Consider the following 56,441-nt stretch of genomic DNA (forward strand, 5'->3'; position numbering starts at 1 on the left):
TCGACATTGACCACCACCTCACCCAGAACGGCGGCGTAGCCGGGATCCTCCAGCGCATCACGCAATTCGGCAGCCAGCGCCTGCGCCTCGCCGGCCTGGGCGATTTCGCTCTGTTCGTCGCTATCGCTGCGCCGGCTGGCCTCCAGACGCTGACGCGCCTGGTCCAGCGCCTGCAACAGCAACTGGTGGATCTTGCCGACCTTGCCGGCCTGCAGTACCGAATCGCCGCCCTGCTCGCCCTGGGAGCTCTTGAGCAGGTCGACTCCGTCCTCGGACAATCCCTCCTGCAGCAGATCCAGGCTGTTGGCGGCACTGACCACCAGCCAATCGGCGGCCTGCAGGGACAGCTGCATGTTATCGGTGAGTTCGACATAACGGGCGAAGGCGCTGCGGTAGTCGGCCAACGCGGGCTCGACCTGAGCCAGAACCGCCGCGGTGTCACTGTCGAGCTCGGCTTGCAGTGCCTGCCCCGTCTGCACGATGCTCTCGGCCTGCTCGGCCAAACGCTCGGCGTGCTTGCTGTCGCCGTCCAGTGCGAACGCCTGCTCACTCTGGCGCATGCGCAGCACCTGCTCACCAAGAGCGCTCATGCGCTGCTGCAACTCGGCGCCCGCACTGACCTCACGTAACGCCAGCAGCCCGGTAGCCGCCACCAGAGCCGTCAGAATCAACACAAGAGCAAAGCCCAGCATCAACTTGCTGGTTGTACTCAGACTGGCCAACCGCTTGCCCAATGAGCCACCCATGACAACCCCCTGCCTACTGCAGCTAGCCCCCGAATCCTAAAACATAGGAGCGCAAGCTGCTGGCGACAAGCCAGTAGATACCCAGATGGCCGAAAAAGTTAACTGAACGTCGCTTTCAGGCCGACTTCAGGGACGCTGCATCTGAAACAGGTCACGCGTACGGCAGTAGGCGCTGCCCCCCAGACGACCGACCAGGTCGAGCTTCAGCGGGTCGATACGGCCCTGCTCGGTGAGCACCGCGTCATCGACATGCGCCAGCAGCACTTCGGCGAAGATCAGATGACAGGTAGGTTGCTGCGCCGGATAAGGCTGAATCTGCGCCACGCGGCACTCGAAGGTTACCGCCGCGCCTGTGACACGGGGCACGTCGATGCGCTCGCAGGGTTGGCTGGCAATGGCGCAATGGGCGAACTCGCTGACCTCATGAGGCAGGACAGCGGCACTGGCGTTCATCGCCTCGGCCTGCGCGAAGCTGACCAGCTGAATCGCCAGCTCGCCGCTGGCCTGGGCATTGCTCAAGGTGTCCTTGAGACTGCCGTCATCGCGAGTATTGACGTTGACCAGCAAGGTTGGCGGATTGTCGCTGATGACCTGAAAGAAACTGAACGGCGCCAGGTTGGCCACCCCATCGGCCGAACGGGTCGAAACCCAGGCAATGGGCCGCGGCGTCACGCTGGAAGCCAGCCAGCGATAGGCTTCGAGGGGGCTCAGCTCGGCAAAATCGAGTTGCATCAACGCCCCGCTCGCGATTCACGGATGTAGAAGCGCGCACGTTCGGCCTTGCTGGTACAGCCTGCATAGGCCTCGAACTGCTGCTGGGTCTTGGCAGCGGTGAGCAGAGAGAACGCCTTGGAGTAGCTTACGGTACCGGCGAAACCTTCAGCCTCGGCGATGCTCAGCTCCTTCCAGGCAGCATCCAGCTGGTTGGCGCAGGTCTCGCGGTAGACGGTCTTGCCGGCACAGCCGGTGAGCGTCACCACAAGCAGCGGCAAACAGATCCAGTGTTTCATCGACCACACTCCTCGAACGGATATGACTACGGATTGGCCCAGTCTATGACGCTGCGGCAAAGGGAAAGTGCCCGGTACTCGCCGTTTCGCTTGCCTGATCATACCGATGCCGACGGACGGAAGGCGAGCCTGTAGGCACTTCGAAGCGGCAGCCGACAGTTTCTGCCACGCACGCCCTTGGCTGAGCCTCACGGCCCGAGTAAGGTCGAGACTTCACAGGGGGATTCGTCAATGAGCAAGAAAGTGGCGCTGGTACTGGGCTCAGGAGGTGCGCGCGGCTATGCGCACATCGGCGTGATCGAAGAATTGCAGGAGCGCGGCTACGAGATCGGCTGTATCGCCGGCTGCTCGATGGGCGCTGTGGTCGGCGGCATCTTCGCTGCAGGCAAGCTGCGCGAATACCGCGAATGGACGGAAAGCCTGGATTACCTCGACGTACTGCGCCTGCTCGACGTCAGCTTTCGCCTCGGCGCTATCCGTGGCGAGCGGGTGTTCGGACGCATCCAGGAAATCGTCGGCGACGTGGACATCGAAAACCTCGCGATCCCCTTCACCGCGGTTGCCACCGACCTGACCAACCAGCAGGAAATATGGTTCCAGGAAGGCTGCCTGCACCAGGCGATGCGCGCCTCGGCGGCGATTCCCAGCCTGTTCACGCCAGTCATCCAGGGCAAGCGCATGCTGGTCGATGGCGGCTTGCTCAACCCGCTGCCAATCGTGCCGGTGGTTTCCAGCCACTGCGACCTGATCATCGCGGTCAACCTCAACGCCACCAACCAGAATCACTACCAGTTGCCGGTAATCGAGCGCCCCGCCGCCCTCAAGGGCCGTATCGATCAATTGATGAGCAACCTTGGCTCGCGCCTGCCGAGCTTTCGCCGCAAGAGCGAGGACGATGCGCTGCTGCTCGCCGAGGAGCAACGCATCGCCGATGACGTCAGCCCGGCAGGCGCGCCAAGCCGCAAAGCGGACGAAGATGAACCGGTGCCCAAGTCCGCCAGCGGCTCGCGAGTCGTGGAGTTCAGCGGGCCGGCGTCGCTGCTGGAGCTGGTCAACCAGAGTTTCGAGGTCATGCAGACATCCCTGGCGCAGTACAAGATCGCCGGCTACCCGCCGGACATCCTGATCAACGTGCCCAAGCGCGCCTGCCGCTTCTTCGAGTTCTACAAGGCACCGGAACTGATCATGCTGGGGCGGCAGATCGCCCGCGATACCCTCGACAAGTACGAAAGCGAACGCGGCTGATCAGCCGCGTGGTTCCTCGCCCGGCAGCGGCTTGTCAACCAGCGCTTCGGCGGCTGGCGTCTTGTTCGCCACCCAGTCGCTGAGCAGGCTGTAGGCCACTGCCAGCAGGGTCGGGCCGAGGAATAGGCCCATGAAGCCGAACGCCAGAATGCCGCCGAACACACCGAGCAGCACCACCACCAGCGGCAGGTTGCCGCCACGACTGATCAGGTAAGGCTTGAGGATATTGTCCACGCCGCTGATGACGAAAAAGCCCCAGACACCGAGGAAGATCGCCATGCCGATCTCCCCCTGCCACACCAGCCACGCCACGGCAGGCCCCCAGATCAGCGGCGGGATCATGATGAAGCTGAAGGCGAAGGTCAGCAGGCCGAGCACCAGAGCCCCCGGCACTCCGGCAATGATGAATCCGACGTAGGCCAGCACGGCCTGCGCCGCTGCGGTGCCGATCACGCCGTTGACGACCCGCTGCACCGTACCGGCGACCAGCTCCAGATAGTGATCGGCGCGCTCGCCGATCAGCCGCTCCAGCAGGCTGTGCACGAACACCGCCAGGCGCGGGCCATCACGGTAGAAGAAGAACACCAGCACCAGGCTCAAGGCCAGCTCGACCATGCCCCCGCCGATCTTCGCGCTACGCGCCACCAGCCAGTTGCCGACCTGACCCAGATAAGGCCGCAAGGTATCGAAGAAGGCGGCGCCCTGCTGGTCGATGGTGCGCCACAGCTCCACCAGGCGATCGCCAACCAGCGGAATGCTGGCCAGCCAGCTCGGTGGCGGCGGCAGGCCATCGACCTGCAGGTCCTTGACCAAGGCATTGGCGTCCTTGATGTGGTCGGCCAGATTGAAACCCAGCCAGACCAGCGGCACCGCAACCATGATCACCCAGAGCCCGGTAAGGATGCCCGCAGCGAGCGACATTCGGCCGTTGAGCAACTGCGTCAACAGGCGCATCAGCGGCCAACTGGCGAAGGCCAGCACCGCCGCCCAGAACAGAGCCGACCAGAAAGGCGCCAGCACCCAGAGGCTGGCTGCCAGCAGGCCAAGCAGCAGGATCTGCACCAGCAGACGATCATTAGTGGCCATCAAGCGAAACTCCCTTCGACGAAACGACAAAGCGCCCTGACGGGCGCTCGATCACAGGCGATTGTGGACAACAGCTTAACAGGCCATCGCCCCCCCCAGGAGAGGCCTGCGAGACGATCCGCAGGCGCTCCCATGGAGTGGCCGATAAGCGCAGCCTGGGCATTATGCATGGACAATCCGACTGAACTTGCCAGCCATGTTTGACAGCCTGATTAACGCAACAAACGCACGTTCAGTGTGTCGCCCTCAACCTCGCCAAGCTCCAGGCGCGCTTCGCGTACACGCTGCTCGATGAGCGCCTCGCGCCAGGCTTCGGCCTGGCTGCCGGCGAGGGTAACGCGCAATGTGCTGTCGAGACGCAAGCTGCGCGCCACAACCTCCACCCAGGCGCTGTCGGCCTTGGCTTCGACGGGCAGTTTCAGCTCGCCATCGCTGCGCAGCTGTCGCAGCAAGGTCGCCGGGGTGGGCAGAAGAACTCCCAGCGGTGCGTCAGCGTCCAACTGCTCGACATGCAGGTATGCACGGCGGTTACCACGCGTAATGCTGTAAAGCGCCAGCAGGCTTTCGTGATTCGGCTCGGCCAGGCGCAACAGGGCATAGGACTGCTGATCGTCGGAGCCGTACAGCGTGGAGTTGCCAAATACCGAGTTGGCCCACAGGCTGCTCGCACCGCATTCGCGCCCCTCGCACCAGTAGAGCAGTTCCGCACCTTTTTTCAGCAGGCTTTCCCGCGCGGCGGTGAACACCTGATCGGCACTGTGGGTGCGCGGTAGCTCGTAGGTCACCGCCTGATGCCGGCCTCGCGTGAGAATTTCTCGCTCGTAACGCAAGCGCCCGCTGATACGGCGAATGGAGCCTTGCGGATAGATCCGCTCGGCGTCAGGTGCTTGCTTGAACGCGACAATGTGGCTGGCGGGGAAACGCGGCAAGACTTCGAGATCGTGACTACCGGGCGGATCGGCCGCCAGTGCGGCACCACTGCAAACCGTGACAAGCACCGCAGAGAAGAACTTCACAGCCCCCTTCATGAGCTGGCAGTCCACTGAAGACACACAACGGGTGAGCTTGCAAAGCAGCAACGGGCGACGTTTAACGGGTCGATCATGCGATCCTCCATGGCAGACCGCCACACCTTTCCCCAGGGCCGCCGGCAAGTCAAGGAATGCGCAGGAATGGATTGAAACAATCCGCTACACGTTGCGCGCCCGCCTCGTCATCCAGGTGCAGATGGTGACCACCCGGTAGGTGGTGGATCTCGAACGGCAGATCCTCCAGTAGCGCCTGCACCGCCGACTGCGCCCCCATCATCCCCTGCTCGGCCAGTACCAGGCTCACCGGGCACTGCAGCGCACGAACGAAGGCCTGGGCATGAGCCCAGCTCAGACGTAGCGGCGACGGCAGCGTCAGGCGACTATCGGTGCGCCAGGTGTAACCACCCGGCACCGGCATCAGGCCGCGCTGGGCCAATAATTCGGCCGCCTCACGGCTGACCGCACCGACGCCTTTCATGCGCGCCTCGACGGCGCGCTCCATCTCGGCATACACCGGTTTGCGCTTGTCGCTGAGCGCCTGCCTGGCGCGCAACGCCTCGCCCAGCTTGGTGGGTGCCTGTTGCGCTTCACCGGTGTAGGGCACCAGGCCGTCAATCAACGCCAGGCGCGCGACCCGCTCGGGCATCGCCCCAGCGAGCAATACCGCGGTGATAGCGCCCATGGAATGACCCAGGATGGAAAATCGCTCCCAGCCAAACTGTTCGGCGACCTGGAGCACGTCAAAGGCATAGTCCCACAACGCATAGCCGGCCCCTGCCGAACGATGATCGGAGTGGCCATGGCCGGCAAAATCCAGGGCGACGATACGCAGCCCCTGAAGCTTCGGCGCCAGCCGCGCGAAACTCGCTGCGTTATCCAGCCAGCCGTGCAGAGCGAGAACCGGCAAACCGTCCTCCGGCCCGTAGAGATGAGCAGCCAACTCGATATGCGGCAGGCTCAGACGAACTTCCTCGAAATCCATGTTCATGCACGTTGCTCCTGGCTACCGGCCCAGCGGGTGAACAGCTGACGCAGCAGCTCGGCGGTGGCCTGTGGGCGCTCCAGCGGGAACATATGCCCGCCAGGCAGATTGTGGTACTCGGCGCGCGGCATGCGCCGCAGCAGACGCGCATGATGCGGCAATACCACCCGGCTGTGGCGACCGCGCACCATGGCCAGCGGCACCGCCAACTGCTGCGGGCGGCCCGGCGAAGTATGCGGCACGCTGCGGTAGATACTGATTTCGGTCGCAGGATCGAACTTCAAACGCAGCCCCTGCTCGCCCCCTTGCAGACCATGCCTGACATAGGCGTCCAGGCACTCAGGGTCGAAGCGTCGAAACAGGCTCTTGTCGGCGAAGTAATCCCGCGCCTCGGCCAGATCGGCGAATGCTTCACGGCGCCCCAGGGTGCGGCCGGCGGGCGTGATGCGGTCGATGAAGCCAAAGCGTTTGGCGGCGCGAATGACCATGCGGTCAGCCAGGGTCAGCACCGGTGAATCAAGCATCACCACCCCACGGTACAGCTCGGGGCAAAGCAGGGCCGCGTGATAATGCAGCACGCCGCCCAGTGAATGGCCCACACCCCAGACTGGCTCACCGCCCTGCTGCAAGTGATGGATCAGTTCATCGACCAGATTCGACCAGTTGTCATTGACCGGAAACCGTGGATCGTGGCCGTGCTGCTCCAGGTGCTGCACATCGAAATCCGGTGCCAGGGCAGCGAACAGCTTGCCGTAGGTGGCAGACGGGAAGCCGTTGGCATGAGCGAAGAAGATCGGCTGCGGCATGCATCACACTCGAAAAAGCGAACATACCCGGATTCTCCGGCAGCCCTGAGCGCACGGCAATGACCGTAACCGCCATTGATGGCGGCGCAACGGCCAGGGCTATAGCAGCAGACGCCCGACAATGCTCGCCGCCACCAGCAGGAATACCAGGCCACAGACGAAATCGATGGTCGGGGCCACCTGCAGCAAACGCTGGCGCACCAGCGGCCGGCTCAGTGTCAGGCCCAACAGACTGAACCAGAACAGGCTCAGGCCAAACAGCAGCGCAGCACAGGCCACCTTGCCGGGCACCGACATATCAGCCGGCACCAGACTGCTGAGCAGGGCCAGGAAGAATACCAGTGCCTTGGGGTTACCCAGATTGGTGAATACCCCGCGCAACCAGGGGCCGAACAACGAGGGCGCCAGCTCACCGTCCAGGCGTCTGGGACCGGCACTGCCGCGCCACCAGGCGCGCACGGCAGTAACGCCCAGCCAGCCCAGATAGAGCGCTCCGCCTATCTGTACCAGATCGAACAGCCACTCGGTGCGGCTGAGCAACAGGGCCACACCGTTGAGCACCAGCGTGCCGTGCAGAAGAATGCCGCAGGCCAGGCCCAGCGCACTGAGCAGACCCGCGCGCTGGCCCTGGTGCAGGGCGGTACGGACCACCAAAGCCACATCGGGGCCGGGGCTGATAAGGGCGACCGCGAACACGGCAGCCAGCGACAGCAAGACGGACGTCTCCTGCATGGTGATCTCCAGGAAATTGAAAGGACGGGATGTGCGGGTGGATCAGCCCTGGCGCAGGCGCGCCGGCGGCAGACCGTAGGTGCGGCGGAACAGCCGCGAGAAATGCGCCTGGTCGTAAAAGCCCAGGCGCAGGGCGATCTCGCTCAAGGGCTGTCCGGCCAGCACCAGCGGCAACGCTCGCTGCAGGCGCAGCTGCATCAGCCACTGATGAGGTGGCAAGCCGGTGTGCTGGCGAAAACGTCGCAGTGCCTGCCACGGGCTCATGGCGCAGAACACGGCGATCTCCTCCAGCGACGGCGGATCGTCCAGACGGCTTTCCAGCCAGTCGCGCAGCTGCTGCCAGGTGTGATGATCGAAAACGCGATGCGCCTCGCTGACGCGCAAGGTCGACCCCATTTCCAGCAGATGGGCCAATGCCTGCCAGAGCGCCTCTTCCTGGGCCAGTTGCGAACCTTCCAGCATCGCCGCATGAAATCGCTGCAGGTGCTGCGACAGCAAAGGGTTACGCAAGCTGCTGGTGGTCAAACGTGGTGCGCCCTGGCGGCCGTCGCTCAGGGTGCGACTCGCCTCGTCCAGCCAGGAGGGATCGAATGCCATCACCCGGATGCGGTAGCTCTGCCCATCCAGACAGGCGCCATCGTGAATCCCTTCCGGCGCCATCAGCAGCACGTCCCCTGCCCCGACATGCCGGCGCTCACCACCATAGGCGTAACGATGCTGTCCCTGTATCAACAAGCCGACGTGGTATTCCAGATGGAAGTGCCGGGGAAAGGCGAAGCGGCGGTACTCGGCATCGATCAGACGGACGCCGGGCAAGCTGCTTTGAATGTGAGTGATGTGATCCATGCGCGTACTGTAGCGCCGTGAGCCGGGTAAATCTTGGATGAAATTGCAGGCATCAGAGCCGGCCAAAAGGCCAGCGAGCTGGCGCCTGACAGCACGAGCCAGGCGCCAAAGCGCAGCTCACCGGCTGTAGCCTCAGCGCAGCAGCCTTTGGACAGGCTCTCAGCATTTCGGCGCTTGCTCACCCAGAGGCACGATGGCCATCGTCAGCCGTGAGATGCAACTGGCCTTGCCGTCGTCGCCACTGAGGCGAATATCCCAGACATGCGTGGTACGCCCCAGATGCACCGGCCGCGCAACGGCATGTACGCGCCCGCTGCGCAGGCCACGCAGGTGGTTGGCGTTGACCTCCAGACCGACGCAGTAGAAGCGGCTGCTGTCGATGCACAGGTAACTGGCGGTGGAACCCAGCGTTTCCGCCAGGACCACCGACGCACCGCCATGCAACAGGCCGTAGGGCTGATGGGTGCGCGAGTCGATCACCATGCTGGCGCTGAGCGATTCGTCGTCGAAGGCTTCGAAACGAATGTCCAGCACCTCGCCAATACTGTTTTTCAGGGTCGCATTGAGCGCATCGATATCAGGCGGTCGTTGCCACAGTGCCATGCCAGCATTCCTTCTGCCGCGTCGAAAAACCAGGCCGGCAGAGGCCGGCCCATTCATGATCAATCGTGCCAGAGCACCGCTTCGCTGCGCTGCTGCCACTCGGCGAAACGCCCGCCGTAGGTGCCCTCGATCACCGCGCGCTTGATCTTCAGAGTCGGCGTGAGGAAACCGTTCTCCACCGCCCAGACGTCCTTGACCAGCACCAGTCCCTGCAGCTGCTCATGATGATCGAGACGACCGTTGACCTCGGCGAGCAAGGCCTTGAGGCTGCTTTCCAGCTCATCACGGTTGTCGTTGGCCGCCTCCTGACGCCCTACGTCCGAAAGCACGCAAAGGGCAATGGGCTGCGGCAGACCATCGCCAACCACGCACACCTGCTCGATACGCGAGTGCTCGCCTATGCGGTTCTCGATCGGCGCTGGCGCCACGTACTTGCCCTTGCTGGTCTTGAAGATTTCCTTGATTCGCCCGGTCAGGCGCAGATTGCCCTCGGCGTCCTGCTCACCCTTGTCGCCAGTGCGCAAGAAACCATCGTCGGTCAGCGCCTCGGCGGTCTTGAGCGGATCCTTGTAGTAGCCCTGCATGGTCGCGCCACTGCGCACCTGGACTTCACCATCCTCGGCAATGCGCACCTCGACACCCGGATTGTTCTGGCCAATCCAGCCCTGCTTGAACTTGCCAGGCCGGCATACGTGGGAATAGCCGCAGTTCTCGGTCATGCCGTAGACCTCCTGAATCTCCATACCCAGGCGGCGATACCAGTTGAGCAGCGTCTCGGGCACCGGCGCAGCGCCGGACAGCGCGTAGCGAATGGCGTCCAGGCCAAGCCCGGCGAGGACCTTGCGCCCGATGAAGTAGCCAATGATCGGCAGGCGCAGCAGGCGGTCGAGCTTCTGCGCCGGCATCTTGCTGTAGACGCCCATCTGGAACTTGGTCCAGATGCGCGGCACGCCGAACATCACCGTCGGCCGTGCGCGTTTGAGATCGGCGAGGAAGGTATCCAGGCTTTCGGCGAAGAAGATCGTCTGCCCGGCATAGATAGACGCCAACTCGACGAACATGCGCTCGGCCACGTGACACAGCGGCAGGTAGGAGATCAGCCGATCATCCTCACCCACGCCGAACAGCGTGATGGCATTGCTGGCAGCGAAACCGAAATTGGAGAAATTGTGCATCACGCCCTTGGGCGTGCCGGTGGTGCCGGAGGTATAGATGATGGTCGCCAACTGGTTGGCTGCAGGCTTGGGGTCATCCTGAATCGGCGCGCAGCGCTGCAGGTCGTCCCAGCGGTAATCGAATTCGCCGTGCGGATGCAGTGGCAGGCTGACGGTCGGTAACCCCTGCGGCAGCCCCGGCGCCATCGACGCCCAGTCGTCGAGCTTGCCAATGAAAGCCAATGCCGCCTCGGAATGCTCCAGTACCTGGCCCATGGAGTCGGCGGTGAGATTGGGATAGAGCGGCACCGAAACATGACCGGCCATCCAGATGGCCAGGTCGGTGATGATCCAGTGCGCACAGTTCTTGGAAATGATGGCGATACGGCTGCTGGGCGGCAATTCCCGGCTGCGCAGCCAATCGGCGGCTCGACGTGCCTGTTCGCCGACATCGGCCCAGCTCAGCTCCAGCAGTTGGCCGCCCCCCAGAGGCTGCACCATGTAGGTTTTGTTCGGGTGCCTTGCTTCACGTTCGTAAAACAGCTCGAGCGGCAAACGGATTGCATCAGCCACGGGGCTTGCTCCTTTGTTGTTTTTGTAGGAATCAACCAAGCATTTGCTTGGTTGAATATTCCACGCAGACAAAAGAGGCGCAAGTTAAGAAATGTTTCTCGCCTGGAACATTTGCATGCTCCTACGAAGGCCAGGCGGGATGCACCTGCAGCGCCGCGAAAGGCGCTGCGGGCTCAACGGGGATGGATCAGCGCCAGCAGTTCCATCAACCCGGCGGCCGGAATGTCGCCTTCCAGCTCAGCCAGGCTGGCAGTGCGCATGGGCAACGGCTCCTGACGATGACCGTGCACCAACAACCCACCCAATGCACCAATCAGAGGCTGGTGGCTGACCAGCAGCACCTCGGCGCTTTCACGCTCATCGAGATGCTTCAGCACTTCGCGCGGATCACTGTCCGGGGTCAGCCAGGGCACCGTAACGGCTTTGCCGGCGAAGCCCAGTTCGCCGCGTACCAGCTCGGCCGTCTGCTGAGCACGCACATAGGGGCTGGCAACAATGGCAGTCAATGGCCGGCCGGCGAGCTGAGCGGCTGCCTGCAGCACTTCATTGCGACCGTGAGCAGTCAGCTCGCGGGCCGCATCGCTTTCAGCCTGCGGCTCGGCTTCACCATGACGCAGCAGCCATAACCTCACAGCTTGGGCTCCTCGTCGCGCACCGGATGTGGCGCTGGCGGGATGCTGTGTGCGGTTTCGCCTTCCGGCGCGCGCGGCGCAGGCCAATCAGCGAACGGCCAGGGTTTTTCGTCGGTATTGAAGGTACCGAAACGACCGATCTGCGCCAGGTACTGGCTCAGGCTGTCACCAAAGTTCATCAGTCCGCCATTGGGCGCCCCGTAGAACAGGCGATATCCCAGTTGCAACAGCACCACCGCACCGAGCACCACCTCGGCCAGTTGCCAGACGATGACGAAAATCACCATCCACAGAATGCGCAGCAGAATCGACTCACGCTCCAGTTCCTGTTTTTCATCGCTCATGACTCACGCTCCTTGATTGGCTGCCGGGCTCAGAAACCCGCTGTAGGGATGAAATCGACATCGGTCTTGGGCTCGCCGAGCATCAGCAGTTCGATGACCTGAGCCAGCGTACGCCCCTCGAAAAGAATGGCATGCAAACCTGCGACCAGTGGCATGTACACGTCCAGCTCCTCGGCGCGAGCCTTGAGTACCTTCAGTGTGTTGACCCCTTCGGCGACTTCTCCGAGACGCTGCACGGCCTCTTCCAGGCTGAGACCTTCGCCCAGGGCGAAGCCCACCTGATAGTTGCGGCTCTTCGGTGACGAACAGGTGACGATGAGGTCACCGACGCCTGCCAGGCCGAGAAAGGTCATGGGGTTGGCGCCGAGCTTGACCGCGAAACGGGTCATCTCCGCCAGGGCGCGAGTGATCAGCATGCTCTTGGTGTTCTCGCCCATGCCCAGCGCCGCCGCCATGCCGGACATGATGGCGTAGACGTTCTTCAGCGCCCCGCCGAGCTCCACCCCGAAACGGTCGGCGCTGGCGTAGACACGGAAGGTCCGCCCATGCAGGGCCTGCTGCACGCGCAGGCACAGTTCTTCGTCTTCACTGGCGATCACCGTCGCGGTCAGGGCGTGGTCGGCCACCTCCTTGGCCAGGTTCGGCCCGGACAACACGCCAATGCGCGCATCGGGGGCAATCTCTTCGAGAATCTGACTCATCAGCTTGAAGGTCTTGGCCTCGATGCCTTTGGTCGTACTGATCAGCATCTTGCCCGCCAGCAGCGGCGCGACGGGTTGCAGGGCATCGCGCAGGGCGCTGGAAGGCAACGCGACCAACACCAGCTCGACCTGCTGCAGCACACCGCTAAGGTCGCTGGTCGGCTCGATACCGCGATGCAGCTTGACGCCCTTCAGGTAGCGCGGGTTTTCCCCGCTCTGGCGCATCTGCTCGGCCTGCTCGGGGTCACGCATCCACTGCAGGACGCGCTGGCCGTTTTCCGCCAGCAGATTGGCCAAGGCGGTGCCGAAGCTGCCGCCGCCGATTACGGCAATGGGTTGAAGCTGTGTCATAGGTCTTCCGAATGAGGCCATTGGTGATGGCGGTCTGCAGGCATTATACGGAGCCGAGAGTACCCGGCCAGGGCAAAAGTTCAGTGCTGGCCGCCTGTCGAGGCAGACAAACGAGAATTACCGCAGAGTGCGCACGCCTGAGACTGGCAAAGCGCAGCCGGTCGGTTAACATGCCGGATCGACGTTAATTGCCAAGGACGATTCGTGCCCACAGGCAGCCCCTTGCCCCCGCCCAGCTCGTCTCGCCAGCAGACAGCGGAGCCGCCAATCACCAGGGACGGCATGGCCATCGGTCAGCGCCGCGGCTGGAACATCCATACCCGTACCCAGCTGATCAGCGTTGGTCCGGCGCTGTTGCTGACGCTGCTGCTGACCGGCTTTCTGACCTTCACACGCCTGCAGGATCTGCGCCAGGAACAAGGCCACACCGGTCAGTTGATCGCCAATCAGCTCGCCCCTGCCACCGAATATGGCGTGCTCAATGGCAACCTGCAAAGCCTGGAGACCCTGCTGCGCGCCACCCTTAGCACCCCTGACGTGCGCTTTGCAGAGGTTCGTGATCGCAACGACGACATCCTCGTGTACGTGGAACTGCCCAAGGAGCAAGGTCATAGCACCCCGCAGGTCGAGGTGTTCCAGGCGCCGATTCGTCTGCAGGGACCGCCATCCCACCTGCAGACGCTGCCGCCGCTGAGCAAGGTGCTCGGCGACGGTTACCTGGGGCGGGTCGTGGTCGGCATGTCCAACGACACCTTCAACACCCGTCAGCAGGAAATCCTGCTCAAGGCCGGCGTTCTGTCATTGTTCGCCCTGCTTCTGACCTTCCTCCTCGCCCGTCGCCTGGCCAAGCGTCTGGCGCAACCGCTCAGCGCCATGGGGCTGGCTCTGGAGCGCATCCAGAGCGGCGACTACCGCCCATCCCTGGCCGAACGCGGCAACGACGAGCTGACCGACCTGGCCCGGCACATCAACAACCTGGCTCGCGCGCTCGAGCAAAGCGGCCAGGAGCAGCAGCAGGCGATTGCCGAACTGATTCAGGCCCGCGAGGAATCCGAGCAGGCCAACCGCGCCAAGTCTGACTTCCTGGCGATGATGAGCCACGAACTGCGCACCCCCATGAATGGTGTGCTGGGCATGCTGCAATTGCTGGAAACCACCAGCCTCAATGACGAACAGACCGAATACGCTGCCCTGGCCACCGAGTCCACCGAACACCTGCTCAAGGTGATCAACGATATCCTCGACTTCTCGCGGATCGAACGCGGTGCGCTGGAGCTCGAAGCCATTCCCTTCAGCCTGCTGGAGCTGCTGCAAGGCTCGGTGCAGGTGTTCCAGCACAGCGCCCAGCAACGCGGCCTGCGCCTGCTGCTGGAAACCGAACCCGGCCTCGACCAGCTGGAAGTGCGCGGCGACCCCACCCGCATCCGGCAGATTCTGGTCAACCTGGTCGGCAACGCGCTGAAGTTCACCGAAGAAGGCCAGATCCGCGTGGAGACCCGCTGGCAGAAGCTGGACGATCAGGTGCTGTGGTTCACCTGCGCCGTGCATGACAGCGGTATCGGCGTCGATGCCGAGCGCCTGGAGCACATGTTCGATGCCTTCCAGCAGGCCGACACCTCGATTTCTCGGCGTTACGGCGGCACTGGCCTTGGCCTGCCGATTGCTCGCACCCTGGCCGAGCGCATGGGCGGCACCCTGCGTGCGGAAAGCCAATTAGGCGAAGGCTCGGTATTCACCCTGGAAATACCGTTGCCCTTTGTCCCCTGCAGCGAGCATTTGCACAGCAGTGACAACCAGGCGCTCGGCAGCGGCGACGGCCAGGCCGTGCTGTTGGTCGAGGACAACCCGGTCAACCAGACGGTAATCGAAGCCATGCTGCGCAGCCTGGGCTATCAGGTCAGTCTGGTCGGCGATGGCCAGCAAGCAGTGCAGAGCGTCGCCCAGCACGACTACGACGCGATTTTGATGGACTGTCGCCTGCCGCTGATGGATGGCTACGAGGCCACGCGACAGATCCGTCAGCTCGAACAGGGACAACAGGTGCCCATAATCGCCCTGACGGCCAATGCCCTGCAGGGTGACCGCGAAGCCTGCCTGGAAGCGGGAATGAACGATTACCTGGCAAAACCGTTCAAACGGGCTGATTTGCAGCGCATTCTGGTGCGTTGGCTGCCAGTCCGGGCATAAGTGACTGGCGCCCGTGACAAGCCCGAGTTACAAGGGGAAACTGCTGTCCTGTGACAATACGGAACTAGCAGAGTACAACTGTACTCACTGCGCTGTGACTTTCACCACAACGCAACAGTCTATGACTAGGCTGCCGGCATACCCCTACCGGGCGTAGCCGGCCAGGACGATTCGCCCAGCCTTAGAAGCGTGGGGACAATTGAGGAGCTCGCATGACAAGACAAAACGCCTACACTCGGGAAGACCTGCTCGCCTGCAGCCGCGGCGAACTGTTCGGCCCGGGGAACGCGCAACTGCCCGCCCCAAATATGCTGATGATCGATCGCATCGCTCACATCAGTGAAACCGGCGGCAAGTACGGCAAGGGCGAAATCGTCGCTGAGCTCGATATCAATCCGGACCTTTGGTTCTTCGGTTGCCACTTCGAGGGTGACCCGGTGATGCCGGGCTGCCTCGGTCTCGACGCCATGTGGCAGCTGGTCGGCTTCTACCTCGGCTGGCAAGGCAACCCGGGCCGTGGTCGTGCCCTGGGCAGTGGCGAAGTGAAATTCTTCGGTCAGGTTCTGCCGACCGCCAAGAAGGTCACCTACAACATTCACATCAAGCGCACCATCAGTCGCTCACTGATCCTCGGCATCGCCGATGGCACCGTGGCCGTCGACGGTCGCGAGATCTACAGCGCCGAAGGCCTGCGCGTCGGCCTGTTCACCTCCACCGACAGTTTCTGAAGGACTTGCACATGCGTCGTGTAGTGATCACCGGTCTGGGCATCGTTTCCTGCCTGGGTACTGATAAAGAAGCCGTAGCTGCCAGCCTGCGCGCAGGCAAGTCCGGCATCCGCTTCAATCCCTCCTATGCCGAGATGGGCCTGCGCAGCCAGGTGTCCGGCTCGGTCAACCTGAACCTGGAAGAGCTGATCGACCGTAAGCTGTATCGCTTCATGGGCGATGCGGCGGCCTTCGCCTACCTGTCGATGGAGCAGGCGATCAAGGACTCCGGCCTCAGCGAAGAGCAGATTTCCAACCCGCGTACCGGGCTGATTGCCGGCTCCGGCGGTGCTTCCACCGTCAACCAGATGGAAGCCATCGACACCCTGCGCGAAAAAGGCGTCAAGCGCATCGGCCCATACCGCGTGACCCGCACCATGGGCAGCACCGTATCGGCTTGCCTGGCCACGCCGTTCAAGATCAAGGGCGTGAACTTTTCCATCTCCTCGGCCTGCGCCACCAGTGCGCATTGCATCGGCCAGGCCATGGAGCAGATCCAGCTGGGTAAACAGGACATGGTCTTCGCCGGCGGCGGTGAAGAAGAGCACTGGAGCCAGAGCTGCCTGTTCGACGCCATGGGCGCCCTCTCCACCCAGTACAACGAGACGCCGGAGAAAGCCTCCCGCGCCTATGACGCCAAGCGTGACGGTTTCGTCATCGCCGGTGGTGGTGGCATGGTCGTGGTCGAGGAGCTGGAACACGCTCTGGCCCGCGGCGCCAAGATCTACGCCGAAATCGTCGGTTACGGCGCCACCAGCGACGGTTACGACATGGTCGCTCCGAGCGGTGAAGGCGCGATTCGCTGCATGCAGCAAGCGCTGGCAACCGTCGACACCCCGATCGACTACCTGAACACCCACGGCACCTCGACGCCGGTTGGTGATGTCGCGGAAATCAAAGGTGTGCGCGCCGTATTCGGCGACAAGGCTCCGGCCATCAGTTCGACCAAGAGCCTGTCCGGTCACAGCCTCGGCGCTGCCGGCGTGCAGGAAGCGATCTACTGCATGCTGATGATGGAAGGCAACTTCATCGCCGCATCGGCCAACATCGACGAGCTCGACCCGGAAGTGGCCGACCTGCCAATCCAGCTCAAGACCGCCGAAAACGCCAAGCTCGACACCGTGATGAGCAACAGCTTCGGCTTCGGCGGCACCAACGCCACGCTGGTGCTCAAGCGCTGGGCAGGCAAGTAACTGCTGCGGTAATGAAAACGGCGCCTTCGGGCGCCGTTTTCGTTTGTGGCCCTGCCTCAGACCTTGAAGCGCGTCACCAGGTTGTTCAGGTCGACGGCCAGGCGCGACAACTCCTGGCTCGATGCACTGGTCTGATTGGCCCCGGCTGACGTCTGCATCGACAGATCGCGGATGTTGACCAGGTTGCGGTCCACCTCACGCGCGACCTGCGCCTGCTCCTCGGAAGCGCTGGCGATCACCAGGTTGCGCTCGTTGATCGAGGAGATCGCCTGGGTGATCTGCTCCAGCGCCACGCCGGCAGCCTGGGCCACCTCAAGCGTGGAGCGGGCACGCCCGGTACTGCTCTGCATGGCGCTGACGGCGCGATCCGTTCCGCCCTGGATACCGCCGATCATCTGCTCGATTTCCTGGGTCGACTGCTGGGTGCGATGGGCCAGCGCCCTCACCTCGTCGGCTACTACAGCGAAGCCGCGACCTGCATCACCAGCCCGAGCGGCCTCGATGGCGGCATTGAGTGCCAGCAGGTTGGTCTGCTCGGCGATGGAGCGAATCACGTCGAGCACCTTGCTGATCTCGTGCACACGCTCAGCCAACTGCTCGATCTCCGCTGAAGTGGTGGTGACATCGCTAGCCAGCTGGCCGATGGAGTCGACGGTCTGGTGCACCTGCTCACGCCCACGCTGGGCCGTGACGGTCGACTCGCGCGAGGCTTCGGAGGTGCTCACGGCGTTACGCGCCACCTCCTCGACCGCCGCCGTCATCTCGTTAACCGCAGTGGCGGCCTGCTCGATCTCGGTGTTCTGCTGATGCAGACCGCGAGTCGAATCCTCGGTCACCGCATGCAGTTGTTCCGATGCCGACGCTAGCTGGTTGGAGGAATCGGAAATGCCCTGGATGGTGGTACGCAGGCTCTGCTGCATGTCTTTCAGGGCGCCGAGCAAGCGCGCAGGCTCGTCTTTCCCTTCCGTGTGAATACTCTGCGTCAAGTCGCCGGAGGCGACTTGCTCCGCCACCCGCACCGCCTCACTCAACGGCGCGACGATACTGCGCGTCAGCAGCAGCGCCAGCGCGACAGTGATCAGGGTCGCCAGGATCATCATGGCGATTACCCAGATCCGCGCAGACACGGTTACCTCGTCAACCATTTCCCCGGCGCCCAGAGCACCTAGCCTGTTGATCTCAGTCAGCTTGATGAGGTTCTTCAGCATGGCATCGGCATGCTGGTTGATCGAACCGCCAACGACCTCGGCAGCCGCCTCGAAATCACCTTGACGAACGGCCTCCGTTATACGGCCTTGCTCCTGCAGGTAAGCTGCTTCGGCACGTTTGAACTCGTCATAGATACCCTGTTCTTCGGCGCTGGAAATCAGTTGTTCATAACTCCCCAGACTCTTGCCAAGGGATGAGCGCAACTCCTCAGCCAGGCGAAGATTGTTCTGCACCTGGGCTGAATCACGATTGAGGATCAAGCGCAGGGTAATGGCGCGCAAACGCAAGACGTTGACGTTGACGTCACCAATGGCCAGGACGCTTGGCAGCCAGTTCTCGTTGATCTCATCGGACTTTTCACGCATCGCCCCCATCTGCGTCAGTGAAAAAATCCCGAGCAGTACAACAAGCAGGGCAACCAGCCCGAATCCAATAGCCGCCCGTGGGGCGATAGAGACATTACGCAGTTACATTTCGTGAAGCTCCCTTTTGCGCGCACAAATCGAGACATCCATAGCCTTGACCTTGGAGATTGCGCTAATCCCTAATCTCTTATCGACGCCATCCACGCACTCTTGATCAGAAAAAAGAAAATCTTAACGACGCAGCGCCCCGGCCATCGCCTGGTCGACATGGTGGCGCCATTCGGCATCACGCCAGTCCTGCTCCCTGCTGACATGCCAGTCATCACGTTGCTGGCTCTGCTCGCACTGCCGAAAGCCATCGTCCCACCCCTGCGTGTACAGAGGCTCGGACTGATAGCGGCTGAGCGCCTTGGTGTAACCGCCCAACGGGCCGGCGGCTGCCCGTCCACTCTGGCAGCCCGCCTCGAAACCATCGACGAAGGCTGGCGGATAGTCGGCAGCCAGCATGCTTTCGCGCAGGCTCTGGCAGGCGGTGAGCATGACCAGCAATCCGCCGAGCAGCATCCGCTGGCATGCCGTCATCTCAGGCGCCCCCAATCCAGTCGGAAAGCGCGGTCTTGAGTTGGCACAGCGCCCAGGGGCTGGTGCTGCAGGCGCCGCTTTCCAGCGCCGTGCGCAAGGCGCCGACATCGGCACCACGAATGTAGCGTTCGGCATCGCCCATGCGGTCTTCACCGCCGAAGCCAGCACCGGCCATCTCTGCCAGCGCCTGCTCCTTGCTCCAGTCCTGATAGATGATGCGATACATCGCCGCGATCAAGCCGGTACGGTTCTGCCCATGCTTGCAATGAATCAACACCGGGCCCTGGGCCTGCGCTTGGCGAATGCTGCGCATCACCTCGATCACATCGGTGTCGTCGATGCGGTCGGTATGCAGCGGCAACTGAATCTGGCGTACACGCGGATCACGCAGCCACTGCTCGTCACTCTTCTGATAGAAGTTGATCACCGTGGCAACGCCAAGCGCCTGCAGCTGCGGCCAGTCCTTCGCCGCCGGCAGCGCGCTGCGATAGAGATCGGGCGTCATGCGATACAGGTTGATGCGCGAGTCCAATGGCTGCGCCCAGTTGCCTGGGCGCACGCCCTGCAAGGGCGCTGCCGGCGAGCTCGTCGCCCCCCAGGCCATGCTCAAGGGCAGTGCCAGCAATGCACTGAAGAACACCAGGGCTGCCAGCACCAGGCGCAGGCTCTGTACGATTCGGTTCATCGGCAGGTTTCTCCCAGGACGGTCTCTTGATAGGAACTACGCGCCACAGGGACGCGGTAAAGCAGCCAGCGATAGGTCAGCACGCAGATCACCCAGTCGATCAGCAGCGTCCACAGGTTGTGTGAAAGGAAATGTGCGCCCTGCAGCATGCGCCCCAGGGAAAACAGCGAACCGAGCCCCAATGCGAATGCCAGCGCCACGCGCGCGAGCCGTGGTCGGCGGTCGCGCAGCACGAAGAACAGCGCCAGCAGCGAGAAGCCGGCCGTGGCATGGCCGCCGGGCCAGCAACGGCCAGGGTTGGCAGTAGGCGCGCGTTCGCTGAGCAGCGGCGTGAACTGCTCCTGGCCACCGAACTCGCTCAGGCTCCAGGGGCAGTGCATGCCGGTCAGCGTCTTCAGCGGAGTGACCACCGAAGTCGACAGGCCCAGCGCCAGCACCAGGTAACCCAGCTGACGGCGCCAGACGCGCAAGCGCGTCGGCAGCAGACTGAGCACGAAGCCTGCGATGGCCAGCACACCCAGCACGATCACCGCCTGCTTGGCGCGGTCATGCAGAATGTCTTCCAGCCAGAAGCTGTGGCGGCCGATGAAGCCTTCGCCAGGCTGGTAGAACAGATTAGCCAGGGCGAAATCCACCGGACTGGGATCGATCACCAGCATCAGCGCCATCAACAACAGCGGAATGCCCAGCGCCAGGCGAAAATTGAAATAACGAGACGGCATGGTCGCTCCTTAGCGCTGGCTCATGCGTTGATCTGACTGATCGTCTGGGTGCCAGGCGATCAGGCGTTTGCCGAAGGCATGGCTGGCGCCCTGGTAGTAGGCGATGTCACGCTGCATCAGCGGATCATCAGTGCCGACCTGAGCCTCGCGGCTGCGGCCCAGGGCATCTTCGTGGCGACGCATGCCCTGGCGCGGGCTGAGAATCGCCAGATCGTGCCCGTCGAACAGCCCCAGGTGCTGGTAGTTACCCAGCAGGGCGCGGCCTGCTGCGTGATCCTCGCGCAGCACGTTGCGGCCAAAGAAGGTCGACACGTAGTCCAGGTTCAGCAGCCCCATCAGCGTCGGCGCCACGTCGATCTGGCTGGCCACGTCGGCGTACTCGGCAGGTTTGATGTGCTTGGGCGAGTAGACGAACAACGGGATGTGATAGTTGGCCACCGGCAGGTCTTCGCGTCCGGCGCTGCCGGCGGTGTGGTCGGCGACAAAGACGAACAGGGTGTCGTCGAACCACGGCTTGCTGCGCGCATCGGCGAGGAACTGGCCAATGGCATAGTCGGTGTACTTGACCGCGCCTTCACGCCCGTCGCCCGACTTGATGTCGATACGGCCATCGGGATAGGTGTAGGGGCGATGGTTGGAGGTGGTCATCAACTGCAGGAAGAAGCGCTTGCCACTGGCGTGGTCGGCATCGGCCACCTTCATCGCCTGGTGATAGAGATCCTCGTCGGCCATGCCCCAGGCATTCTGGAAGCTCATGTCGGCGTCGGCGACGCTGCTCTGGTCGACGATGCGGTAGCCGTTGCCGCCGAAGAAGGCGTTCATGTTGTCGAAGTAACCGCGCCCGCCGTAGATGAACACGCTGTCATAGCCCTTGGCGCCCAACTGCTGACCCAGGCTGGCGTAACCGGCCTCTCGGCCGATGCGCTTGACGATGGAGCGTCCCGGCGTCGGCGGCATGGACAGGGTGATCGCCTCCAGGCCTCGGTCGGTGCGGGTGCCAGTGGCATAGAAGTTGGTGAACACCAGGCTGTGCTTGCGCAGCTCATCGAGATTCGGGGTCAAGCCGCGGGTGTCACCGAAGCTGCCCAGGTACTTGGCACTGAGGCTTTCGATGGTCACCAGCACCACGTTGAGCGGTTTGGGCTGGCCCGGGTTGTCGATCACCCGGCGAATGTCTTCGGGGTCGCTGCCAATGAAGCGTGCATTGGGCTCAGCCACTTCCTCACGCAGCAGGCTGGCCACGGCCTGATCCGGCAAGGTTGCGTAGAACTGCGGGTAATCCAGCTCGTTGTTACGGAAGGCGGCGAAGAACTGGTAAGGCCCGTTGCTTGCCAGTTCACGCTGATAGGTGTTGCCGCCCAGCCCACGCGGTGCGTCCTGGCCGACCACGACCAGGCACAGCCCGACCAGCATGGCCAGCAGCATCACGCCTGGCACCGCGCGCTTGAACGGCAGGCGCGGTGCCTGCAGCGCATCGCGCAGGACGCGCCGCAGAGCGAAGGTGAGACCGATCGCCAGGGCAGCCAGTAGCGCCAGCAACGGGTAGATCGGGTAGGACTCGAGGATGTTGTCCACCACCTCCTTGGAATACACCAGATAATCCACGGCGATGAAGTTGAAGCGCACCCCGAACTCGTCCCAGAACAGCCACTCCGCCACGGCGGTGAACAGCATCACGAAGATGCTGACGGCAACCACGCCGATCAACAGCCGCTGGTGCCAGCGCCGCTGCCACAGCCAGGCCGGACACAGCAGCAGGTACAGCGCCATCGGCGCAGCGGCGTAAAGCAGAAAGCTCAGGTCATAGACCAAGCCGACTGCATACAGGCCGAGCAGGTTGACCGGCGTGATGCCGGCATCGCCCAGATGGCTGATCAGCAGCACGCTGCGGGTAAGGAAGAAAACTGCCAGCCAGACCAACAGAATGATCGACAGATAACGAAGTTGCGCGTATTGAAGCCGTGGCATCGTATGATCCTTGTTGGATGAACGAGCCGGAGTCTGCTCCCCGCGTCGTGAGCCCTTCGTCAAAGCCGTGTGAAAAAATCGTCAAACCCGGGACTAACCGCCGATGCGTATTCTGGTCATCGAAGACAATCGAGACATCCTCGCCAATGTGCTCGACTACCTGCAGCTCAAGGGCTTTACCGTGGACTGTGCCCAGGACGGCCTGAGTGGCCTGCACCTGGCCAGCAGCGGCCATTACGACCTGATCGTGCTGGACATCATGTTGCCCGGCATCGACGGCTATCAGGTGTGCAAACGCCTGCGCGAAGACGGCCGCAGCGAAGTGCCGATTCTCATGCTCACCGCTCGCGATGCGCTGGATGACCGCCTGCAGGGGCTCAACGCCGGCGCCGACGATTACCTGATCAAGCCCTTTGCCCTGTCCGAGCTGGTGGCGCGTATCGAGGCGATCCTGCGCCGCAGCCGCGGCAGCCGCAAACGCCAACTGCAGGTCGCCGACCTCAGCTACGACCTCGACACCCTGCATGTCAGCCGCGCCGGTCAGCCGCTCAAGCTCAACCCGCTGGGCCTCAAGCTACTGGCCATCCTCATGCAGCGCAGCCCGGCCGTGGTGCGCCGCGAGGCCCTGGAAGAAGCCCTGTGGGGCGACGATTGCCCGGACAGCGACAGCCTGCGCAGCCACATCCATCAACTGCGCCAGGTGCTCGACAAGCCCTTCCCCAGCGCCCTGCTGCACACCATCCATGGCGTCGGTTATCGCCTGGCGGAGAGCACCGATGCTGTCTAAGCAACCATTCGAGCGGCGCATCCTGATCGCCTTCGTGCTGATGACCGTGATGGTCAGCGGCCTGTTTTCCCTGAGCATCGTCGCCGTGGTGCACTTCATCGAAGAGCATCTGGTGTCACAGGACATGAGTCGCCAACTGGACGAAACCCTCAAGGAGGACATCAGCCAGGGCCTCGCTCCACGGCTGGACAGCAGCACCCGCTTCTTCTCCTCCGATCAGGCCCAATACGCCATTCCAGCGGAGTACAAGGGCCTGCAAGAGGGCTTCAACGAAGTGGTCAACGGTGATCAGGCCTATTACGTCTATGTGCAGGAGATCAATGGCCAGACCTACATGCTGGTGCAGGAACAGGAGGAGTTCGAAGCCCGCGAAAGCGCGCTGTTCAACGTCGTCCTCGCCGGTTTCCTGCTCACCGTGATTGCGGCCTGGGGCCTGGGCCTGGTGACGGCACGCAAGGTCATGGCACCGGTGACACGCCTGGCCCAGCAAGTGCGCCATCGCGATCAACTGCACCCACTGGCACCGCCACTGGCGCCGGACTATCCGGACGACGAGATCGGCCAACTGGCGGCAGCCTTCGACAGCACCCTCGGCCAGGTACGCCAGTCACTGGAGCGCGAACGCCTGTTCACCAGCGATGTCAGCCATGAACTGCGCACGCCGCTGATGATCATCGCCTCCTCCTGCGAATTGCTCAGCGAGGCGCCGCTGGCCCCGCGCGAGAAGGAACAGGTCGCGCGCATCGCCCGCGCCTGCGAGGAAATGCGCGAACTGGTGCAGACCTTTCTGCAACTGGCGCGCGACAAGAGTAACGAAGCGGTGTTCATCGGCAACCGCTCCCTGGCCAGTGTCGCCGAGGAGCAGGCCATTCGCTGGGGCGCGCTGATGCAGGAAAAGGGTCTGGCGTTCCAGATGCAGGTCGAGGGCGAGGATCATGGGCAATACAACGCCACCTTTCTCGCCACGGTGATGGCCAACCTGCTGCGCAATGCCCTGCATTACACCGAACACGGCAGCGTGCGCCTGATCCTCGAACAGGGCGCCTTCCGCATCGAAGACAGCGGCGCAGGCATACCGATCGAGCAGCACGAGCGGATCTTCCAGCCCTTCGTACGCGGCGCGCAGGCCCGAGGCGAAGGGCTTGGCCTGGGGCTGTCGCTGGTCAAGCGGATCTGCGCCAAGCAGGGCTGGCAGGTCAGCCTGCAGAGCGAACCGGGCCATACCCGTTTCCGGGTAACGCTGAATACCAGCAGCGTTTGACGAAATTTTCACAGCCCTTTGACGTGATCTTGATGCCCTGACCTCTAGGGTGGCGAACGTGACCCATTTGCCGGACGTTCGCCATGACCAAGCAAAGCCCCATCGAGCTGGAATTTTCCCGCAAGTACGACCGCGACCACTCCCAGCAGTACCTGCACAAGCATCAGGACGGCCTGGCCAGGCGCCTGTCGCACTGGCGTGACGTGCAGGTCGCGCGCCACGCACTGAAGCTTGCCGATGAGCCCAACCTGGTGCTCGATCTGCCCTGCGGTGCCGGGCGTTTCTGGCCGATGCTCTGCGAGCAACCAAACCGGGTGATCTTCGCCGCCGACAACTCGGCCGACATGATCGCCACCGCACGTGCCGCCCAGCCACCCCAGGTGGTGGCGCGGGTCAACAGTTTCCGCACCTCCGCATTCGATATCGATCTGGGCGACAACGCGGTGGACTGCATCTTCTGCATCCGTCTGCTGCATCACATCGAATCGGCCGAACACCGCCTGGCCATCCTGCGCGAGTTTCATCGCGTCAGCCGCGATACGGTGATCGTGTCGCTGTGGGTCGATGGCAACTACAAGGCCTGGAAACGCAAGCGTCTGGAAGCGCGCCGTGCCGCCCAGGGCCGCGCCTCGGAAAACCAGAACCGCTTCGTCGTGGCCAGGGGCACGCTGGAGAACGAATTCCACCAGGCCGGCTTCAGCATTCTCGGCCACCTGGACTTCCTGCCCGGCTACGCCATGTGGCGCACCTACGTCCTGCGCAAGGTGGCCTGAGATGGGTATTCTCAGCGAACAGGCCCTGACCGCCCTGCCCTCGACCGAATTCGACCGCTGGTGGCACAGCCCAGGCGAATGGGTCGAACCGGTCAATCAACGCCGTGGCGGCGAAAGCGGCGTGCGCCTGCTGCAACACTGGGATACCAGCCGGCCAGCGCTGTTCTGCAAGCGCCAGAGCGGGCATATCTACCGCTCGGTGCGCCATCCGTGGGGGCGCCCGACCATCCTGCGTGAGCTGCAAGCCTACCGTGCCCTTGCCCGCCTGGGTGTGCGTACGCCGAACATCGTCTACTGTGCGGCTCGCAAACAGGGCGGACAGTGGCAGGCGCTGCTGATCACCGAAGCACTGAAGGGCTTCGTCAGCCTGGAACAGTGGTACGAGCAGCCGCATGCGCCGCAGCTCACCCAACGGATGCTGCAGCGTCTTGCCGCAACCCTGGCGCGCCTGCATCTAGGTGGCTGGCAACACGGCTGCTGCTACGCCAAGCACCTGTTCGTCAAGGCACATGGCGATGGCGATGTGGACATTGCCCTGCTGGACCTGGAAAAAAGCCGCCGACGCTGGCGTGCCGCCAGCGCAGCGCGGCGCGACCTGGGCCAGCTGGACCGGCATCGCGGCGCCATGCCCGAAGCCGACATGCTCTACCTGCGCCAGGCGTACCAGCAGGCGCTGAACACACCCTGGGGCGGGCTGCAGACATGAATGAAAGCCCCGATCTGGATGCGTTGTCGTTCAAGGGACGGCGTGGCCTGACGCGTATTCTCGATGCCACCGGCTACTCGCTCGCCGGGCTGCGCGCCGCTTACCAGGGTGAGGCGGCGTTCCGCCAGCTGGTGTGGCTCAATCTGGTACTGCTGCCGCTGGCATGGGTAGTCGACGTCAGTCGCGCGGAACGGGCGGTGCTGGTTCTGGTGCCGTTACTGGCACTGGTGGTGGAGTTGCTCAATTCCGCCATCGAAGCGGTGGTGGACCGCATTTCGCTGAACCTGCACCCGCTGTCCAAGCAGGCCAAGGACATGGGCAGTGCGGCACAGATGGTCGCGTTGCTGATGATCGCCCTGAGCTGGGCGATCATCCTGCTCTGATCAGCGCACGGTGAAACGCTGTTCGGCCAGCTTGCGATCGCCCTGATAGACGATGAAATGCCATTCACCGGGCACCACTTCGTGGTGTTCGGTGAACTCGAACGCCATCACGTCCTGCGGCGCGCCGAGCACCAGCTTCTGCTGCACTTCGAACTTGTCATGACGCTGGCCATCGGGGGTAACCACACCGGGCGTGAGGTACAGCAGGGTCAGCGGAGCTTCACCCTCGCGCTTGCCGGCCAGGCTGTAGCGCATGCCGAACTTGGTGCCGAGCTTGGCCGGAACCTGGTCGGTGCGTTGGATCTCCTGATTGCTGCGGGTGAGCACTCGCTCGCCTGGTTGAAAGTCCTGGTACTGGCTGCTGAAGACGCCGTACTCGACCGGACCTTCGACGCGAACTTCCGCCTGGCTCAGACCTGCCCAGACGAATAGACCGGCCATCATGGCCACTCGGGTGTAATGCATGGTGCACTCCTCGTTGAGATGAGCGCGAGCCTATGACACCCGAGTGACAGCCTGATGACAGATGCGCTAAGGAACATGCCCTCCCTCATCCGGCGCTACGCGCAGCCTTCTGCCAGAGGGAGAAGGTCGTAGGAGGTCGCCACTGCGCGACGTCCACTCTATGGGTCCAGCTCGGCCTGCACCTTGCGCGGCAACACGGACAGAAAGTTGTCGCGTGCCACCTTGTGCGCCACGTCCTCGGGCAAGGCATCGAGGAAGGGGTCGAACCCCTTCATGTATTCGCCCAGGCTGCCGAAACGGCCGACCACGTCAGAGCCGAGCATGAAGCGCTCCGGGTAACTGCTGACCAGATGCACCCACTTCGGGTCAGGCTTGCCGTTCTCGTCCAGCAGATAGGGATGCAGCATGGTCCAGGACAGATCAATGTACAGATTCGGGTACTGGCCGAGCATGCGTTCGATGGTCTCCAGCAGGAAGCCGAGCTTCTCCTGATGCCGATGAATCTCGGCACTGGTACCGGCATGCGCCCAGATGAAGCGCACATGCGGATGGTTGCGCAGAGGCGCCTCGATTTCCTCTAGATAGATTGGCTCGCGCTCACGCTTGGAGGTGATGTTCGAGTGCAGCATCACCGGCAGGTCATATTCGGCCGCCAGGTGAAAGACCCGCGCCAGCGCCTCGTTATTGGCGCGTGGCGCACTGCCGTGGATCAGCGCGGTGAGGTCGTCGTGGCGGGTGAACACCTCGCCGATGCCCTGCCACAGGCCGGGGTCGAGCTCCAGCATGCGGCGGATATGCGCATCGGCGTTCTTGTCGTTGGGGTTGAAGCCGGAAAGGAACGGATGGAAGCGCTTACGCTGCTCGGCGGGCAGACGCTTGTAGGCAGCGGCGATGAACACGTCGGTCGCGCTGTACCAGTAGGCATTGGCGTCATCACCGGCGTAGTAGCGCGGACGCTTGGGCTCGTCCTCGTCCCACTTCTTGGCCACTGGAATACCGGAGAACATCACGTGATCGACGTTGTTTTCCGCCATCTTCTCCAACAACTCATCCATGCCGGCGCTTTCCTGAAAGAAGTCGACATAGTGCAGGTGCGCGTCGCTGTAACGGTAGTCACGAGCCTGAGCGCTGCAGGCAAAGACGCTGCTGAGCGCCAATATCCATGGCATGGAACGAGATATGAGCAAGACGAGTCCTCCTGACGGCATGAGCAGCATAGACCGCCGAGTCGCGGGGCAAGTTCGGCGATCACGCGTCACCAACTCGCATCAGCGCCCCTGGAAGAAGCAGGTAAAACCTGTGGCCGCACCATATCGATACATGGAAAGCGGGCTGAACACCCGGAACGGCCATGGGCACGCGCGCCAATGATGGCACTTGGCTTGCAATGCCTCAGGCAGACCAAAAAAGGGGAATCACCATGTTGCAGTTGCTGCGCAAGCCAGCCCGCAGAGCTCAGGACGAGGCCGCATTGGACGCACTGTTCCAACAACACGATCTCACCACTCGCCTCCCGGACCACTATCAATGGATGACGCGCCTGAACGATTTCAGTGCGGGTCTGCAGCAACGCATTCGCGCCAGCCTGGGTGCCGCCGTCGGCATCGCTGCGCATGCCCCGCAACTGGCCCGCATCGCCGCCGCCAACCAGCAGAGCGGGCAAACCCTGGCGCAGTCCTCGGAGCTGATCGCCAGCGCCAGCGAGCAAGTCACCACCACCCTGGACGCTGAACTGGTGCCGGGTGCAGGCGAGGTGGCGCGGCTGTCCGCCGAGGTTTCCGCGACCCTGCAGCAGTGCCAGCAAAGTGGCCAGGCCGTGCTGCGCCAAGTCGAAGTGATCGATGCCAGCGAAGCGCAGCTGGGTCAGGTCATCCAGCAACTGGCCGGACAGCTCGATGAGGTGAGCAAGGTCATCGGCGTCATCGCCAGCATCTCCCAGCAAACCAACCTGCTGGCACTCAACGCAGCCATCGAAGCGGCGCGTGCCGGCGAACATGGCCGTGGTTTCGCCGTGGTCGCCGAGGAGGTTCGTCGCCTGGCCGGGCATACCACCGAGGCCACAGGCCAGGTCAGCAGCATCATCGAACGCTTCCGCGATGGCATGCAGCAGCTCGGCGATGCCGGCCAACACATGAACCAGGCCGTGGCTGACGGTCGCACCGGCATTGTCGCCGTCAGCCAGGGGCTGGAAAGCACACGCCAGGCCATGGATCGCCTGGATGGCCAGGTTGGCCAGATCGCCGCTGGCACCGAGCAGATCGGCCAGGCCGTGCGCTCGATCAACGGCGACGTGCAGAACATTGCCCAGGTTGCCGGCGAGTTGCTCGGCAAAGCCGGTCAGGTGCTCCATCACAGCAAGGCTGTTCGCGAGGACGGAGATCGCCTGCTCGCCGGTCTCGGCGACTTCCGCCTGGAAATCCACGCCGCCGTGCGCGCCAGTGTCGAGCAGTTGGCGACACGCGCCGAGTTGGCTGGCGATGTCACGGCGGCCGAGCGGCTACTCGCCGAGACACTGGCGCGCGACAGCCGTTTCGAGCTGTTCTACCTGGTCGACAACCGCGGCGTGCAGATATCCGAAAACATCTTCGCCAGTGATGTGACGCACAACGAGGCGGCCAGCTGCCGTGGCCGCGACTGGAGCCAGCGCCCCTGGTTCCGCGCCGTGGTCGAACAGATGCAAGGCCATATCACTCAGGTCTACCGCTCTTCGGCAACCGATGATTTCTGTTTCACCGTGTCGGTACCTATCGTCGACGGTCAGGGCCGCCTGTTGCGTGTGCTGGGCGCCGACGTGCGGCTGTCGGCACTGGTATGAGCACGCTTGCCTGGGCTAGGCTGACGAGCATCGCCGTCACTCCTACAGGGAAGCGCCATGATCCGTATTCATAACAGCAAGGGTCTTCAGCAGCAGATCAAAATCGGCTCGCACCAGTTGCTCGGCGACGTATCGCCCGAACTCGGTGGCGAGGATGGCGGCCCCGATCCGCACGATCTGTTCGACGCCTCGCTCGGTACCTGCAAGGCCATGACCCTGCTGCTCTATGCGCGCCAGCGCGGCCTGCCACTGGAGGGCATCGACGTCAGCGTCGAGCGTGACGACAGCGAAGAACGCGAAGGCAACTACCGCCTGATCGTCGAGCTGTCGCTCAAAGGTCCGCTGGACGACGCGCAGCGCCAGCAACTGCTGCGTGTCGCCGACAAGTGCCCGATCCACAAGCTGATGACCAGCACCGACATCCAGGTCGAAACCCGTCTGGCTGGAGCCTCGGCATGAGCGAGCTGCAACTGATTCGCCCGCGTGCCGAGGACATCGCCGGGCAACCGATCCTGCGGCCGCTGCCCTCGGCGCGCTTTCGCAGCATCGGCCCCTTCGTCTTCTTCGATCACATGCTGGAGCAGGACTACCCCGCCGGCAGCGGCATGAACATCGCCCAGCACCCGCATATTGGCCTGTCCACCCTCACCTATCTGTTCGAAGGCCAGTTGCTGCACAAGGACAGCCTGGGTTCCGATCAGCTGGTGAAGCCTGGCGAGGTCAGCTGGATGACCGCAGGCCGCGCCGTCGCCCACGTCGAGCGCACGCCGCCCGAGCAACTTGACCAGCGCAAACGGGTGCACGGCCTGCAGGTGTGGCTGGCGCTGCCAGAGGCCGACGAGCAGTGCGAGCCAAGTTACAGCCATCACCCGGCCGACTCGCTGCCGCGTAGCGACGCCATGGGCGTGCAGATCACCCTGATCGCCGGCAGCGGCTTTTGCATGCAGTCGCCGGTCCCGGTTCGTTCACCGACCCTGTATGCCGATCTACGCCTGGCTGCCGGGGCCAACCTGCTGATTCCGGCCGAACACAGTGAACGCGCCCTGTACCTGATCGCTGGCGAAGCGGAACTCGATGGCGAGGTGCTGCCCAGGCACAGCATGGCCGTGATTGCCGCCGGCGAAACGCCACTGCTCAGCGCCTGTGGTGAGTGCCACCTGGCGCTGATCGGCGGCGAGCCCATCGGGCCGCGGCGGATAAACTGGAATTTCGTCGCCACCACCCCGGAGCTGATCGACCAGGCGCGCCAACGCTGGGCCGCTGGTGACTGGCCGCAAGTGCCAGACGAAACCACGCGCATCGAACTGCCGCGCTGAACCCATCAAGGACAGGCGCGCAACGGCGCCTGTCACTCGCAAAGGACTGCCCTCTTGCCCTTGTATCGCAACCTCGCCGGCCTGCTGTTGCTGCCCAACCTGGCTCTGGCCGATCTGCCCCGTTTCGAACCTGAACCTGGGCAGCATGCTCAGGTACAGCAGCAAGGCGAACGCTATTTTCTGCAGCAACCCGACGGCAGCCGCCTCGAATTGAACATCCCTGAAGGCAACGATGCAGAGGCACCGAGCTTCGAGAGCGAGGACTACAACTTCGACGGCCACCCGGATCTGGCAATTCGAGTTCCGGTCGGGATGGTCAACTCGGCCTACCACCTTTACCTCTACCGCCCGGCCCAGCACCGCTTCGAGCGGTTGCAGATGCCGCCAGCGTTGATGGAACGCGTCAATTGCTCATGGCTATCTGAGCTGCAGCCCAATAATGAGGAGCGAGCTCTCTACAGCCACTGCCGCAGCGGGCCGCGCTGGTACTACGACGCCTACCGTTTCGATGAGTCCGGCGTCCCGTGGCTATACAAGACGCTGCAGGTGCGCCACGACTACGACCCCGATGCTCCCGTGTTCTTTGCCGTCTTCGAGAGGACCCTCGACCCTGAGGGCAACATCATCGCCAGCCGCGCCCTCGACGACGATGATCGGCCCCTGACCTGGACAGTGCCCAGCTCACGCCTCTACCTCCACCAGCGTCCGGACCACGCCAGTCGCAGCAAGGCCTATCTGATCGAGGGGGACGTCTGCGAAGTGCTGGATCAGCAAGGCAACTGGCTGCTGATTCGCTACGCCTCACGCAAGGGGCCGCTGGAGCGCTGGGTTTCACTCGACCAGGCCTACGCCCAGGCTCAGCCCTGAAACCCTACCCTTTGAGTACGCCGCAACGCCTTCGCAGTTTTTTGTTACCTGTGCGTGATCCAGAAGCACAGTAGCCGGGTATAAGCTGCATGCGGATTTTTCAGGCCAACGGATGACCCATGGCAGATCGCGATTTCGATTACGAAAGCACCCTGGAAGCTTGCGCACACGGCGACGAACGTGCCTTCCAGGCGCTCTATCGGCAAGAGGCCGGGCAACTGCTCGGCCTGGCCATCAGCATGCTGGGCCGGCGCGATATCGCCGAGGACTGTCTGCACGACGCCTTCGTGCGCATCTGGCAGCACGCCGCGCGTTTTCGACGCGAACTGGGCAGCGGCCGCGCCTGGGTGCACAGCATCCTGCGCTACCGCGTACTCAACGCCCTTCGCAGTGGCAGCCGTCATGCAGAAGTGGACGATGATTTCATCGAACGCGTGCTGGACGACAGCCCGCAGGCTGAAGCCCAGGCGCTGGAGCAATCCGAAAAGCGCCTGCTGCGTCGCTGCCTGCAACGCCTGGAAAGACCACGCCGCCATCCGATCCTCCTGGCGTTCTACCGGGGCCTGACCCACGAACAGATCGCCAGCCGCCTGAGCACACCGCTGGGCACCATCAAAGGCCGTATCCGCGCCGGCCTGCGCGCGCTGCAGGAGTGTCTGCAAGCATGATTACCCACGATCCCGAAGAACGCCGCGCCCTGATAGGCGAATACCTGCTCGGCCTGCTCGACGAGCAGGAAGCCGCCGAGGTGCGCCAGTTGCTCGAAGACGATGAACAGGCCGCGCGCATGGCGCTGGAATGGGAGCGGCATTTTCTCGAGCTGAGCGACCAACTGCCGGCACAAGCGCCCTCCCCGGCACTCTGGGCCCGTATTCGGCAGAGCCTGGGCCTGCAAGATGAGTCACGTACCAGCCCCCTGGCCAACTGGTGGAACAGCCTGCTGACCTGGCGCCTGACCGCAGCCGCGCTGGCCGTGGCGCTGCTGGTCGCCGTGCTGATGCCGCTATTGCGGGCACCGGACATCGCCGGCGAGCGCTACACCGTGGTGCTGCAGCAGCCGGGCGAGGCGGCCAGACCGGGTTGGGTCATTCAGGTCAGCCGCGACGGCACCTTGCAGCTCGATCCGCTGGTTGCCGACCAGGTGCCTGAAGGGCGCGCCCTGCAATTCTGGACGCTGATCGACCCGGCAGACGGGCCACGCTCGCTGGGTCTGGTCGAAGCCGGACAGCCGCTGCGTTTGCCTGCCGAGCAGATCGGCGCCGTGCAGCCTGGGCAGTTGTTCGAGCTGACCCTCGAACCAGAAGGCGGCTCGCCTTACAACCGCCCCAGCGGCCCGGTGCTGTATATCGGCCGCGCCGTACTGGCCAGCGCCAACTGAAAAGATTGCCGGCCACCTGGCCGGCAATCTTTCACACAGCTGGTCCCCCCAAAAAATATTTTCATCCGCCGACATCCAACCCCGTTCCTCGCGGGTATAGCTCACAGGTGTTTCGTCGAGGCACCTGCGAAGCCGGCCTACCGGCTTCGCATCGATGCTGAAACCTTTTATGAGGAACAACCATGAAACGCATCACTACCCTCTGCACCGCCAGCCTGCTGACCCTGAGCGCAGGCGCCGCCAGCGCCACCGAACTGCTTGCGCTGGGCGCCGATGGCAAGCTGTTCAAGGTCGATGTCGCCAGCCTCAAGGTCACCGGCAACATGGCCGTCAGCGGCGCCAGCGATCTGCGCGGTCTGGACGTGCGCCCGGCCAGCGGCCAGGTCTACCTCCTCAGCGGCACCGATCAGCTCTACACCCTGGACACAGCCAGCGGCAAAGCAACTGCAGGCAGCAAGCTGCAAACCGCGTTGCCTGGCAGCGGCCAGGCCGTGGTCGACTTCAATCCGGTGGCCGACCGCCTGCGCCTGATGAGCCCGGACGGCACCAACCTGCGAGTGAATGTCGACACCGGCGAAGTCGCGGTAGACGGCAAGCAGGCTTACGCTGCCGACGGCCCTTACGCAGGCAAGCAGCCCCAGGTGGTTGCCGGCGCCTACACCAACTCCTACGCCGGCACGAAGAGTACGGCGCTCTACAACATCGACCTGGCCAACAGCAGCCTGATGCTGCAGAACCCGCCAAATGATGGCGTGCAGCAACTGGTCGGCAAGGTCGCCGACGGCCTCAAGGCTGCCGCCATGGACATCCTCAGCGACGGCAAGGGTGGCAACACCGCCTACGTACTGACCGGCAAGACCCTGCACCAGCTGGATCTGGCCAGCGGCAAGCCCACCACCCTGGGCGATATCGCCGACCTGCCGGACGGCATCATCGACATCGCCGTAATGCCCGCGAAGTAAGATGAAAAAAGGCTGCGCCCAATAGGCGCAGCCTTTCGTTTAACGTGCGGTAAAACCGCAGTCACTGCTCGGCGAATACTTCATCGAACAGATCGTTCATCGCCTTGAACGCCCGCGCGGCCACCACTGGGTGGTACTGATTGCGCCCTGGCACGTTGGCCTTGGGATTGGTGAACGAATGCACCGCACCGCCGTAGCTGACCAGTTGCCAATCCACCTTGGCGGCCTTCATTTCAGCGACGAATCCGTCAACCTGCTTCTGCGGCACCGCCGGATCATCCGCCCCATGTAGCACCAGTACCGGTGCCTTGATGTTCCTCGCATCGGCCGGGTCAGGCGTATCCAGATTGCCGTGGAAGGATACGAACCCCTTCAGCGGCGCGCCCGAACGGGCCAGTTCCAGCACGGTTCCACCACCGAAACAGAAGCCGATGGCGCCCAGCTTGCTCAGATCCAGAGCCACCTCTCCACTTTGCGCCTTGAGCACTTCGACTGCCGCCTGGGCACGCTTGCGCATCAAGGCACGGTCGCTGCGCACCGTCGTCGCGGCCGCCTTGGCCTCGTCAGCATTGCTCGGGCGAATGGCCTTGCCGTACATGTCGGCGAGAAACACCACGTACTTGTCGCCAGCGGCGCGCGCCGCCTTGGTCACGGTGTCCGGGTTGACGCCCATCCAGTTGGGAACGGCCAATAGACCAGGGCGCGGCGTGGTCACCGAGTCGTCATAAACCAACACGCCCTCGAAGGCTTCGCCATCGATCTCATAGGAAATCGGCTTGGTCACGACAGCCGCATCGGCGAGGCCGGCGACGGCCGCGCATAACAGGGGAACCAGTGTCTTCTTCTGCATGATCGGGCCTGCCCTTGGTAATGCTAGGCCCCTAACAATAGCCGCGCTGACGACAATGGCCAAATCACCCGCACTCGGGTGTTAGACAGAAGATTTCAAGCAGCAGGTTGCTCGGCCCAAAGCTCCTTGATGCGCAGAATCTCCGGCAGACAATCGATGAACAGTTCGGTCAGGCGCGGATCGAAGTGGCGACCGCTCTGCTCACGCAGGAAGTCGACCGCGGCCTCTACTGTCCATGCCTGCTTGTAAGGGCGCACGCTGGTCAGCGCATCGAACACATCGGCGATTGCCACGATGCGGCCTTCCAGGGGAATGTCCTCACCGCTCAGACCGTTGGGATAGCCGCTGCCGTCCCACTTCTCGTGGTGAGACAGGGCAATCCGTTGCGCCGTACGCAACAACCCCGAACTGTGTTCGCCAATGATCCGCGCGCCGATTTCCACATGCTGGCGCATCACCTGCCATTCCTGCTCATCGAGCTTGCCTGGCTTGCGCAGTACAGCATCGGGAATACCGATCTTGCCGACGTCATGCATTGGCGCGGCGTTGAGCAGTTCCTCGGCAGCGCTCTCGCTGAATCCTGCGGCCAGTGCCAGCACCTTGGAGAAGTGGCTCATGCGGATGACGTGCAAGCCCGTCTCGTTGTCCTTGTACTCTGCCGCCATGCCCAGGCGCTGAACGATCTGCAGACGGGTCTGCCTCAGCTCGTCAACCCGCACCAACGACAGGTGGGTGCGCACCCGCGCCCGCACAATGGGCGGGCTCACCGGCTTGGTGATGTAGTCCACCGCACCGACCTCGAAGCCACGCGCCTCATCGTCGACATCACCGAGGGCAGTGACGAAGATCACCGGGATCGCCTTCAGCAGCAGGTTGGCCTTGAGCTGCTCACACACCTCATAGCCGGTCATGCCCGGCATCATCACGTCGAGCAGAATCAGGTCAGGTCGCTCGCGCTCGGCCATTTCCAGTGCGCGGGCACCCTCCTTGGCGAACAGCAGGCGATAGTCTTCCTGCAGGATATGACGCAATACCTGCAGGTTGGTGGGCTCGTCGTCGACCAGCAGCAACAGCGGACGGGTATCGGCAGCCAGGCTCATGATGGGGTCGTGTCCTCGTCATGCAGTTGCAACAGCAGTTTATCCAGCACGACCAGGGCCTGATCGAAATCGAAGTCATCCAGCGCCTGGCGCATATCATTCAGGGCTACAGCGTAGGCTGTTCCCCCAGCAGCGTACTCCATGGCCGCCAGGGTCTCATCGTCCAGGCCGCCACGCTGCAGGGCATGACGCAGCTGACCGGCCTGTTCACGCAGCGAAGACAAGTCAGCAGTCGGGCTCTGGACCGCAGAGCTAACCTCGGGCACCTGCGGGACCACCGCCTTGACCGTCTGCAAGGTCTGATCGAGCTCCGCGAGCAATGCAGGCAGAGCCTGCTCGTCCTGTGCCTGGAACGCTCGCTCGATCGACTGCCCCAGGCTTGCCAGGCTGGCCATCGCCAGGTTGCCGGCGGCGCCGTGCAGCCGGTGCGCCAGCGCCTCGCCCTCACGCCAGTCGCGCGCGGCCAGAAGCTGGCTGAGACGCTCGACCAGCTCATGTTGTTCACCGATGAAGCTGTTGATCGCCCGAGCCATGCGCAACGGCCCACCCCAGAGGTTGCCGCCACGCACCCAGTCGAACAGGCCGGCGTCAGCAACACGAGTGGCGCTGACCACGGCACTGGGTACATCGGTCAGGCCGAGCAACCGGGCGATTTCCCACAGCAATGCACTGACGTCCAGCGGCTTCGAGGCGAAGCCATTCATGCCCGAATCCAGTGCCGCCTGACGATCCTGATCGAGTACGCTGGCAGTCAGGGCAATGATCGGTATCGGCTCTCTTGCCTCGGCGGCTTCCAGCTCACGAATCCGCCGCGAAGCCTCCAGACCGTCGACTCCCGGCATCTGCACATCCATCAGGATCAGATCGAAGCGCTCCTCGATAAAGGCCTGAAGCGCGCCTTCACCATCGCCGACGCAGTGCACGCGATGGCCGAAATGCTCCAGGGTCAACTGCAACAACTCGAGATTCTGCGGCACGTCATCGGCTGCAAGGATGTTCAACGGCCCCAGCTGCGGCATCACGGCACGCTGCTGCGACGCCCGGCGCTTACCGGCGCACAGCGGTAGTTCGACGCTGAAACAGCTGCCCTGCCCTTCGGTGCTTTCGACCCGCAGGCGACCTCCCATCAATTCGACCAGCTGGCGGGAGATGGTCGTCCCCAGCCCAGTGCCGCCGAAGCGTCGACTCATCGACGCATCGGCCTGGGCGAAGGGCTCGAAGATCTTTTCCAGACGGTCGGCTGCGATACCGATACCGGTGTCTTTCACCGCCAGGCGCATGGCGCCCGGCTCGCCGCTCACCTTCAGGCATACCTCGCCCTGCAGGGTGAACTTGACCGCATTGCCGAGCAGGTTAGTCAAGACCTGTTGCAGACGCAGCGGGTCGCCGCAGAAGAACTCGTTGAGCGTCGGCGGGTAGTCCAGGTAAAGCTGCAGGCCTTTGCTTTCGGCGGCCAGGCATTGGCTGGCGATCACCTGCTCGCACAGCTCGCGCAGCGAGAAATCAAGCTGTTCCAATTCGATGGCGCCACGGTCGAGCTTGGCCGTATCGAGGATGTCGTTGAGCAGCCCCAGCAGCGAGCGCGACGAATGCTGCACGGTGCTGAGGTGGCGACGCTGCTCACTGGAAAGCGGGGTTTCCAGCAGCAGCTCGGTGAAGCCGATGATGGCGTTCATCGGCGTACGAATTTCATGGCTCATGTTGGCCAGGAAGCTGCTACGAGCGGCAGCCGCGGCCTCGGCACGGTCACGGGCGGCACGCAGTTCCTGCTCCATCACACGACGAGGCGTGAGGTCGGTTGCCAGCTTGACCACCTTGAACGGCTTGCCATCGGTATCGAGGATCGGGTTGTAGCTGGCCTGGATCCAGACCTCACGCCCATCCTTGCCCTTGCGACGATACTCGCCGGTGCGGAAGTGCCCGGCGCGCAGATCGGCCCAGCCCTGGCGGTAGCTGTCGCTGGCGATCTGATCCGGGTAACAGAACATGGTGTGGTGGCGGCCGATCACGTCTTCGAGCTCGTAATCGAACAGTGCCAGGGCGTTATCGTTGACCGCCAGAATGTTGCCCTCGAGATCGAACTCGATCAGTGCCATGGCCTTGCTGATCGCGGTGACCTTGCCCTCGTACTCGGCATTGCGTCGCTTGCTTTCGGTCTGATCGAGCAACACACCATCGATCCAGCGCGGCACACCGTTATCGTCGCAGACCGCACTGCCGCTCTCCCAGATCCAGTGTTCCTCACCCTCACGGTCGAACAGACGATACTCGATCGTGTAGTTGCGCCCCTGCTCGACCGCCTCTACCACCTCGTCGGCGACTCGCTGATAGTCATCGGGATGATACAGGTCGGCGATCGAACAACGCCGGCTGATGAAGTCCTCGGTGCTGTAGCCGGTCAGGCTCTGCACCGCATCGCTGATGAACAGCATGGTCCAGTCGCGATCGAGCAGGCAGCGAAACGACACCCCCGGAATATTGCTGATCAGCGAACGATACTGCTGCTCGCTATCCCGCAGTGCCGTCTCCATGGCCTGGCGCTCACTGATATCGGCCACGAACACCACGAACAGCGGGCGGCTGCCCGCATGTGTGATGCCAACGCTGATGCGCACGGGCTTCTCTTCCCCGTCGCGAGTCAGGCAGGCCAGTTCCTGCTCACCTGCCGGCAGGGACAGACGCCCTGTCCTGAGGTAATCGGCCAACAACGCTTCGACCTGATCGACATAACGGGGCGGCATCAGCGAGCGCATGTGTAACCCGACCAACTCCTGCGGTGCCCAACCGAACAGACGGGAGACCGCACGGTTGGCCGAGCAAATCCTACCGCTGTGGTCGACAGTGATGATGGCGTCCAGCGCCGTATCGAATATCGAGCGCAGGTGCTGCTCGCTGGCCTTGAGCTGGCGGCTGATGCGGCGGTAGCGCAGCAGCGTATTGACTGCCACCACGAAGACGGTCAGGACGACGGTCAACAGCGCGATGGCGATGGCGATATAGCCGCTGTCCATCACGCTCATCGGAGCGTCCGACTCGGGCGAGCCAACGAAGCGCGCCGCCGCCATGCCGGTGTAATGCATGCCACTGATGGCCAGGCCCATGACCAGGGCACTGAGCAACAGCGCCCAGGGCGTCGGCAGGCGCCCTTCCAGGCCGAAGCACACCCACAACGCAAGAATGGCCAAGGCAACGGCAACGAGGATGGACAGAGCGAACATCCAGGGGTCATAACGCAACAGCGGCGCCATCTGCATCGCGGCCATGCCGCTGTAATGCATGGCGCCGATACCGGCACCGACCAGTACGCCGCCCACACACAGCTGCAGCGGGCTCAGGTCACGTCGCGCCAGCAGGCTCAGTGCGACCCAAGATGCGGCCAGCCCCGGCAGTATCGACAACAAGGTGATACCCAGATCGAAACGCACCGCTGCGCACAGCTCAAAGGCGAGCATGCCAAGAAAATGCATGGACCAGATACCGCCGCCCAGGGCGAGCGAGCCGGTGAGGATGGTGATTTGCCTGGCGACCGGATGCGAACTGTCGCGCGCTTCGCCGGCCAGTTGCAACGCCATGCCCGCGGCGAACACGGCAATCGCCAGCGATAACAGCACCAACGGAGTGTCGTAGCTACTGAGCACAAGGACACTCGGGTCCGCACCCATGATGAAGAACAACTCGAAGATCGACATACAACCCCAGGGTACTGACAAAAAGCCAGCCAATTGCCAGCATCTGAAACGACGGGGCTGCGCTTGTCAAATCCCACTGATCTATCGCGCCCATAGAAAAGCCCGCCGGAGCGGGCTTGTTCTACAGCGTAGCCAATCAGGCGGAGAGTTCCACCAGCAGCTTGTTCAGACGCTGCACGTAAGCTGCAGGGTCCTTGAGGCTGTCACCAGCGGCCAGGGCGGCCTGGTCGAACAGGATGTGCGACAGATCGGCAAAGCGATCCTCATCCGGCTCGGCATCCAGGCGTTCGATCAGCGGGTGCGCCGGGTTGAACTCGAAGATCGGCTTGGCATCCGGCACCTTCTGCCCACTGGCTTCGAGAATCTGGCGCATCTGCAGCCCCAGGTCCTGCTCGCCAATGGCCAGGATCGCCGGCGAGTCGGTCAGGCGGTGCGACACGCGAACCTCGGTGACCTGTTCACCCAGCGCGCCCTTGAGGCGCTCGATCAACCCTTCCTTGGCCTTGGCGACTTCTTCCTGGGCCTTCTTGTCCTCTTCCGAGTCCAGCTTGCCCAGATCCAGGTCGCCACGAGCCACGTCGACGAACTGCTTGCCGTCGAACTCGGTCAGGTAGCTCATCAGCCATTCGTCGATGCGATCGGTGAGCAGCAGCACTTCGATGCCTTTCTTGCGGAAGACTTCCAGGTGCGGGCTGTTCTTGATCTGCGCGTAACTTTCACCCGTGAGGTAGTAGATCTTGTCCTGACCGTCCTTGACGCGGCCCAGGTAGTCGGCCAGCGACACCGACTGCTCATCGCCCTCACCCGCGGTGGAAGCGAAACGCAGCAGGCCAGCGATCTTCTCCTTGTTGGCGAAGTCTTCCGCCGGGCCTTCCTTGAGCACCTGGCCGAAGGTTTTCCAGAAGTTCTGGTAATCCTCCGCTTTGTCTTTCGCCAGTTTCTCCAGCATGTCCAGCACACGCTTGGTCAGCGCCGACTTCATGGAGTCGATGACCGGGCCGGCCTGCAGTATCTCGCGGGAGACGTTCAGCGACAGGTCGTTGGAGTCGACCACGCCCTTGATGAAGCGCAGGTACAGCGGCAGGAACTGATCCGCCTGGTCCATGATGAACACGCGCTGCACGTATAGCTTGAGTCCCTTGGGCGCTTCGCGCTGGTACAGGTCGAACGGCGCACGAGCCGGCACGTAGAGCAGCGAGGTGTACTCCAGCTTGCCCTCGACCTTGTTGTGGCTCCAGGCCAGCGGGTTCTCGAAGTCATGGCCGACGTGCTTGTAGAACTCCTGATATTCCTCGTCCTTGATCTCGGTACGCGGACGGGTCCACAGCGCGCTGGCGCGGTTGACAGTTTCCCACTCAAGCTCTGCCGGCTTGTCCTCGCCTTGGTGCTCCTTCGGCAGCTCGATGGGCAGCGCGATATGGTCGGAGTACTTCTTGACGATATTGCGCAGGCGCCAGCCATCGGCGAATTCTTCTTCACCGCTCTTGAGGTGCAGGACGATGCGAGTACCGCGCTCGGCTTTGTCGACGGTCGCAACTTCGAAATCGCCCTCGCCCTTCGACGACCAATGCACGCCTTCGCTGGCGGGGCTGCCGGCACGGCGGCTGAAGACCTCGACCTGATCGGCGACGATGAATGCCGAATAGAAGCCCACACCGAACTGACCGATCAGGTGCGAGTCCTTCTTCTGGTCGCCGGAGAGGTTCTTCAGGAAGTCGGCGGTGCCGGACTTGGCGATGGTGCCCAGGTGCGCGATGACCTCATCGCGATTCATGCCGATGCCGTTGTCTTCGAGGGTAACGGTCTTGGCGTCCTTGTCGAAGGACAGGCGGATCTTCAGTTCGGCGCCACCTTCGAGCAGCTCCGGTTTGGCCAGCGCCTCGAAACGCAGCTTGTCAGCGGCGTCGGAGGCGTTGGAGATCAACTCGCGCAGGAAGATTTCCTTGTTCGAGTACAGGGAATGAATCATCAGGTGAAGCAGCTGCTTCACCTCGGTCTGGAAGCCCAGGGTTTCTTTTTGAGTTTCCACACTCATGGTCTTCTAACTCCATCTGCAGGACAGGAACCGCTATGGCGGCGGATGACCTACAGATGGGGCCAGCTGGATTAATTTCAAGGGCTTGCTGCATGCTCATCATCGTTTCTGGCAGGTACAAGCCGCCCGCGAAGCGAATATGGAGAGCTGCCCGCACTAGGGCTCCAGTAGTTCCAGGCGGCCAATTTCTTCCGGTTTAAAACTGAAGCTGGCCTGCCCGCCACCGCTGCCCATCTGCTGGCTGAGGCGAATGCTGCCATCGGCGTCGACACCGACAAAGCGTCCTTCAACCGTTCCGCCGCTGGCGCGGCTCAAACGCATGCTGAGGTTGCGGTACTGCTCGGGGTTACGCTGCAGGCGTGCCAGGCTGAAACGCTGGCGACGGTCGAGCGGGCGACTCAGGCGCTCCTCGACGGGTGCAGCGTCACTTTGTTGGGCAGGCGGTCGCGAGACGACGGCAGGCAATGCCGGAAAGCGATCGCCGCTGACCGTCCAACCATGCTGGGGGCGCTTCTGCAGACGAATCGGCAGACTTTCGCTACGTCCGGCCACTTGCGCATCGACCTGCAATTCCAGGGTGTCACCCTCGAAGGTGAACACCGGTAGCTTCAACTCGCGTACATCGCGCGTGGCAAAACGTCGTTGCAGGTAGTCCTGCAGGACATGGGCGATGGTGTCACGCGAGTCGTACCGGGTATCGACCTGTCCTTGGGCATAGCGCAGGCGGTCACGGTACAGCTCGACTCGACCACTGAGGCTGGTCTTGAAACTGGGCGGCAATACCAGGTGAAAATCACCGACCAGCCGATTGGGCGCCTGCGGCTGCAGATCCAGGTGCAGGGTATAGCCGCGACTGAGACGACGGGCCTCGGGCAGATCCTGCTCCGGCAACAACCAGCTCAGCTCCACCTCCGGCAGATTGCCGCTGTCCTGGGGCAACACGTCGACACGCACGGCGCCCTCGACGGGCTGCGGCAGACGTATGCTCAACTCGCGCAGTGCGAAGAAGTCCAGGCCCTCGCGCAGCACCAGTACGCCATCGATCAGCTCACCCTGCTGCGGCCGAAACGGCTGACCATTGAGCTGGCCACGCAGGTCGATTGCCAGCTCCGCCGGCGCCTGCACTTCGGGCTTGAGCCAGTCGAGGCGAGCGATCGCCGCCAGACGCTCGGCATCCTTGTTGGCCAGCAAGGTCAGGCCCACCACCAGCGGGATGACGCCAAGCGCGATCAGCATGACCGCACTACGGGCACGCGCCCAGTGGCGCACCACGTAGATCAGGGTAATAGGTGGAATCAGGCTGCCCCACCCCCACAACAGGCTGGTGGCGAAGGCACGCATGACCAGCCAGACCAGACCAACCAGCATCAGCAGCAGGCCACCAATTATCAGTAACGCATCCATCTACAGAATCCTTGTCATGATTTGCTGCGCTACCGATCCGCCTGGGTTTCGTCGACTCAGGGCTCATCGACCTTGAAGTGGGCACGGGCGGTGGCAATCGGCTCGGTCCGCGTCGTTTGCCAGGCGGTGATCGCCACATTGGCCACCCGCCGCCCCTGACGCCAGACCTGGCACTGCGCATAGGTGTCACGATAATGACCAGCGCGCAGGTAATCTATCGAGAAGTCGATGATTTTGGGCAAATGTGGAATACCCATGAACATCAATAGATGAAGCATGGCGGCATGTTCCATGAAGCCGGCGATCACGCCACCATGCAATGCAGGCAGAACCGGGTTGCCAATGCAGTCACGATTGGCCGGCAGACGGAAGACCATGTCGTCACCCAGACGCAGGCACTCGATGCCGAGCAGCTTGGCGTAGGGAATCAGGCTGATCAGCGGGTCGTAGTCGTCTTGCTGATGCGCACGAGCCACCAGTTGCTCAAGGTTCAGTTCGCTCATGCGTCACCGCCTTGCTGGACGTTCTGCTTCAGCTCACCTGCGCCAGCCTGCGCGGCCTTGCCCATGCGCATGAAGGTACCGACCACGTGGGCAATCGGCTGCTCAGGATCGTCCTGATAGGCATAGCCACGGGTGAAGATGACGTTGGGCGTAACCCGGTAGCACTCGGCGAAACCGAACACGTCCTTGCCGGGCTCGGCCGGATGCATGTAGTCGATGCGCAGGTCGAGGGTCGGGCAGATTTCGAACTCCGGCAGCACGCAAACCGTGGAGATACCGCAGGTGGTGTCCATCAGTGTGGTGATGGCGCCACCGTGAACCACGCCGGTGTCCGGGTTGCCCACGATGTGCGCTGCATAAGGCAGTCGCAGCGTCAGCCCTTTGCCGTCCGCTGACTCGACACTCATGCCCAGCACCTGGCAATGACGCAATGCGGCCAGAAACCGCTGCGCCCGCGCCTGAATCGACTGCTCACTCATCACTTTCGCGCTCTGCTCTGCCATGGAAAAAAGGCTGCGCATGATAGCGCCTCGCGCCGGGACTCACAGCCGTTTCGCCAGCACGCCATCAGGGACAAGGGAACTTATGGGCGGTCCCGGCATTCGAAGTGACTGTGCGTTATGGGGTCAACCCAGCCACTAACAACTCTCACACATGGAGTGATCACCGTGAACAAACCTCTGACTTATGCCCTGCTGCTTGCCACTGCCCTGGGTCTCGCCGCCTGCGAGAAAACCCCGGAAGACAAGATGGAGTCGGCCAAGGAGTCAGTCTCCGAAGCCATGGAGAACGTGGGCGATGCAGCCAAAGACACTGGCGAAGCCATCGAACAGAAAACCAACGAAGCCCTGGGTAACGAACCTACCACTGGCGAAAAGATTGAGGATGCGGCCGGTGATGCGGCCGACGCCATCGAGGATGCCGGCGACGAAGCCAAAGACGCTGTCGACGGCAAGTAACCTCAGCTCGAAAGAAAAAGGCCCGCGATGCGGGCTTTTTTCATCTCAGCGCAGGGCTGATCATCAACAACAGGCTGCAGGCCAGGCCCAGCACCCACACCAGGCTGCGCTGCCAGTGCAGATCCCACCAGTAGAACAGCATATACAGCACACGGCTGACGACGAAGGTGATCGCCAGGATGTCGACCAGAAAGCCATAGGTCTGTGTGCTGTGCGCCATCAGCACACCCGCCGCGAACAATGGAAATGCCTCGATGCTGTTCAAGTGCGCAGCCAGGGCTCGCGCACCGAAACCCGTCAGGCGTGCCTGCTGGGCACGGGGATGATGATTGTCGTAACGACCACCGCCCTCTGCGGCCATGGCTTTGGCCACGGGCGCCTTGGCGATGAAGATCAACAAGGCGCTGATGAAGACGCACCAGAATGGAATGCTCATTCACTCTTCTCCTTGGCCACCTCGGCGGCCGGCGTTGGGGTATAGACCATCACTTCCAGCACATCCGAATGGAATTCGCGGCGATACAGTACGACCACAACCCCGGCAGTCACCAGCATGAAGAACCAGGGGTTGATGAACCAGGCCAGTGTCGCCATACCGAAATAATAGGCGCGCAAGCCGAAGTTGAACTGGTTGGCAGCCATCGAGATGACCCGCGCCGTGCGCTCACCGAAAGCCTTACGCTCCTGCTCGGTGACATGTCGCTCCCCCACCATCGGCGCCGACCCCACCAGCACGGCTGCGAAGTTGTACTGACGCATGCACCAGCTGAAGGTGAAGAAGGCATAGACGAAGATCACCCCCAGGCACAGCAGCTTGATTTCCGACAGCCCGCGGCTGGCCGGCTGCACGAAAGGAATGTCGGCCAACAGCGACAGCGCGCGATCCGAAGCGCCCAGTACGGTGAGGATACCGGCCAGGATGATCAGTGTGCTGGACGCGAAGAACGAGGCGTTGCGCTCCAGATTGCCGATCACGTTGGCGTCGGCAATGCGGTTTTCGCGCATCAGCATGCGGCGCATCCAGTCCTCGCGGTACAGGTGCAGCACGCTGGCAAGACAGGGTGTGGTTTGCGCCTTCAACGAGGCATAGCGGGTATAGCCTCCCCAACACAGAACGAACCAGAGTGGGGCCAGAAAATGAGGCAGATACGGATAGCTGTTGAGCATGCTGACTCCTTGCAAGACTGCTGCCGATTATAGCCAGCCCACCTACATCCTTGTTCGACAAAAAAGGCCGCCTTGTGGGCAGCCTTTGTTGTTTAGCGCAGGTTTCAAGCAGTAGCGCGTTGACGCAACCCGAGGATGCGATCCAACAGCGTCACCAGGGCCAGCGTCAGCACCACCGGCACCAGCCAGCCCAGGCTCTGGCCGGCCAGAGGCAACTGCCCGAACCAGGCCGGGACCTTGTCGGCCCATGGCGTGGCGGCAATGCCATCGGCCACGCCGAAGATCAGCGTCACGGCCATCACCGGTACAAACACCAGCGACTGGGAAAGCCACAAGCGGTTGGCCAGGCTCAGCGCGATCAGCACGATAGCCAGCGGGTACAGACCGACCAGCACCGGGATGGAGAAGCTGATCAGTTGGGTCAGCCCCTGATTCGCCACCAGCAGACTGAAGAGACCGAAGACGATCACCACGCTGCGGTAGGAAACCGGCAACAGCTTGCTGAAGAACTCGCCGCATGCCGTGAGCAGGCCCACGGCGGTCGTCAGGCACGCCAGGGTGATGACCACTGCGAGCAGCAGGCTGCCGGTATTGCCGAAGGTGTGCTGCACATAGGTCGTCAGCACCTGGACGCCGTTCTGCGCATCGCCAGCGATGCCCTGGCTGGTGGCACCGAGATAGAACAGCGCCAGGTAAACCAGTGACAGGCCAATGGCGGCGATCACCCCGGCGATCACCGAATACCGTGTGATCAGACCCGCGTCGCTGACGCCGCGGTCGCGAATGGCGCTGGCAATGACGATACCGAAGACCAGCGCCCCCAGCGTATCCATGGTCAGGTAGCCCTGCAGAAAGCCCTGCACCAACGGCGCATCACGGTAGTTATCGGCAACCACCCCAACCTCGCCGGCCGGGGCGAACAAAGCAGCACCGCCCAGCACCAGCAGCGCCGTCAGCAGGACCGGGGTAATGAACTTGCCGATACGATCGACCAGTTGCCCCGGATTGAGGGAAAGGAACAGCACGACCGCGAAATACGCCAGGGTATAGATCAGCAGCGGCGCACCTTCATTACCGGTGAACGGTGCGATACCCATCTCGAACGACACCACGGCGGTACGCGGCGTTGCGAACAGCGGCCCGATGGCCAGATACACCGCCACTGCCAGGATGGTTCCGGCCACCTTGCCCAGCGGCGCGGTGAGCAGGTCCATACCACCACCCACTCGGGCCAGGGCCACCACGGTCAGCAGCGGCAGGCCGACACCGGTCAGCAGGAAGCCAAGGGCCGCAGGCAGCAGATTCTCACCCGCAGCCAGACCGGCACTCGGGGGGAAGATGATGTTGCCGGCGCCGAGGAACAACGCAAATGTCATGAAGCCGAGGGCCAGGAGATCCGAGCCTTTCAAACGAGTCATAGAGGGAAATACCGGAAGCAGAAATCGAAGAGTTGCGAGGGTTTCCTTGGGGATCGGGAAACGTCGCCCGAGCGTTTGGCTCGAACCACTGCAGGCATCGCCAGGCGCTTGTGGCACCACGGACACGGAATAAGGCGCGGATACTAACGAAAAGCGCCCTGCAGCAGCACAGTTGCCGGGCGAGCTGTCGAACTGGCGTAACTGACTGTCGCATCAACAACACTTACGAAGCAGGCGCCCCCGGCGGCACGGCACTTCGCCAGGGGCGGGCCGAATCGGCTGCGGTACAGAAACCGCACAAACAAAAAGACCACCCGAAGGTGGCCTTTTTGCGAGGGTCATCAACGCTTAGGCGTTTTTGACTTCCCAACCGGTCAGCTCAGCCAGGGCCTTGCCGATGTCAGCCAGGGAACGCACGGTTTTCACACCAGCGTCCTGCAGCGCAGCGAATTTCTCGTCTGCAGTGCCCTTGCCGCCAGAGATGATGGCGCCAGCATGGCCCATGCGCTTGCCGGGCGGAGCGGTCACACCAGCGATGTAGGAAACTACAGGCTTGGTGACGTTGGCCTTGATGAAGGCAGCCGCTTCTTCTTCAGCCGAACCGCCGATCTCACCGATCATGACGATCGCTTCGGTCTTCGGATCTTCCTGGAACAGCTTCAGGATATCGATGAAGTTGGAGCCCGGGATGGGGTCGCCGCCGATGCCCACGCAGGTGGACTGGCCGAAGCCGGCGTCGGTGGTCTGCTTGACGGCTTCATAGGTCAGGGTGCCCGAACGGGACACGATGCCGACTTTGCCTGGCAGGTGGATGTGACCCGGCATGATGCCGATCTTGCACTCGCCGGGAGTGATCACGCCCGGGCAGTTCGGGCCGATCAGGCGTACGCCCAGCTCGTCGCACTTGACCTTGGCTTCCAGCATATCGATGGTCGGAATGCCTTCGGTGATGCAGACGATCAGCTTGATGCCGCCGTTGGCTGCTTCCAGGATCGAGTCCTTGCAGAACGGAGCCGGAACGTAGATGACCGACGCTTCAGCGCCAGTGGCTTCTACGGCTTCCTTGACGGTGTTGAACACCGGCAGGCCCAGGTGAGTGCTGCCACCCTTGCCCGGAGTCACGCCGCCGACCATCTTGGTGCCGTAGGCGATGGCTTGTTCGCTGTGGAAGGTGCCCTGCGAGCCAGTGAAGCCCTGGCAGATGACCTTGGTGTCTTTATTGATCAGGATGCTCATTACTTACCCTCCGCGGCCTTGACGACCTGCTGGGCAGCGTCGGTCAGGCTGGTTGCCGCGATGATGTTCAGACCGCTTTCGGCCAGGACCTTGGCGCCCAGCTCGGCGTTGTTACCTTCCAGGCGGACGACCACCGGGATCTTCACGCCGACTTCTTTCACGGCGCCGATGATGCCTTCGGCAATCATGTCGCAACGAACGATACCGCCGAAGATGTTCACCAGAACGGCTTTGACGTTGTCATCGGAGAGGATGATCTTGAACGCTTCGGTCACGCGCTCTTTGGTCGCGCCACCACCTACGTCGAGGAAGTTGGCCGGCTGACCGCCGTGCAGGTTGACGATGTCCATGGTACCCATGGCCAGGCCAGCACCGTTGACCATGCAACCGATGTTGCCTTCCAGCGCAACGTAGTTCAGTTCCCACTTCTGCGCATGGGCTTCACGCGGATCGTCCTGGGACGGATCGTGCATGGCGCGCAGCTTGGGCTGACGGTACATGGCGTTGGAGTCGATGTTGATCTTGGCGTCCAGGCAGTGCAGGTTGCCATCGGCCTTGATCACCAGCGGGTTCACTTCCAGCAGCGCCAGGTCGTAGTCCTGGAACAGCTTGGCCAGGCCAACGAAGATGTGGGTGAACTGCTTGACCTGATCGCCTTCCAGACCCAGCTGGAAAGCCAGCTCGCGGCCCTGGTACGGCTGAGCGCCGACCAGCGGATCGACGGTGGCCTTGAGGATCTTCTCAGGGGTTTCGTGGGCCACTTTCTCGATGTCCACGCCACCTTCGGTGGAAGCCATGAACACGATACGACGGCTGGAGCGGTCCACTACAGCGCCCAGGTACAGTTCCTTGGCGATGTCGGTGCAGGATTCGACCAGGATTTTGCTGACCGGCTGACCATTGGCGTCAGTCTGGTAGGTCACCAGACGCTTGCCCAGCCAGTTGGCGGCGAAGGCCTTGGCGTCTTCTTTGCTCTTGACCAGCTTTACGCCACCGGCTTTACCGCGGCCACCAGCGTGGACCTGAGCCTTGACGACCCACTCGCTGCCACCGATTTTTTCGCAGGCTTCTGCGGCTGCTTCCGGGGTGTCTACCGCGAAGCCCTTGGATACAGGCAGGCCGTATTCAGCGAACAGCTGCTTACCCTGATACTCGTGAAGATTCATGCTTGTCTACCGTCTTCGTTTAGGTATTGCGCATTCGGCGCTGTACTTGTGATACCGCGCCACCTGTGACTGCCGAAGCAGTCCGCCGGGCGTTCCGCCGCGAGTGGAACTCGACGCGGGCCTCCCGACGTGGTTCTGCTTGCAAACACCACCGCAGTGATGAGGCGATTACGCGACGCCCCGCCTACCCCGGTGGTTTACAACAATTTGCTGTAGCCGGGCGAGCCGGCCACGTCTGACGCCTAGAACCGGTTTACGATCTGGCGAGCCAGAGATAAACGGTGGCGAAAAGGGCCGAGGAAGCGGAGTTTACATCTGTAAATGAGCATTCCGAGGCCGTTTTCAACGCCGTTTAGCCGACGCGCAGCAAATCGTATATCGGTGCTTAGCGCTTCTTGCGGTTAGCGATGTGAATCGCGCCACCGTTGACCGCCAGGGCAGCTTCGTGCAGCGCCTCGGACAGGGTCGGGTGGGAGAAGACCATCATGCCCAGGTCTTCGGCACTGGTACCGAACTCCATGCCGATTGCACCTTGCTGTACCAGCTCGGCAGCGCTTGGGCCGATCACGTGGACGCCCAGTACGCGGTCGGTGTTGGCATCAGCGATGACCTTGACCAGACCACCGGTGTCGTTGGCAGCCATGGCGCGACCGCTGGCGGCGAACGGGAAGGTACCGATGTTGACGGCAACGCCTTCGGCCTTCAGTTGCTGCTCGGTCTTGCCGACCCATGCGATTTCCGGGTGGGTGTAGATGACCGACGGGATCAGGTCGTAGTTCATCTGCGCCTTGTGGCCAGCGATGCGCTCGGCAACCATCACGCCCTCTTCCGAGGCCTTGTGCGCGAGCATGGCGCCACGTACCACGTCACCGACGGCATAGACGCCCGGAACGCTGGTTTCGCACTGATCATTGACGTAGATGAAGCCACGCTCGTCGAGGTCCACACCGCTATCTGCAGCCAGCAGATCGGTGGTCACCGGGCGACGACCTACGGCCACGATCAGCTTGTCGAAGGTCATCTTCTGCTCGCCATTGGCGTCGGTGAAGCTGACGACGACCTGCTTCTTCTTGATTTCCGAGCCGGTCACGCGGGCACCCAGGCGGATGTCCAGACCTTGCTTGGTCAGGGTCTTCTGGGCTTCCTTGGCGATCTGCTCATCGGCAGCGGCCAGGAACTTGTCCATGGCTTCCAGCACGGTGACTTCGGAACCCAGGCGAGCCCATACCGAGCCCAGCTCCAGACCGATCACGCCAGCGCCAATGACGCCCAGCTTCTTCGGCACGCTCTGGAATTCCAGGGCGCCAGTGGAGTCGACGATCACGTCCTGATCAACCGGAGCCGGCGGGATTTCGACCGGCTTGGAGCCGGAAGCGATGATCACATGAGCGGCTTCGACCACCTGGGTCTTGCCGTCGGTGCCGGTCACTTCGACCTGCTTGCCAGCCAGCAGCTTGCCGTGGCCTTCCAGCAGGGTCACACCATTGGCCTTGAACAGCGCGCCGATGCCGCCGGTCAGGTTCTTAACGATGGTGGTCTTGCGGCCGATCATCGCCGGTACGTCGATGGTCACGCCCTTGGCTTCGATACCATGAACAGCGAAACCTTCTTTCGCCTCGTGGTACTTCCAGGAGCTGTCCAGCAGCGCCTTGGACGGAATGCAACCGACGTTCAGGCAGGTGCCGCCGAGGGCGATCTTGCCGTCCTTGCCCTGGTACTTCTCGATGCAGGCGGTCTTCAGACCGAGTTGCGCTGCTTTGATGGCGGCAACGTAGCCACCAGGGCCGGCACCGATGACTACCACGTCGAATTTCTGGGTCATAACGTATTCCTTCTCGAATAAACCGGACGGCCCTGAGAACAGGGCCGTCGTGGAGGAGACTGGCTTTTAGATTTCCAGCAGCAGGCGAGCCGGGTCTTCAAGCAAGTTCTTGATGGTCACCAGGAAGGTCACGGCTTCCTTACCATCGATCAGGCGGTGGTCGTAAGACAGCGCCAGGTACATCATCGGACGGATCACCACCTGACCGTTGATCGCCATCGGACGCTGGATGATGTTGTGCATACCCAGAATGGCTGCCTGCGGCGGGTTGACGATCGGGGTCGACATCATCGAACCGAAGGTACCACCGTTGGTGATGGTGAAGGTGCCGCCGGTCATTTCTTCGATGGACAGCTTGCCGTCTTTGGCTTTCTTGCCGAAGGTAGCGATGCCGCTCTCGATTTCAGCCAGGCTCATCTGCTCGGCGTTACGCAGAACCGGAACCACCAGGCCGCGGTCGCTGGACACGGCAACACCGATGTCGGCATAGCCGTGGTAAACGATGTCGTTGCCGTCGATGGAAGCGTTGACCGCCGGGAAGCGCTTCAGCGCCTCGGTAGCAGCCTTGACGAAGAACGACATGAAGCCCAGGCGCACGCCATTGTGGGACTTCTCGAACAGGTCCTTGTACTTCGAACGCAGAGCCATGACTTCGGTCATGTCGACTTCGTTGAAGGTGGTCAGCATGGCCATGGAGGACTGAGCCTCGACCAGACGCTCGGCGATCTTGGCACGCAGGCGGGTCATCGGCACACGCTTCTCGGTGCGATCGCCAGTGGCAACGACCGGAGCGCTAGCGGCAGCAGCGGCCGGCTTGGCAGCGGCAGCCGGCGCGTTCTTCTTGGCCTCGACGGCAGCGACCACGTCTTCCTTGGTCACACGGCCACCTTTGCCGGTGCCGGCGATGCTGTTCGGGTCGATGCCGTTCTCTTCAGCCAGTTTGCGAGCAGCTGGCGAGAGGATGGCGTCGTCGCCAGCGGCAGCAGCCGGAGCAGCAGCCTGGGCCGGAGCGGCGGCAGCGGCCGGGGCGGCAGCCGGAGCAGCGGCGGCAGCGCCACCTTCGGTCAGTTTGCCCAGCAGCTCGTTGGAGAGAACGGTATCGCCTTCGTTCTTGATGATTTCAGCCAGGACACCATCGGCCTCGGCCAGCACTTCGATCACTACCTTGTCGGTCTCGATGTCGACGATCAGCTCATCGCGCTTGACCGCTTCGCCCGGCTTCTTGTGCCAGGTGGCCACGGTGCCGTCGGCAACCGATTCCGGGAAGGTTGGGGCTTTGATCTCGATAGCCATTGTATGCGTTTCCTTAAATTCGGTTTACCGGCAGGTGGCACTCGCCACCTGCCGGATGAAGGCGTTAAACAGTAAAGGCGTCCTGCAGCAGTTTTTCCTGCTGCTCGGCGTGCATCGACGCATAACCACAAGCTGGCGCTGCCGACGCATCACGACCGGCGTACTCCAGGAACAGCGACTTCTTGTGTGCGGTGGTGACACGACGCATGTGGTGCTGACTGCAGTACCAGGCGCCCTGGTTCATCGGTTCTTCCTGACACCAGACGATGTGCTTGAGGTTCTTGTACGGCGCCAGCACTTCCGCCAGGTCGTCTTCCGGGAACGGATAGAGCTGCTCGATACGCACGATGGCGATGTCTTCGCGACCCTCGGCACGACGCTTCTCCAGCAGGTCGTAGTAGACCTTGCCGCTGCACAGGACCAGACGCTCGACCTTTTTCGGGTCCAGCGAGTCGATCTCGCCGATCACGGTTTGGAAGGAACCTTCGGCCAGATCTTCCAGGCTCGAGATGGCCAGCTTGTGGCGCAGCAGCGACTTCGGCGTCAGCACCACCAGCGGCTTGCGCAGCGGACGGATCACCTGACGACGCAGCATGTGGTAGACCTGCGCCGGGGTGGTCGGTACGCAGACCTGCATGTTGTGCTCGGCGCACAGCTGCAGGTAACGCTCCAGACGCGCCGAACTGTGCTCAGGCCCCTGCCCTTCGTAGCCATGCGGCAGCAGAACGGTCAGACCGCAGAGACGGCCCCACTTGGTCTCGCCACTGGAGATGAACTGGTCGAATACCACCTGGGCGCCGTTGGCGAAGTCGCCGAACTGGGCTTCCCAGATCACCAGCGCGTTAGGCGTGGTGGTGGCATAGCCGTACTCGAAGGCCAGCACGGCCTCTTCGGACAGGTAGGAGTCGTACAGTTCGAACTTCGGCTGACCGTCGTACAGGTTCTTCAGCGGAACGTAGGTCGAGGCGTCCTTCTGGTTGTGCAGCACCGCGTGACGGTGCGAGAAGGTGCCACGGCCGATGTCCTGACCGGTCATGCGGATCGGGTGACCTTCGACCAGCAGAGTCGCGTAGGCCATGGTCTCGGCGAAGCCCCAGTTGATCGGCAAGCCACCGGCGCCCATCTTCTGGCGATCTTCGAGGATCTTCGAAACCTGACGCTGAATCAGGAAACCGTCCGGAGTTTCCAGCAACTTGGAGGACAGGTCCTGCAAGGTCTTGAGATCGAAACGGGTATCGTGGCGCGCAGTCCAGGCATGACCCAGGTACGGACGCCAGTCGACGAACAGCTCCTTGTTCGGCTCCTTGACCAGGCTCTTGACCACATGCTGACCGTTGTCCAGCGCGGTACGGTACTCGTCGATCTTGGCCTGCACGTCATCGCTGCTCTGCACGCCGGCTGCAATCAGCGCGTCCGCATAGAGTTCACGGGTGGTGCGCTGCTTGGCGATCTGCTGGTACATCAGCGGCTGGGTGCCATTCGGCTCGTCGGCCTCGTTGTGACCACGACGGCGGTAGCAGACCAGATCGATGACTACGTCGCGCTTGTACTGCATGCGGTAATCGACGGCCAGCTGGGTGACGAACAACACGGCTTCCGGATCATCGCCATTCACATGGAAGATCGGCGCCTGGATCATCTTGGCCACGTCGGTCGCATACTCGGTGGAGCGTGCATCCAGCGGGTTGCTGATGGTGAAGCCAACCTGGTTGTTGATCACGATGTGGATGGTGCCGCCAGTCTTGTAGCCACGGGTCTGCGACATCTGGAAGGTTTCCATGACCACGCCCTGACCGGCGAAAGCCGCATCACCGTGGATGGAGATCGGCAGTACCTTCTCACCAGAGGCGTCGCTGCGACGATCCTGACGGGCACGTACCGAACCCTCGACCACCGGAGAGACGATTTCCAGGTGCGACGGGTTGAACGCCAGGGCCAGGTGCACTTCGCCGCCGGCAGTCATGACGTTGGAGGAGAAACCTTGGTGGTACTTCACGTCACCGGAGCTCAGGCCTTCGGTCTTCTTGCCTTCGAACTCGTCGAACAGGTCGCGCGGGTTCTTGCCGAAGGTGTTGACCAGCACGTTGAGACGGCCACGGTGGGCCATGCCGATGACGATTTCCTTGGTGCCGTAGGAACCGGAGCGCTGAATGATCTCGTCGAGCAGCGGGATCAGGCTCTCGCCACCTTCCAGACCGAAACGCTTGGTACCCGGGTACTTGGTGCCCAGGTACTTTTCCAGACCTTCGGCAGCCGTCACGCGCTCGAGCACGTGCGCCTGAACCTCGGCGGAAAACTGCGGGCGACCACGCACGCTTTCCAGGCGCTGGGCGAACCAGTTGCGTTGGCCGGAATCGACGATATGGGTGAACTCGGCACCGATGGTGCGACAATATGTCTGCTGCAGCGCATCGCGGATTTCGCGTAGCGTTGCCTCTTCCTTGCCGAGATACAGCTCGCCAGTGCGGAAAGTCGTATCCAGATCCGCGTCGGTCAGGCCGTAGTGATTGATCGACAGGTCAGACGGCGCAGTGCGCACCCACAGACCCAATGGGTCGAGCTGGGCGGCCTGATGGCCACGCATGCGGTAGGCCTGGATCAAGCGCAGCACTTCCACCTGCTTCTTTTCGTGCTCGCTGCTGACGGCCCCGGCGGAAACCGGCTGGGCACGACGCGAATTCTTGGCGAGCAGGACGAAATGATCGCGAATGGTCGAATGCGATACGTCCGTTGCAGCATTGCCGTCGGTCGGCAACTTCTGGAAGTAAGTGCGCCACTCTTCTGGCACAGCGTTGGGATCGTGCAGGTAGAGCTCGTAGAGCTCTTCCACGTAGGCAGCGTTGCCACCGGATAGGTGGGCACTGTCCCACATGCGCTGCATCACGCTTTCTTGCATGCTTGGTCACCCTCGGTAAGGGGACACCACCGGCGCGAATACCGCATGGTCCTGATCAAAGTCATGATGCTGCGACTCGGATAAAGCCACTTGGGTTCCCGCAGATAGTCCGGGTACCAGCCCGGATGCCCCTGCTGGTCGTCATATTTTTCGAGTATGAGCCGCGGCTTTGTGGGCTGCGGCTCTGGCTTTACTGCGAGACCGGCCAGAGCCGGCCCCACAGGTGTTACTGGTGTAGCAACTTGCGAATCAGGTACCGCTCTGCAGCAGCATGTTACGCACGTGACCGATGGCCTTGGTCGGGTTCAGACCCTTGGGGCACACGTTCACGCAGTTCATGATGCCGCGGCAGCGGAACACGCTGAACGGATCGTCCAGCGATGCCAGACGCTCAGCGGTCTTGGTGTCACGGCTGTCGGCCAGGAAACGATAGGCCTGCAGCAGCGCAGCGGGACCGAGGAACTTGTCTGGGTTCCACCAGAACGACGGGCAGCTGGTCGAGCAGCAAGCGCACAGGATGCACTCGTACAGACCGTCGAGCTTCTCGCGCTCTTGCGGCGTCTGCAGACGTTCGATGGCCGGAGCCGGCGTATCGTTCTGCAGGAATGGCTGCACCTTCTCGTACTGCTTGTAGAAGATGCTCATGTCGACGACCAGGTCACGAATGACC

At 62.7% G+C, this 56,441-nt stretch carries 53 protein-coding genes and 2 pseudogenes (2 of these 55 only partly in view); 18 read left to right on the forward strand and 37 right to left on the reverse strand.

All coding sequences use genetic code 11. From position 1 onward, the window contains the following. The 3 genes and pseudogenes from ACN8M7_RS08660 to ACN8M7_RS08670 all read right to left on the reverse strand — a co-directional run. Nucleotides 1-746: pseudogene (locus ACN8M7_RS08660) on the reverse strand (HAMP domain-containing protein); its annotated part reaches 364 nt to the left of the window's first position; the annotation flags it as partial. 126 nt (nt 747-872) lie between these two features. After that, nucleotides 873-1,478 (reverse strand): flavin reductase family protein, encoded by a 606-nt coding sequence (locus ACN8M7_RS08665; protein WP_061239252.1) that lies wholly within the window; start codon nt 1,476-1,478, stop codon nt 873-875. Beyond that, nucleotides 1,478-1,756 (reverse strand): hypothetical protein, encoded by a 279-nt coding sequence (locus ACN8M7_RS08670; RefSeq protein ID WP_061239251.1) that lies wholly within the window; start codon nt 1,754-1,756, stop codon nt 1,478-1,480. Before ACN8M7_RS08670 ends, ACN8M7_RS08665 begins: the two co-directional genes overlap by 1 nt. A gap of 231 nt (nt 1,757-1,987) precedes the next feature. Here ACN8M7_RS08670 and ACN8M7_RS08675 point away from each other — a divergent pair, with 231 nt between their 5' ends. Beyond that, the gene (locus tag ACN8M7_RS08675) at nt 1,988-3,001 is read left to right on the forward strand and encodes a patatin-like phospholipase family protein (protein WP_061239250.1); all 1,014 of its coding nucleotides are present in this window, start codon (nt 1,988-1,990) and stop codon (nt 2,999-3,001) included. Here ACN8M7_RS08675 and ACN8M7_RS08680 read toward each other — a convergent pair whose 3' ends face one another. The 11 genes from ACN8M7_RS08680 to ACN8M7_RS08730 form a co-directional block, all read right to left on the reverse strand. Next, nucleotides 3,002-4,087, reverse strand: coding sequence for an AI-2E family transporter (locus ACN8M7_RS08680; RefSeq protein WP_061239249.1), 1,086 nt, complete (start codon nt 4,085-4,087; stop codon nt 3,002-3,004). A 212-nt stretch (nt 4,088-4,299) separates the two neighbouring features. Then, entirely contained in the window at nt 4,300-5,115 is an 816-nt protein-coding gene (locus ACN8M7_RS08685; protein ID WP_061239248.1) for a DUF4892 domain-containing protein, read from the reverse strand. Nucleotides 5,116-5,242: 127 nt separating this feature from the next. Then, nucleotides 5,243-6,106 carry an alpha/beta fold hydrolase gene (locus ACN8M7_RS08690; protein WP_490260494.1) on the reverse strand — a complete coding sequence of 288 codons (864 nt, stop codon included), beginning with the start codon at nt 6,104-6,106 and terminating at the stop codon, nt 5,243-5,245. After that, entirely contained in the window at nt 6,103-6,906 is an 804-nt protein-coding gene (locus ACN8M7_RS08695) for an alpha/beta fold hydrolase (RefSeq protein WP_490260495.1), read from the reverse strand. The genes ACN8M7_RS08690 and ACN8M7_RS08695 overlap by 4 nt, the downstream gene beginning before the upstream one ends. Nucleotides 6,907-7,005: 99 nt before the next feature. Next, on the reverse strand, nt 7,006-7,638 hold the full coding sequence (locus ACN8M7_RS08700) for a LysE family translocator (RefSeq protein WP_490260496.1): 633 nt from the start codon (nt 7,636-7,638) through the stop codon (nt 7,006-7,008). A gap of 42 nt (nt 7,639-7,680) precedes the next feature. After that, on the reverse strand, nt 7,681-8,484 hold the full coding sequence (locus tag ACN8M7_RS08705) for an AraC family ligand binding domain-containing protein (RefSeq protein ID WP_490260497.1): 804 nt from the start codon (nt 8,482-8,484) through the stop codon (nt 7,681-7,683). Between the two features lie 159 nt (nt 8,485-8,643). After that, nucleotides 8,644-9,087, reverse strand: coding sequence for a hotdog fold thioesterase (locus tag ACN8M7_RS08710; protein WP_490260498.1), 444 nt, complete (start codon nt 9,085-9,087; stop codon nt 8,644-8,646). 59 nt (nt 9,088-9,146) lie between these two features. Next, entirely contained in the window at nt 9,147-10,814 is a 1,668-nt protein-coding gene (locus ACN8M7_RS08715) for an AMP-binding protein (protein WP_490260499.1), read from the reverse strand. 173 nt (nt 10,815-10,987) lie between these two features. Beyond that, nucleotides 10,988-11,446, reverse strand: a complete 459-nt coding sequence (sixA, locus tag ACN8M7_RS08720; RefSeq protein WP_061239241.1) for a phosphohistidine phosphatase SixA — start codon at nt 11,444-11,446, stop codon at nt 10,988-10,990. After that, nucleotides 11,443-11,790 (reverse strand): DUF4389 domain-containing protein, encoded by a 348-nt coding sequence (locus tag ACN8M7_RS08725; RefSeq protein ID WP_490260500.1) that lies wholly within the window; start codon nt 11,788-11,790, stop codon nt 11,443-11,445. Before ACN8M7_RS08725 ends, sixA begins: the two co-directional genes overlap by 4 nt. A 29-nt stretch (nt 11,791-11,819) precedes the next feature. Beyond that, nucleotides 11,820-12,842: an NAD(P)H-dependent glycerol-3-phosphate dehydrogenase gene (locus tag ACN8M7_RS08730; RefSeq protein ID WP_490260501.1), complete on the reverse strand. Its 1,023-nt coding sequence runs from the start codon at nt 12,840-12,842 to the stop codon at nt 11,820-11,822. Nucleotides 12,843-13,130: 288 nt separating this feature from the next. Here ACN8M7_RS08730 and ACN8M7_RS08735 point away from each other — a divergent pair, with 288 nt between their 5' ends. The 3 genes from ACN8M7_RS08735 (at nt 13,131) to fabB (ending at nt 16,989) form a co-directional block, all read left to right on the forward strand. After that, the gene (locus ACN8M7_RS08735; RefSeq protein ID WP_490260742.1) at nt 13,131-15,029 is read left to right on the forward strand and encodes a response regulator; all 1,899 of its coding nucleotides are present in this window, start codon (nt 13,131-13,133) and stop codon (nt 15,027-15,029) included. Nucleotides 15,030-15,241: 212 nt separating this feature from the next. Then, nucleotides 15,242-15,757 (forward strand): 3-hydroxyacyl-[acyl-carrier-protein] dehydratase FabA, encoded by a 516-nt coding sequence (gene fabA, locus ACN8M7_RS08740; protein WP_003240795.1) that lies wholly within the window; start codon nt 15,242-15,244, stop codon nt 15,755-15,757. A gap of 11 nt (nt 15,758-15,768) precedes the next feature. Then, nucleotides 15,769-16,989, forward strand: coding sequence for a beta-ketoacyl-ACP synthase I (fabB, locus tag ACN8M7_RS08745; RefSeq protein ID WP_490260502.1), 1,221 nt, complete (start codon nt 15,769-15,771; stop codon nt 16,987-16,989). 56 nt (nt 16,990-17,045) lie between these two features. Here fabB and ACN8M7_RS08750 read toward each other — a convergent pair whose 3' ends face one another. The 5 genes from ACN8M7_RS08750 to ACN8M7_RS08770 form a co-directional block, all read right to left on the reverse strand. Beyond that, nucleotides 17,046-18,665, reverse strand: a complete 1,620-nt coding sequence (locus ACN8M7_RS08750; protein WP_490260743.1) for a methyl-accepting chemotaxis protein — start codon at nt 18,663-18,665, stop codon at nt 17,046-17,048. Between the two features lie 129 nt (nt 18,666-18,794). Beyond that, nucleotides 18,795-19,145, reverse strand: a complete 351-nt coding sequence (locus tag ACN8M7_RS08755; protein ID WP_061239235.1) for a hypothetical protein — start codon at nt 19,143-19,145, stop codon at nt 18,795-18,797. A 1-nt stretch (nt 19,146) separates the two neighbouring features. Next, nucleotides 19,147-19,830, reverse strand: coding sequence for a phosphatase domain-containing protein (locus ACN8M7_RS08760; RefSeq protein WP_490260503.1), 684 nt, complete (start codon nt 19,828-19,830; stop codon nt 19,147-19,149). Further along, complete coding sequence (locus ACN8M7_RS08765) at nt 19,827-20,552, reverse strand: phosphatase PAP2 family protein (RefSeq protein ID WP_490260504.1); 726 nt, start codon at nt 20,550-20,552, stop codon at nt 19,827-19,829. Before ACN8M7_RS08765 ends, ACN8M7_RS08760 begins: the two co-directional genes overlap by 4 nt. Before the next feature lie 9 nt (nt 20,553-20,561). Next, entirely contained in the window at nt 20,562-22,520 is a 1,959-nt protein-coding gene (locus ACN8M7_RS08770) for an LTA synthase family protein (protein ID WP_490260505.1), read from the reverse strand. Between the two features lie 103 nt (nt 22,521-22,623). On the opposite strand from ACN8M7_RS08770, the gene ACN8M7_RS08775 reads away from it, so the two are divergent. From ACN8M7_RS08775 to ACN8M7_RS08795, 5 genes are all read left to right on the forward strand, one after another. Next, on the forward strand, nt 22,624-23,307 hold the full coding sequence (locus ACN8M7_RS08775) for a response regulator transcription factor (protein ID WP_490260506.1): 684 nt from the start codon (nt 22,624-22,626) through the stop codon (nt 23,305-23,307). Beyond that, nucleotides 23,297-24,568 carry a sensor histidine kinase gene (locus ACN8M7_RS08780; protein ID WP_490260507.1) on the forward strand — a complete coding sequence of 424 codons (1,272 nt, stop codon included), beginning with the start codon at nt 23,297-23,299 and terminating at the stop codon, nt 24,566-24,568. Before ACN8M7_RS08775 ends, ACN8M7_RS08780 begins: the two co-directional genes overlap by 11 nt. A gap of 83 nt (nt 24,569-24,651) precedes the next feature. Continuing rightward, the gene (locus ACN8M7_RS08785) at nt 24,652-25,341 is read left to right on the forward strand and encodes a class I SAM-dependent methyltransferase (RefSeq protein ID WP_490260508.1); all 690 of its coding nucleotides are present in this window, start codon (nt 24,652-24,654) and stop codon (nt 25,339-25,341) included. A 1-nt stretch (nt 25,342) separates the two neighbouring features. Beyond that, entirely contained in the window at nt 25,343-26,047 is a 705-nt protein-coding gene (locus ACN8M7_RS08790; RefSeq protein ID WP_490260509.1) for a lipopolysaccharide kinase InaA family protein, read from the forward strand. Further along, nucleotides 26,044-26,430 carry a diacylglycerol kinase gene (locus ACN8M7_RS08795; protein WP_061239227.1) on the forward strand — a complete coding sequence of 129 codons (387 nt, stop codon included), beginning with the start codon at nt 26,044-26,046 and terminating at the stop codon, nt 26,428-26,430. The genes ACN8M7_RS08790 and ACN8M7_RS08795 overlap by 4 nt, the downstream gene beginning before the upstream one ends. Here the strand turns inward: ACN8M7_RS08795 and ACN8M7_RS08800 are convergent, their stop codons facing one another. Together ACN8M7_RS08800 and ACN8M7_RS08805 are read right to left on the reverse strand one after the other, a co-directional pair. Further along, a complete protein-coding gene (locus tag ACN8M7_RS08800; RefSeq protein WP_061239226.1) occupies nt 26,431-26,895 on the reverse strand; it encodes a DUF3859 domain-containing protein in 465 nt (154 codons plus the stop codon). Between the two features lie 158 nt (nt 26,896-27,053). Then, nucleotides 27,054-28,064 carry an amidohydrolase family protein gene (locus ACN8M7_RS08805; RefSeq protein WP_061239225.1) on the reverse strand — a complete coding sequence of 337 codons (1,011 nt, stop codon included), beginning with the start codon at nt 28,062-28,064 and terminating at the stop codon, nt 27,054-27,056. Between the two features lie 740 nt (nt 28,065-28,804). Here ACN8M7_RS08805 and ACN8M7_RS08810 point away from each other — a divergent pair. The 8 genes and pseudogenes from ACN8M7_RS08810 to ACN8M7_RS08845 all read left to right on the forward strand — a co-directional run. Next, a pseudogene (locus tag ACN8M7_RS08810) lies at nt 28,805-29,146 on the forward strand (methyl-accepting chemotaxis protein); the annotation flags it as partial. Nucleotides 29,147-29,491: 345 nt separating this feature from the next. Then, on the forward strand, nt 29,492-29,710 hold the full coding sequence (locus tag ACN8M7_RS08815) for a PDC sensor domain-containing protein (protein ID WP_490260744.1): 219 nt from the start codon (nt 29,492-29,494) through the stop codon (nt 29,708-29,710). A 57-nt stretch (nt 29,711-29,767) separates the two neighbouring features. Then, the gene (locus ACN8M7_RS08820; RefSeq protein WP_490260510.1) at nt 29,768-30,169 is read left to right on the forward strand and encodes an OsmC family protein; all 402 of its coding nucleotides are present in this window, start codon (nt 29,768-29,770) and stop codon (nt 30,167-30,169) included. After that, entirely contained in the window at nt 30,166-31,026 is an 861-nt protein-coding gene (locus tag ACN8M7_RS08825) for a pirin family protein (protein WP_490260511.1), read from the forward strand. The genes ACN8M7_RS08820 and ACN8M7_RS08825 overlap by 4 nt, the downstream gene beginning before the upstream one ends. Before the next feature lie 54 nt (nt 31,027-31,080). After that, nucleotides 31,081-31,893, forward strand: coding sequence for an XAC2610-related protein (locus ACN8M7_RS08830; RefSeq protein ID WP_490260512.1), 813 nt, complete (start codon nt 31,081-31,083; stop codon nt 31,891-31,893). A gap of 119 nt (nt 31,894-32,012) precedes the next feature. Next, nucleotides 32,013-32,561, forward strand: coding sequence for a sigma-70 family RNA polymerase sigma factor (locus ACN8M7_RS08835; protein ID WP_490260513.1), 549 nt, complete (start codon nt 32,013-32,015; stop codon nt 32,559-32,561). Then, nucleotides 32,558-33,271 (forward strand): anti-sigma factor, encoded by a 714-nt coding sequence (locus ACN8M7_RS08840; protein WP_061239219.1) that lies wholly within the window; start codon nt 32,558-32,560, stop codon nt 33,269-33,271. The genes ACN8M7_RS08835 and ACN8M7_RS08840 overlap by 4 nt, the downstream gene beginning before the upstream one ends. 182 nt (nt 33,272-33,453) lie before the next feature. Further along, nucleotides 33,454-34,233 (forward strand): DUF4394 domain-containing protein, encoded by a 780-nt coding sequence (locus ACN8M7_RS08845; RefSeq protein WP_061239218.1) that lies wholly within the window; start codon nt 33,454-33,456, stop codon nt 34,231-34,233. Nucleotides 34,234-34,294: 61 nt separating this feature from the next. On the opposite strand, the gene ACN8M7_RS08850 is transcribed toward ACN8M7_RS08845, so the two are convergent. From ACN8M7_RS08850 to ACN8M7_RS08880, 7 genes are all read right to left on the reverse strand, one after another. Continuing rightward, nucleotides 34,295-35,083, reverse strand: coding sequence for a dienelactone hydrolase family protein (locus ACN8M7_RS08850; RefSeq protein ID WP_490260514.1), 789 nt, complete (start codon nt 35,081-35,083; stop codon nt 34,295-34,297). A gap of 95 nt (nt 35,084-35,178) precedes the next feature. Beyond that, the gene (locus tag ACN8M7_RS08855) at nt 35,179-36,183 is read right to left on the reverse strand and encodes an HD-GYP domain-containing protein (RefSeq protein WP_490260515.1); all 1,005 of its coding nucleotides are present in this window, start codon (nt 36,181-36,183) and stop codon (nt 35,179-35,181) included. Continuing rightward, nucleotides 36,180-39,872: a PAS domain S-box protein gene (locus ACN8M7_RS08860; RefSeq protein WP_490260516.1), complete on the reverse strand. Its 3,693-nt coding sequence runs from the start codon at nt 39,870-39,872 to the stop codon at nt 36,180-36,182. The genes ACN8M7_RS08855 and ACN8M7_RS08860 overlap by 4 nt, the downstream gene beginning before the upstream one ends. Before the next feature lie 136 nt (nt 39,873-40,008). Next, complete coding sequence (gene htpG, locus ACN8M7_RS08865; RefSeq protein ID WP_490260517.1) at nt 40,009-41,907, reverse strand: molecular chaperone HtpG; 1,899 nt, start codon at nt 41,905-41,907, stop codon at nt 40,009-40,011. A 156-nt stretch (nt 41,908-42,063) separates the two neighbouring features. Continuing rightward, nucleotides 42,064-43,311, reverse strand: a complete 1,248-nt coding sequence (locus ACN8M7_RS08870; protein ID WP_061239213.1) for a hypothetical protein — start codon at nt 43,309-43,311, stop codon at nt 42,064-42,066. Nucleotides 43,312-43,367: 56 nt separating this feature from the next. After that, nucleotides 43,368-43,814 carry a PaaI family thioesterase gene (locus ACN8M7_RS08875; protein ID WP_061239212.1) on the reverse strand — a complete coding sequence of 149 codons (447 nt, stop codon included), beginning with the start codon at nt 43,812-43,814 and terminating at the stop codon, nt 43,368-43,370. After that, the gene (locus ACN8M7_RS08880; RefSeq protein WP_061239559.1) at nt 43,811-44,293 is read right to left on the reverse strand and encodes a PaaI family thioesterase; all 483 of its coding nucleotides are present in this window, start codon (nt 44,291-44,293) and stop codon (nt 43,811-43,813) included. Before ACN8M7_RS08880 ends, ACN8M7_RS08875 begins: the two co-directional genes overlap by 4 nt. 189 nt (nt 44,294-44,482) lie before the next feature. Between ACN8M7_RS08880 and ACN8M7_RS08885 the strand changes: the two genes are divergently transcribed. Then, nucleotides 44,483-44,773, forward strand: coding sequence for a hypothetical protein (locus ACN8M7_RS08885; RefSeq protein WP_231740140.1), 291 nt, complete (start codon nt 44,483-44,485; stop codon nt 44,771-44,773). A 40-nt stretch (nt 44,774-44,813) separates the two neighbouring features. Here ACN8M7_RS08885 and ACN8M7_RS08890 read toward each other — a convergent pair whose 3' ends face one another. The 9 genes from ACN8M7_RS08890 to ACN8M7_RS08930 form a co-directional block, all read right to left on the reverse strand. Further along, nucleotides 44,814-45,209, reverse strand: a complete 396-nt coding sequence (locus ACN8M7_RS08890; RefSeq protein WP_061239211.1) for an MAPEG family protein — start codon at nt 45,207-45,209, stop codon at nt 44,814-44,816. After that, the gene (locus ACN8M7_RS08895) at nt 45,206-45,940 is read right to left on the reverse strand and encodes a DUF599 domain-containing protein (protein WP_061239210.1); all 735 of its coding nucleotides are present in this window, start codon (nt 45,938-45,940) and stop codon (nt 45,206-45,208) included. Before ACN8M7_RS08895 ends, ACN8M7_RS08890 begins: the two co-directional genes overlap by 4 nt. A gap of 104 nt (nt 45,941-46,044) precedes the next feature. Then, nucleotides 46,045-47,358 (reverse strand): branched-chain amino acid transport system II carrier protein, encoded by a 1,314-nt coding sequence (gene brnQ / locus ACN8M7_RS08900; protein ID WP_490260518.1) that lies wholly within the window; start codon nt 47,356-47,358, stop codon nt 46,045-46,047. 348 nt (nt 47,359-47,706) lie between these two features. Beyond that, complete coding sequence (gene sucD, locus ACN8M7_RS08905) at nt 47,707-48,594, reverse strand: succinate--CoA ligase subunit alpha (RefSeq protein WP_003240843.1); 888 nt, start codon at nt 48,592-48,594, stop codon at nt 47,707-47,709. Continuing rightward, entirely contained in the window at nt 48,594-49,760 is a 1,167-nt protein-coding gene (gene sucC, locus ACN8M7_RS08910) for an ADP-forming succinate--CoA ligase subunit beta (RefSeq protein ID WP_061239208.1), read from the reverse strand. Before sucC ends, sucD begins: the two co-directional genes overlap by 1 nt. Nucleotides 49,761-50,145: 385 nt before the next feature. After that, nucleotides 50,146-51,582, reverse strand: coding sequence for a dihydrolipoyl dehydrogenase (gene lpdA, locus ACN8M7_RS08915; RefSeq protein WP_061239207.1), 1,437 nt, complete (start codon nt 51,580-51,582; stop codon nt 50,146-50,148). A gap of 66 nt (nt 51,583-51,648) precedes the next feature. Continuing rightward, nucleotides 51,649-52,875 (reverse strand): 2-oxoglutarate dehydrogenase complex dihydrolipoyllysine-residue succinyltransferase, encoded by a 1,227-nt coding sequence (odhB, locus tag ACN8M7_RS08920; RefSeq protein ID WP_061239206.1) that lies wholly within the window; start codon nt 52,873-52,875, stop codon nt 51,649-51,651. 64 nt (nt 52,876-52,939) lie between these two features. Next, nucleotides 52,940-55,771 carry a 2-oxoglutarate dehydrogenase E1 component gene (locus ACN8M7_RS08925; protein ID WP_061239205.1) on the reverse strand — a complete coding sequence of 944 codons (2,832 nt, stop codon included), beginning with the start codon at nt 55,769-55,771 and terminating at the stop codon, nt 52,940-52,942. 249 nt (nt 55,772-56,020) lie between these two features. Next, a protein-coding gene (locus tag ACN8M7_RS08930) for a succinate dehydrogenase iron-sulfur subunit (RefSeq protein ID WP_061239204.1) crosses the window boundary here: on the reverse strand, nt 56,021-56,441 show its 3' portion. The gene runs 287 nt beyond the window's last position; 421 of the gene's 708 nt are visible here — the last part of the coding sequence; the start codon falls outside the window, past its right edge; its stop codon occupies nt 56,021-56,023.

Source organism: Pseudomonas spartinae (assembly GCF_965197125.1).
GTDB lineage: Bacteria > Pseudomonadota > Gammaproteobacteria > Pseudomonadales > Pseudomonadaceae > Aquipseudomonas > Aquipseudomonas composti_A.

Excerpts from the sequence above, each read along its gene's own strand:
- ACN8M7_RS08760 (WP_490260503.1), bottom strand. The coding sequence starts at position 19,830 with ATGAACCGAATCGTACAGAGCCTGCGCCTGGTGCTGGCAGCCCTGGTG.
- ACN8M7_RS08680 (WP_061239249.1), bottom strand. The coding sequence starts at position 4,087 with ATGGCCACTAATGATCGTCTGCTGGTGCAGATCCTGCTGCTTGGCCTG.
- ACN8M7_RS08705 (WP_490260497.1), bottom strand. The coding sequence starts at position 8,484 with ATGGATCACATCACTCACATTCAAAGCAGCTTGCCCGGCGTCCGTCTG.
- ACN8M7_RS08835 (WP_490260513.1), top strand. The coding sequence starts at position 32,013 with ATGGCAGATCGCGATTTCGATTACGAAAGCACCCTGGAAGCTTGCGCA.
- ACN8M7_RS08890 (WP_061239211.1), bottom strand. The coding sequence starts at position 45,209 with ATGAGCATTCCATTCTGGTGCGTCTTCATCAGCGCCTTGTTGATCTTC.
- ACN8M7_RS08700 (WP_490260496.1), bottom strand. The coding sequence starts at position 7,638 with ATGCAGGAGACGTCCGTCTTGCTGTCGCTGGCTGCCGTGTTCGCGGTC.
- ACN8M7_RS08755 (WP_061239235.1), bottom strand. The coding sequence starts at position 19,145 with ATGACGGCATGCCAGCGGATGCTGCTCGGCGGATTGCTGGTCATGCTC.
- ACN8M7_RS08870 (WP_061239213.1), bottom strand. The coding sequence starts at position 43,311 with ATGGATGCGTTACTGATAATTGGTGGCCTGCTGCTGATGCTGGTTGGT.
- brnQ (WP_490260518.1), bottom strand. The coding sequence starts at position 47,358 with ATGACTCGTTTGAAAGGCTCGGATCTCCTGGCCCTCGGCTTCATGACA.
- ACN8M7_RS08765 (WP_490260504.1), bottom strand. The coding sequence starts at position 20,552 with ATGCCGTCTCGTTATTTCAATTTTCGCCTGGCGCTGGGCATTCCGCTG.
- ACN8M7_RS08785 (WP_490260508.1), top strand. The coding sequence starts at position 24,652 with ATGACCAAGCAAAGCCCCATCGAGCTGGAATTTTCCCGCAAGTACGAC.
- ACN8M7_RS08860 (WP_490260516.1), bottom strand. The coding sequence starts at position 39,872 with ATGTCGATCTTCGAGTTGTTCTTCATCATGGGTGCGGACCCGAGTGTC.
- ACN8M7_RS08795 (WP_061239227.1), top strand. The coding sequence starts at position 26,044 with ATGAATGAAAGCCCCGATCTGGATGCGTTGTCGTTCAAGGGACGGCGT.
- sucD (WP_003240843.1), bottom strand. The coding sequence starts at position 48,594 with ATGAGCATCCTGATCAATAAAGACACCAAGGTCATCTGCCAGGGCTTC.
- ACN8M7_RS08690 (WP_490260494.1), bottom strand. The coding sequence starts at position 6,106 with ATGAACATGGATTTCGAGGAAGTTCGTCTGAGCCTGCCGCATATCGAG.
- ACN8M7_RS08805 (WP_061239225.1), bottom strand. The coding sequence starts at position 28,064 with ATGCCATGGATATTGGCGCTCAGCAGCGTCTTTGCCTGCAGCGCTCAG.
- ACN8M7_RS08685 (WP_061239248.1), bottom strand. The coding sequence starts at position 5,115 with ATGAAGGGGGCTGTGAAGTTCTTCTCTGCGGTGCTTGTCACGGTTTGC.
- ACN8M7_RS08880 (WP_061239559.1), bottom strand. The coding sequence starts at position 44,293 with ATGAGTGAGCAGTCGATTCAGGCGCGGGCGCAGCGGTTTCTGGCCGCA.
- ACN8M7_RS08695 (WP_490260495.1), bottom strand. The coding sequence starts at position 6,906 with ATGCCGCAGCCGATCTTCTTCGCTCATGCCAACGGCTTCCCGTCTGCC.
- ACN8M7_RS08675 (WP_061239250.1), top strand. The coding sequence starts at position 1,988 with ATGAGCAAGAAAGTGGCGCTGGTACTGGGCTCAGGAGGTGCGCGCGGC.
- fabB (WP_490260502.1), top strand. The coding sequence starts at position 15,769 with ATGCGTCGTGTAGTGATCACCGGTCTGGGCATCGTTTCCTGCCTGGGT.
- ACN8M7_RS08800 (WP_061239226.1), bottom strand. The coding sequence starts at position 26,895 with ATGCATTACACCCGAGTGGCCATGATGGCCGGTCTATTCGTCTGGGCA.
- ACN8M7_RS08820 (WP_490260510.1), top strand. The coding sequence starts at position 29,768 with ATGATCCGTATTCATAACAGCAAGGGTCTTCAGCAGCAGATCAAAATC.
- ACN8M7_RS08775 (WP_490260506.1), top strand. The coding sequence starts at position 22,624 with ATGCGTATTCTGGTCATCGAAGACAATCGAGACATCCTCGCCAATGTG.
- htpG (WP_490260517.1), bottom strand. The coding sequence starts at position 41,907 with ATGAGTGTGGAAACTCAAAAAGAAACCCTGGGCTTCCAGACCGAGGTG.
- ACN8M7_RS08855 (WP_490260515.1), bottom strand. The coding sequence starts at position 36,183 with ATGAGCCTGGCTGCCGATACCCGTCCGCTGTTGCTGCTGGTCGACGAC.
- lpdA (WP_061239207.1), bottom strand. The coding sequence starts at position 51,582 with ATGACCCAGAAATTCGACGTGGTAGTCATCGGTGCCGGCCCTGGTGGC.
- ACN8M7_RS08665 (WP_061239252.1), bottom strand. The coding sequence starts at position 1,478 with ATGCAACTCGATTTTGCCGAGCTGAGCCCCCTCGAAGCCTATCGCTGG.
- ACN8M7_RS08780 (WP_490260507.1), top strand. The coding sequence starts at position 23,297 with ATGCTGTCTAAGCAACCATTCGAGCGGCGCATCCTGATCGCCTTCGTG.
- ACN8M7_RS08925 (WP_061239205.1), bottom strand. The coding sequence starts at position 55,771 with ATGCAAGAAAGCGTGATGCAGCGCATGTGGGACAGTGCCCACCTATCC.
- ACN8M7_RS08770 (WP_490260505.1), bottom strand. The coding sequence starts at position 22,520 with ATGCCACGGCTTCAATACGCGCAACTTCGTTATCTGTCGATCATTCTG.
- ACN8M7_RS08710 (WP_490260498.1), bottom strand. The coding sequence starts at position 9,087 with ATGGCACTGTGGCAACGACCGCCTGATATCGATGCGCTCAATGCGACC.
- ACN8M7_RS08790 (WP_490260509.1), top strand. The coding sequence starts at position 25,343 with ATGGGTATTCTCAGCGAACAGGCCCTGACCGCCCTGCCCTCGACCGAA.
- ACN8M7_RS08670 (WP_061239251.1), bottom strand. The coding sequence starts at position 1,756 with ATGAAACACTGGATCTGTTTGCCGCTGCTTGTGGTGACGCTCACCGGC.
- fabA (WP_003240795.1), top strand. The coding sequence starts at position 15,242 with ATGACAAGACAAAACGCCTACACTCGGGAAGACCTGCTCGCCTGCAGC.
- ACN8M7_RS08730 (WP_490260501.1), bottom strand. The coding sequence starts at position 12,842 with ATGACACAGCTTCAACCCATTGCCGTAATCGGCGGCGGCAGCTTCGGC.
- ACN8M7_RS08895 (WP_061239210.1), bottom strand. The coding sequence starts at position 45,940 with ATGCTCAACAGCTATCCGTATCTGCCTCATTTTCTGGCCCCACTCTGG.
- ACN8M7_RS08840 (WP_061239219.1), top strand. The coding sequence starts at position 32,558 with ATGATTACCCACGATCCCGAAGAACGCCGCGCCCTGATAGGCGAATAC.
- ACN8M7_RS08825 (WP_490260511.1), top strand. The coding sequence starts at position 30,166 with ATGAGCGAGCTGCAACTGATTCGCCCGCGTGCCGAGGACATCGCCGGG.
- sucC (WP_061239208.1), bottom strand. The coding sequence starts at position 49,760 with ATGAATCTTCACGAGTATCAGGGTAAGCAGCTGTTCGCTGAATACGGC.
- ACN8M7_RS08850 (WP_490260514.1), bottom strand. The coding sequence starts at position 35,083 with ATGCAGAAGAAGACACTGGTTCCCCTGTTATGCGCGGCCGTCGCCGGC.
- odhB (WP_061239206.1), bottom strand. The coding sequence starts at position 52,875 with ATGGCTATCGAGATCAAAGCCCCAACCTTCCCGGAATCGGTTGCCGAC.
- ACN8M7_RS08845 (WP_061239218.1), top strand. The coding sequence starts at position 33,454 with ATGAAACGCATCACTACCCTCTGCACCGCCAGCCTGCTGACCCTGAGC.
- ACN8M7_RS08725 (WP_490260500.1), bottom strand. The coding sequence starts at position 11,790 with ATGAGCGATGAAAAACAGGAACTGGAGCGTGAGTCGATTCTGCTGCGC.
- ACN8M7_RS08875 (WP_061239212.1), bottom strand. The coding sequence starts at position 43,814 with ATGAGCGAACTGAACCTTGAGCAACTGGTGGCTCGTGCGCATCAGCAA.